This window comes from Paenibacillus sp. GbtcB18, from assembly GCF_019091125.1.
In the GTDB taxonomy this organism is placed as follows: domain Bacteria; phylum Bacillota; class Bacilli; order Paenibacillales; family NBRC-103111; genus Paenibacillus_F; species Paenibacillus_F chitinolyticus.
The window spans coordinates 115,343-173,013 of the sequence record NZ_JAGXJX010000007.1 but is presented as its reverse complement, the minus strand read 5'-3'; the positions used below and the strand labels follow the sequence as shown (position 1 = coordinate 173,013).

At 52.2% G+C, this 57,671-nt stretch carries 53 protein-coding genes and 1 pseudogene (2 of these 54 running past the window's edge); 14 read left to right on the top strand and 40 right to left on the bottom strand.

Annotation, left to right across the window (positions count from 1 at the left end; translation table 11 throughout):
* The 9 genes from KVT34_RS20480 to KVT34_RS20440 form a co-directional block, all read right to left on the bottom strand.
* Nucleotides 1–1,075: the 5' portion of a hypothetical protein gene (locus KVT34_RS20480; RefSeq protein WP_217560691.1), read on the bottom strand. Its footprint begins 476 nt before the window's first position; only the first 1,075 of its 1,551 coding nucleotides appear in the window; its start codon is at nt 1,073–1,075; its stop codon lies off the left edge, out of view.
* Complete coding sequence (gene wsfD, locus KVT34_RS20475; RefSeq protein ID WP_217560690.1) at nt 1,053–2,615, bottom strand: glycan biosynthesis hexose transferase WsfD; 1,563 nt, start codon at nt 2,613–2,615, stop codon at nt 1,053–1,055. The genes KVT34_RS20480 and wsfD overlap by 23 nt, the downstream gene beginning before the upstream one ends.
* Nucleotides 2,616–2,639: 24 nt before the next feature.
* Complete coding sequence (locus KVT34_RS20470; RefSeq protein WP_217560689.1) at nt 2,640–3,770, bottom strand: hypothetical protein; 1,131 nt, start codon at nt 3,768–3,770, stop codon at nt 2,640–2,642.
* A gap of 313 nt (nt 3,771–4,083) precedes the next feature.
* On the bottom strand, nt 4,084–5,994 hold the full coding sequence (locus KVT34_RS20465; RefSeq protein WP_217560688.1) for a family 20 glycosylhydrolase: 1,911 nt from the start codon (nt 5,992–5,994) through the stop codon (nt 4,084–4,086).
* A gap of 390 nt (nt 5,995–6,384) precedes the next feature.
* Nucleotides 6,385–7,449 (bottom strand): anti sigma factor C-terminal domain-containing protein, encoded by a 1,065-nt coding sequence (locus KVT34_RS20460; protein ID WP_217560687.1) that lies wholly within the window; start codon nt 7,447–7,449, stop codon nt 6,385–6,387.
* Nucleotides 7,427–7,939, bottom strand: a complete 513-nt coding sequence (locus tag KVT34_RS20455) for an RNA polymerase sigma factor (protein WP_217560686.1) — start codon at nt 7,937–7,939, stop codon at nt 7,427–7,429. Before KVT34_RS20455 ends, KVT34_RS20460 begins: the two co-directional genes overlap by 23 nt.
* Nucleotides 7,940–9,700: 1,761 nt before the next feature.
* Nucleotides 9,701–10,003, bottom strand: a complete 303-nt coding sequence (locus tag KVT34_RS20450) for a putative phage abortive infection protein (protein ID WP_217560685.1) — start codon at nt 10,001–10,003, stop codon at nt 9,701–9,703.
* A 95-nt stretch (nt 10,004–10,098) separates the two neighbouring features.
* Complete coding sequence (locus tag KVT34_RS20445; RefSeq protein ID WP_217560683.1) at nt 10,099–10,533, bottom strand: GNAT family N-acetyltransferase; 435 nt, start codon at nt 10,531–10,533, stop codon at nt 10,099–10,101.
* Nucleotides 10,534–10,677: 144 nt separating this feature from the next.
* Entirely contained in the window at nt 10,678–11,583 is a 906-nt protein-coding gene (locus tag KVT34_RS20440) for a hypothetical protein (RefSeq protein WP_254635031.1), read from the bottom strand.
* A gap of 312 nt (nt 11,584–11,895) precedes the next feature.
* Between KVT34_RS20440 and KVT34_RS20435 the strand changes: the two genes are divergently transcribed.
* The 3 genes from KVT34_RS20435 to KVT34_RS20425 all read left to right on the top strand — a co-directional run bounded on the left by KVT34_RS20435 (nt 11,896) and on the right by KVT34_RS20425 (nt 15,070).
* Nucleotides 11,896–13,383: a peptide MFS transporter gene (locus tag KVT34_RS20435; RefSeq protein WP_103995489.1), complete on the top strand. Its 1,488-nt coding sequence runs from the start codon at nt 11,896–11,898 to the stop codon at nt 13,381–13,383.
* 234 nt (nt 13,384–13,617) lie between these two features.
* Nucleotides 13,618–13,887 (top strand): ArsR/SmtB family transcription factor, encoded by a 270-nt coding sequence (locus KVT34_RS20430; RefSeq protein ID WP_217560682.1) that lies wholly within the window; start codon nt 13,618–13,620, stop codon nt 13,885–13,887.
* Between the two features lie 67 nt (nt 13,888–13,954).
* Nucleotides 13,955–15,070, top strand: a complete 1,116-nt coding sequence (locus KVT34_RS20425) for an alkene reductase (protein ID WP_217560681.1) — start codon at nt 13,955–13,957, stop codon at nt 15,068–15,070.
* Between the two features lie 152 nt (nt 15,071–15,222).
* Here the strand turns inward: KVT34_RS20425 and KVT34_RS20420 are convergent, their stop codons facing one another.
* The 6 genes from KVT34_RS20420 to KVT34_RS20400 all read right to left on the bottom strand — a co-directional run bounded on the left by KVT34_RS20420 (nt 15,223) and on the right by KVT34_RS20400 (nt 19,698).
* Nucleotides 15,223–16,041 (bottom strand): SDR family NAD(P)-dependent oxidoreductase, encoded by an 819-nt coding sequence (locus KVT34_RS20420; protein WP_217560680.1) that lies wholly within the window; start codon nt 16,039–16,041, stop codon nt 15,223–15,225.
* 23 nt (nt 16,042–16,064) lie between these two features.
* Entirely contained in the window at nt 16,065–16,496 is a 432-nt protein-coding gene (locus tag KVT34_RS20415) for a MarR family winged helix-turn-helix transcriptional regulator (protein ID WP_217560679.1), read from the bottom strand.
* Between the two features lie 74 nt (nt 16,497–16,570).
* Entirely contained in the window at nt 16,571–16,864 is a 294-nt protein-coding gene (locus KVT34_RS32995) for a hypothetical protein (RefSeq protein WP_483311446.1), read from the bottom strand.
* Between the two features lie 106 nt (nt 16,865–16,970).
* Nucleotides 16,971–18,401 (bottom strand): alanine/glycine:cation symporter family protein, encoded by a 1,431-nt coding sequence (locus KVT34_RS20405; protein ID WP_217560678.1) that lies wholly within the window; start codon nt 18,399–18,401, stop codon nt 16,971–16,973.
* Between the two features lie 147 nt (nt 18,402–18,548).
* Entirely contained in the window at nt 18,549–18,683 is a 135-nt protein-coding gene (locus tag KVT34_RS32445) for a hypothetical protein (RefSeq protein ID WP_302695491.1), read from the bottom strand.
* 121 nt (nt 18,684–18,804) lie between these two features.
* Nucleotides 18,805–19,698: a putative RNA methyltransferase gene (locus tag KVT34_RS20400; protein WP_254635030.1), complete on the bottom strand. Its 894-nt coding sequence runs from the start codon at nt 19,696–19,698 to the stop codon at nt 18,805–18,807.
* Between the two features lie 248 nt (nt 19,699–19,946).
* Between KVT34_RS20400 and KVT34_RS20395 the strand changes: the two genes are divergently transcribed.
* Entirely contained in the window at nt 19,947–20,411 is a 465-nt protein-coding gene (locus KVT34_RS20395) for a MarR family winged helix-turn-helix transcriptional regulator (protein WP_217560676.1), read from the top strand.
* A 127-nt stretch (nt 20,412–20,538) separates the two neighbouring features.
* Entirely contained in the window at nt 20,539–21,948 is a 1,410-nt protein-coding gene (locus tag KVT34_RS20390; RefSeq protein ID WP_254635048.1) for an MFS transporter, read from the top strand.
* A gap of 10 nt (nt 21,949–21,958) precedes the next feature.
* Here the strand turns inward: KVT34_RS20390 and KVT34_RS20385 are convergent, their stop codons facing one another.
* Complete coding sequence (locus KVT34_RS20385) at nt 21,959–23,491, bottom strand: alpha/beta fold hydrolase (RefSeq protein WP_217560674.1); 1,533 nt, start codon at nt 23,489–23,491, stop codon at nt 21,959–21,961.
* A gap of 256 nt (nt 23,492–23,747) precedes the next feature.
* Between KVT34_RS20385 and KVT34_RS20380 the strand changes: the two genes are divergently transcribed.
* The gene (locus KVT34_RS20380) at nt 23,748–25,202 is read left to right on the top strand and encodes a C39 family peptidase (protein WP_217560673.1); all 1,455 of its coding nucleotides are present in this window, start codon (nt 23,748–23,750) and stop codon (nt 25,200–25,202) included.
* Between the two features lie 47 nt (nt 25,203–25,249).
* On the top strand, nt 25,250–26,650 hold the full coding sequence (locus KVT34_RS20375) for a M14 family metallopeptidase (RefSeq protein ID WP_217560672.1): 1,401 nt from the start codon (nt 25,250–25,252) through the stop codon (nt 26,648–26,650).
* Nucleotides 26,651–26,897: 247 nt separating this feature from the next.
* Here KVT34_RS20375 and KVT34_RS20370 read toward each other — a convergent pair whose 3' ends face one another.
* The 4 genes from KVT34_RS20370 to KVT34_RS20355 form a co-directional block, all read right to left on the bottom strand.
* Nucleotides 26,898–27,947: an LLM class flavin-dependent oxidoreductase gene (locus KVT34_RS20370; protein ID WP_217560671.1), complete on the bottom strand. Its 1,050-nt coding sequence runs from the start codon at nt 27,945–27,947 to the stop codon at nt 26,898–26,900.
* A 75-nt stretch (nt 27,948–28,022) separates the two neighbouring features.
* Nucleotides 28,023–28,556: a GNAT family N-acetyltransferase gene (locus KVT34_RS20365; protein WP_217560670.1), complete on the bottom strand. Its 534-nt coding sequence runs from the start codon at nt 28,554–28,556 to the stop codon at nt 28,023–28,025.
* Nucleotides 28,557–28,723: 167 nt separating this feature from the next.
* Nucleotides 28,724–29,065, bottom strand: a complete 342-nt coding sequence (locus KVT34_RS20360; protein ID WP_217560668.1) for a zinc ribbon domain-containing protein YjdM — start codon at nt 29,063–29,065, stop codon at nt 28,724–28,726.
* Nucleotides 29,066–29,211: 146 nt separating this feature from the next.
* Entirely contained in the window at nt 29,212–30,585 is a 1,374-nt protein-coding gene (locus KVT34_RS20355; RefSeq protein WP_217560667.1) for a metallophosphoesterase, read from the bottom strand.
* 199 nt (nt 30,586–30,784) lie between these two features.
* On the opposite strand from KVT34_RS20355, the gene KVT34_RS20350 reads away from it, so the two are divergent.
* Complete coding sequence (locus tag KVT34_RS20350; RefSeq protein ID WP_217560666.1) at nt 30,785–31,939, top strand: GIY-YIG nuclease family protein; 1,155 nt, start codon at nt 30,785–30,787, stop codon at nt 31,937–31,939.
* Nucleotides 31,940–31,964: 25 nt separating this feature from the next.
* Here KVT34_RS20350 and KVT34_RS20345 read toward each other — a convergent pair whose 3' ends face one another.
* From KVT34_RS20345 to KVT34_RS20335, 3 genes are all read right to left on the bottom strand, one after another.
* Nucleotides 31,965–33,029, bottom strand: a complete 1,065-nt coding sequence (locus tag KVT34_RS20345; RefSeq protein ID WP_217560665.1) for a hypothetical protein — start codon at nt 33,027–33,029, stop codon at nt 31,965–31,967.
* Complete coding sequence (locus tag KVT34_RS20340; RefSeq protein WP_217560664.1) at nt 33,026–34,801, bottom strand: HSP90 family protein; 1,776 nt, start codon at nt 34,799–34,801, stop codon at nt 33,026–33,028. Before KVT34_RS20340 ends, KVT34_RS20345 begins: the two co-directional genes overlap by 4 nt.
* A gap of 366 nt (nt 34,802–35,167) precedes the next feature.
* Nucleotides 35,168–35,380 carry an ATP-binding protein gene (locus tag KVT34_RS20335; protein WP_254635029.1) on the bottom strand — a complete coding sequence of 71 codons (213 nt, stop codon included), beginning with the start codon at nt 35,378–35,380 and terminating at the stop codon, nt 35,168–35,170.
* Nucleotides 35,381–35,391: 11 nt separating this feature from the next.
* On the opposite strand from KVT34_RS20335, the gene KVT34_RS20330 reads away from it, so the two are divergent.
* On the top strand, nt 35,392–35,574 hold the full coding sequence (locus KVT34_RS20330; RefSeq protein WP_302695525.1) for an ATP-binding protein: 183 nt from the start codon (nt 35,392–35,394) through the stop codon (nt 35,572–35,574).
* 118 nt (nt 35,575–35,692) lie between these two features.
* Here the strand turns inward: KVT34_RS20330 and KVT34_RS20325 are convergent, their stop codons facing one another.
* Both KVT34_RS20325 and KVT34_RS20320 read right to left on the bottom strand, forming a co-directional pair.
* Nucleotides 35,693–36,283, bottom strand: coding sequence for a S26 family signal peptidase (locus tag KVT34_RS20325; protein WP_217560662.1), 591 nt, complete (start codon nt 36,281–36,283; stop codon nt 35,693–35,695).
* Nucleotides 36,284–36,331: 48 nt separating this feature from the next.
* A pseudogene (locus KVT34_RS20320) lies at nt 36,332–36,469 on the bottom strand (winged helix-turn-helix domain-containing protein); the annotation flags it as partial.
* A 268-nt stretch (nt 36,470–36,737) separates the two neighbouring features.
* Here KVT34_RS20320 and KVT34_RS20315 point away from each other — a divergent pair.
* The 4 genes from KVT34_RS20315 (at nt 36,738) to KVT34_RS20300 (ending at nt 39,789) form a co-directional block, all read left to right on the top strand.
* On the top strand, nt 36,738–37,325 hold the full coding sequence (locus KVT34_RS20315) for a sigma-70 family RNA polymerase sigma factor (protein WP_217560661.1): 588 nt from the start codon (nt 36,738–36,740) through the stop codon (nt 37,323–37,325).
* Nucleotides 37,303–38,085 carry a DUF4179 domain-containing protein gene (locus KVT34_RS20310; RefSeq protein ID WP_217560660.1) on the top strand — a complete coding sequence of 261 codons (783 nt, stop codon included), beginning with the start codon at nt 37,303–37,305 and terminating at the stop codon, nt 38,083–38,085. Before KVT34_RS20315 ends, KVT34_RS20310 begins: the two co-directional genes overlap by 23 nt.
* Nucleotides 38,086–38,317: 232 nt before the next feature.
* Complete coding sequence (locus tag KVT34_RS20305; protein ID WP_217560658.1) at nt 38,318–39,058, top strand: glycosyltransferase family 2 protein; 741 nt, start codon at nt 38,318–38,320, stop codon at nt 39,056–39,058.
* A complete protein-coding gene (locus KVT34_RS20300; protein ID WP_217560657.1) occupies nt 39,058–39,789 on the top strand; it encodes a glycosyltransferase in 732 nt (243 codons plus the stop codon). Before KVT34_RS20305 ends, KVT34_RS20300 begins: the two co-directional genes overlap by 1 nt.
* 163 nt (nt 39,790–39,952) lie before the next feature.
* On the opposite strand, the gene KVT34_RS20295 is transcribed toward KVT34_RS20300, so the two are convergent.
* From KVT34_RS20295 to KVT34_RS20275, 5 genes are all read right to left on the bottom strand, one after another.
* Nucleotides 39,953–41,434: a protein adenylyltransferase SelO gene (locus KVT34_RS20295; RefSeq protein WP_217560656.1), complete on the bottom strand. Its 1,482-nt coding sequence runs from the start codon at nt 41,432–41,434 to the stop codon at nt 39,953–39,955.
* 334 nt (nt 41,435–41,768) lie between these two features.
* The gene (locus KVT34_RS20290) at nt 41,769–43,688 is read right to left on the bottom strand and encodes an FtsX-like permease family protein (RefSeq protein ID WP_217560655.1); all 1,920 of its coding nucleotides are present in this window, start codon (nt 43,686–43,688) and stop codon (nt 41,769–41,771) included.
* On the bottom strand, nt 43,663–44,433 hold the full coding sequence (locus KVT34_RS20285; protein WP_217560654.1) for an ABC transporter ATP-binding protein: 771 nt from the start codon (nt 44,431–44,433) through the stop codon (nt 43,663–43,665). The genes KVT34_RS20290 and KVT34_RS20285 overlap by 26 nt, the downstream gene beginning before the upstream one ends.
* 152 nt (nt 44,434–44,585) lie before the next feature.
* Nucleotides 44,586–45,569, bottom strand: a complete 984-nt coding sequence (locus tag KVT34_RS20280; protein ID WP_217560875.1) for a sensor histidine kinase — start codon at nt 45,567–45,569, stop codon at nt 44,586–44,588.
* Nucleotides 45,566–46,267, bottom strand: coding sequence for a response regulator transcription factor (locus KVT34_RS20275; RefSeq protein ID WP_217560653.1), 702 nt, complete (start codon nt 46,265–46,267; stop codon nt 45,566–45,568). Before KVT34_RS20275 ends, KVT34_RS20280 begins: the two co-directional genes overlap by 4 nt.
* Before the next feature lie 287 nt (nt 46,268–46,554).
* Between KVT34_RS20275 and KVT34_RS20270 the strand changes: the two genes are divergently transcribed.
* Nucleotides 46,555–47,505 (top strand): MerR family transcriptional regulator, encoded by a 951-nt coding sequence (locus KVT34_RS20270; protein ID WP_254635047.1) that lies wholly within the window; start codon nt 46,555–46,557, stop codon nt 47,503–47,505.
* 65 nt (nt 47,506–47,570) lie between these two features.
* Here the strand turns inward: KVT34_RS20270 and KVT34_RS20265 are convergent, their stop codons facing one another.
* The 10 genes from KVT34_RS20265 to KVT34_RS20220 all read right to left on the bottom strand — a co-directional run.
* Entirely contained in the window at nt 47,571–49,025 is a 1,455-nt protein-coding gene (locus tag KVT34_RS20265; RefSeq protein WP_217560650.1) for an alpha/beta hydrolase, read from the bottom strand.
* A 283-nt stretch (nt 49,026–49,308) separates the two neighbouring features.
* Nucleotides 49,309–49,749, bottom strand: coding sequence for an SRPBCC family protein (locus tag KVT34_RS20260; protein WP_217560649.1), 441 nt, complete (start codon nt 49,747–49,749; stop codon nt 49,309–49,311).
* Between the two features lie 2 nt (nt 49,750–49,751).
* The gene (locus KVT34_RS20255) at nt 49,752–50,195 is read right to left on the bottom strand and encodes an SRPBCC family protein (protein WP_217560648.1); all 444 of its coding nucleotides are present in this window, start codon (nt 50,193–50,195) and stop codon (nt 49,752–49,754) included.
* On the bottom strand, nt 50,192–50,698 hold the full coding sequence (locus KVT34_RS20250; protein ID WP_217560647.1) for a MerR family transcriptional regulator: 507 nt from the start codon (nt 50,696–50,698) through the stop codon (nt 50,192–50,194). Before KVT34_RS20250 ends, KVT34_RS20255 begins: the two co-directional genes overlap by 4 nt.
* Nucleotides 50,699–51,223: 525 nt before the next feature.
* Nucleotides 51,224–51,637 carry a MarR family winged helix-turn-helix transcriptional regulator gene (locus tag KVT34_RS20245; RefSeq protein WP_042231574.1) on the bottom strand — a complete coding sequence of 138 codons (414 nt, stop codon included), beginning with the start codon at nt 51,635–51,637 and terminating at the stop codon, nt 51,224–51,226.
* 68 nt (nt 51,638–51,705) lie between these two features.
* A complete protein-coding gene (locus KVT34_RS20240; RefSeq protein WP_217560646.1) occupies nt 51,706–52,440 on the bottom strand; it encodes an SDR family NAD(P)-dependent oxidoreductase in 735 nt (244 codons plus the stop codon).
* A gap of 13 nt (nt 52,441–52,453) precedes the next feature.
* Nucleotides 52,454–53,203, bottom strand: coding sequence for an SDR family NAD(P)-dependent oxidoreductase (locus KVT34_RS20235; protein WP_217560645.1), 750 nt, complete (start codon nt 53,201–53,203; stop codon nt 52,454–52,456).
* A 43-nt stretch (nt 53,204–53,246) separates the two neighbouring features.
* Nucleotides 53,247–54,515, bottom strand: a complete 1,269-nt coding sequence (locus KVT34_RS20230) for an MFS transporter (RefSeq protein ID WP_217560644.1) — start codon at nt 54,513–54,515, stop codon at nt 53,247–53,249.
* A gap of 330 nt (nt 54,516–54,845) precedes the next feature.
* Complete coding sequence (locus KVT34_RS20225) at nt 54,846–56,948, bottom strand: TerD family protein (RefSeq protein WP_217560642.1); 2,103 nt, start codon at nt 56,946–56,948, stop codon at nt 54,846–54,848.
* 356 nt (nt 56,949–57,304) lie between these two features.
* Nucleotides 57,305–57,671, bottom strand: partial view of an ankyrin repeat domain-containing protein gene (locus KVT34_RS20220; RefSeq protein ID WP_217560641.1) — the end only. It continues 719 nt past the right edge of the window; the window shows 367 of its 1,086 coding nt (coding positions 720–1,086); its start codon lies beyond the right edge, outside the window — the gene reads right to left on this strand; the stop codon is at nt 57,305–57,307.

Genomic DNA, 57,671 nt, shown 5'->3' with positions numbered 1-57,671 from the left:
CGAGGTACAGCGTCTTTACGTCCGGGAAAAGAACCGCGGAATCGAAGAAGCCGAGACCCGACTTCGCGTACTCCTTGTCGTACGCCCAGTACATCTCCGTGCCGACGCCGAGCGGAGCCACCCCGTTCTTCGCCAGAACGGCGATAAACCAGTTCATCTTCTCCCGCAGGGTCCCGCCTTCCCGGCTCACTCCGTCCAGGACGACCGGAGCGTTGACCAGAATGCTTCCGTTGCGGGTCTGCACGTATTTCAGCGCTTCTTCATACCGCTTCATAGCCGGGAAGTCGGTATTGCCGAATACGGGCCGGATACTGATCACAAAAGGAATACCCGCCCCGTACAGCCTATCCGCCGTCTCCTCCAGCAGATTCAGATCGGAGAAGGGGTAGATTTCTTTGAGGACCACATAGGCTTGGCCATTCTCCTCTATACCTAGCCACTTCTTCAACACGGAAGCCATGGCAAGCTCGCTCAAATTCCCTTTCTGAAAATAAGGGACATACGCCGTTCCGCCCGCCTCCGCGCTAAAGGGCGCCTTGCGCCCGCTTCCGCCGAGCGTAATCGTGCCGTACGTGCTTCCGCCCGTCTGCGTCAGCACTTCGATATCCCGGACGGGGATATCCGCCTGCGTCCGCTTGTCCGCGACAATCTGGGCGGTATCGTGGCTGACGGTCTCCGTTGCGGCGGAAAGCTTGTCGCGCGTTTGGGCCGGCAGTTGATACCCCACATGAAGGTAGGCTCCCGGATAAGCGGACAAATCGTCCAGATACGCCCGGTTGCTTATCCGGATATCTCCGTCGTTGACGACGGTAACGACGTTGGTGTAAGCCTGCATCGTTCCCTGCTTGTACCGGTCGATACTCGATACGGTCACCTGAGTGCGATAAGAAGCCAGGAGCTGCTGGAGCACGGTCACATTGCCTTCGCGCGGCGTCCCTTTGGCCAGGCTGTCGTAAAGCAGCAGCACCTTGACGGGCTGAGCCCCGGCTGCGGACGCGCGAGGCAAAGGAATCAGCAGCAGAACGAGCAGGAACAGAAGCGGCAGGCTGATTTTATAGGCTTGGATGCTGCGCATGCGCGTTCCCACCTTTCCCGGTTCCGGTGCGGATCTTATCCGCTTCATCTGGCGCGTACTCGTGATTGCGCATCAGGCGGCGGCTTAATCCGTCCGCAATCGCCATGAACGTGACGAGATCGAACGCGACCGTGAACAGAAATTCATGCTTCGCGAGGTCCGCGTCCCCCGCCCCGATGATCGAGACCAGAATGCCCGCCAAACCGATAAAAATCATCGTGACGATCAGAAGGAGACGCTGGGCAAGCCGAGGGTCGCGGGCCCGGAAAGCGGCGACAAACGAAGGCATGTACAGACCCACGATGACTACGATCCAGATCACGATGAACCCGTACGTTTTGGGCGACAAGCCTTTCTTCATCACACTGTAGCCGGAGAAGAAACCCGCATGCGTCCCGAACGGTTTCCCGGCGGAGGCTTCATAGTTCCCCATCGCCGTAGGCCGGATCGTAAAAGCGTCCTTGGCCGCCACATTCAGGATGGAATGCAGCTTATCCGGATGAGTGACATAGTAGGCCAGAATGGAAACGAACCCGTAGCGGCTGTAGAAATCTTTTTCCAGCATAGGTGAATTCACGTCCACGGTAGCGTAAGGCTCGTAAAAGATACTGCCTTTCAGGATCGCGTACTGCTTATCGATCTCGAACGATTTCAGCGTATCCTCGGGATTAGCGGTCTGCATCAGAACTCCCCGCGTCATGGCGTGATACTGGTTGATGTTCACGAATTCCTTGGAAATCATGGCGTAAGTCGCCACCCCCGATACGAACAGCAGCACCAGCGATCCCGCCGTAAGCAGCCGGAAGAGTTTCTCTTTGCGGACCCACAGGAGAACCACGGCCATGAAGGCGACGATTATACCGACCGGGGCGTTCTGCTGCTTGGACGTCGTCAGGATAAGCGTGCTTATTACGAACAGTGTCAGCAGCGCGTAATCGTTGTATCTTTTGCGGTACATAAGCAGCCAGGACGCGAAGACAAGCAGCATCATGACGTACACGATGCTTTCCCCGAAGAAGGAGCTGAAGTAGGCGGTGTACCCCGTGTCACCGAACATAAAAATAGCCAGGAGCGCAATAAGATAGCCGCGTTTCCTCGCTATTTTCCAAGTCAAAGCTTCCACCAGCAAATACACGGCAGCCGTCAGCAGCAGCGTAAAAAGCAGCGCTTGAAAGCGGATATCGAATACGACCGAGCTGAACAGAAGCTGGTTGAGCAGGAGCGCCGCTTTAATGAAGAGCGACTGGGATGACACTATGGTCGTGCCGTTTTCGTTAAAGTACTGGTAAATGCCGTACTGCTTGACGAAATAGCCGAAGCGCTGACTGTCGTAATCCGGCAGATTGAAATAAAGGCCTTCACTGTAGATGCTGCGGAAAAAGTCCCCGTTGTCGGCGACCCCGATATAAGGAGGAACAAACAAGGCGAAGCCGGTGATCAGCAGAACACCCAAAGCGGCCAGCAGAGCCGGAGAAACATAACGTCCCGCCAGCATAAAACCTAAACGGAGCCGCTCTTTGATAGATTTTTCCGTCGTCATCCGGATCACCTTCCTTAGTGTAAGTTAGTAAGTATAAGCCAGCAGGGCCATGAGATTATCGAAAGAATACGCCTGGCCGGATGCGACATCGCCGAAGCCTCCGTTAAGCGGGCTGCCTTCGTCTTTCACCTGATAGGCGTTCATTCTCTGAATGCTGTCCTGATAGAGCGACGCATCGCCGATCTCCGAGCCGATCATCGCCGTAATCGCGTAGATCGCCGTAGACTGCACCTGAGTGGCGGGCGTGCCATCTTTCGTATAGCGGCCGTACAGGGTCCCCGCTTTTACATGGTCCTTGATGTAACGGATGCTGGCCGGAGCCGGTTCGCCCGCTTCCGCCAAATGCAGCACCGTGAGCAGGGATTCCACCATATTGATCCCCTCTGAGGTGTAGGCGTTCTTCTCGTAATCGAACCGTGTCTCGTAAAAAGGGAACGCGTCCGACAAATATCCTTTTGCGATAAGACTTTTCATATTATCCAGCAGCGCTTGCCTGGAAGCATCCGGCACAGGCAGCATGCCGAGCGTCCGCAGGTCGATATAGCAGAGTGTCACGAACTTGTTCGTAATCCCGTACGTTTCATCGTAAAAGTCGTAAAGCCTGCCGTCCTTCACGTTCGTTTCGTAGAACCGCTTGCCGTATTTCTCCGCTTCCTTGGCGTAAGCCGGTTCGTCGAAAGCCTTGGCCGCCTCGGCCAGAGCCCTGATCACCCGCAGATCGTCCACAGCCGCGTTGAGCGGGTATTTCTTCTGCTGCTTGGGACTGTACCGGTAGCTGAAGCCCCGCTTCAGGTCAAATGTCTGTCGGGCAAGCGCCCAATGCCGCGCGAATTCCTCTTTGCGCTTGGATCGTGCGTCTTCCCTCATTTGAAGCGAAGCGGATTCGCTGAGCACTTCATGGCCGGTGGCCGCTTCCCCGGTTTCGTCCGTTTCCTTAAAATTCGTAAACACGCCGAATGGACCCGTCATGCGGGTCTTTACAAAAGCATACAACGCCTGCCGTTCGTTCTGCACGTTGATGATTTTTCCATTCTGCCCGGCCGGTTCCCCGGAAGGGGCCGGCATCGGAGAAGCGTCTTCCGTTTTCCGGTTGAACGTCAGGAATACAATCAGACACAGAACGACACCGAGCATGATCATGGTTCCTTTCTTCAAGCCGACACTTCCTTTATTCCGAATCTCATTAAATAACCGTCATCTATGATTAAGCTTAAAATCCGCTGTACCTGCCAAAATATTCTACCCCCTTAATACTGCCACAAAGTCGCAAATCAAAGCAATGCCCGTTCCATTAAATTTGACATAAGGCGACATTAAGAAAAGCCGCAAACGCGATCTCCCGGCTCCAGCGGCTCTTACGAGATAAGAAATTCCTCTGCGGGTTTCCCGCAAAAAAAAAGAAGACCCCTCTCCTGACGAGGAGGGTCTTCCGTTACTTCTTTGCATATTGGCAATTCCGGATTCCGGCTTAGAACGGATTATTGACGTGGAAAAAGACGTTTGGCGACGCCATCCGGTAGTAGAAGCTGCACCAGCCGACGCCTTTGTTCGTGAACCGGTTCGACGTGCTGTACAGCAGGCGCTCCTGCTCCAGTTCCTCAATCCGGCCGATCCGGCCTTCCGCGTAGTCCAGCAACCGCACGGACGCGGTATCCAGACGGCTCAGAACACCGCCGTACCGGATGTCGATGACTTCCCATCCGAACGGTTTGAACATGCTCAGCCACTGGGTTCTGTGCGCCGCCCGCAGGGCACGCACCGCTTCCGCAATTTCCGGAAGCACGTCTTCCGCGACACGCTTCAGCGTATCCTTATCGCCCGCATCATAAGCGCGCTTAAGCTCGATGCCGATCTCGCTCTTGCGCTTCAGCACGCCGGCCAGCTTTTCCGGCACGTCGAAGATGTAATCGAGCGCCGCGCCCGGGTCGCGTCTGCTGCGGATGTCCTGCTCCACTTTCGCGTAGTGAGCGGACATCTCCAGCCCCTCGATCTGCTTGTCGAACAAGCCGAGCAGCACATCCTGGTACAGCAGGAACTTCGACGGGTTGCTCTGTTTGCGGTTGTCCGGCTCCGAACCCGGCGTTTCGTCCAGGTACTTCATCTGAAGATAGGCGTCCGCCTCGAGGCCGGTGCAGAACTTCACACGCTCGGCGAGCACGTTCCAGTCCGGGGAGCCCTCCGTATACGCGTGCTCCGCGTAAAACTGCAGGCCGAGCAGCGCGATGTACGGGTTACTCTCCATCCCGTCGTCGCCCCACATGGTCGCGTAGGCTTCGCGGATGCCGTATTTCTTGTTCACGCGAAGAGCGGCGTCGGTCGCTTTCAGCGACAGGCCGTAGTTCACGCCGAACGTATTGAACACCCAGACGCCGCCGGCGTATACGAGATTACAGCCGAGCGGAGCGTGCTGGGCAATCTGGCTTTCGTAGTCCGCTTCTTCGGTATGCACGTAATCCCAATACACCAAATCGACGTCTTTGGGAATACGGGCGGCCATCTCAGCCGGAATTTGCGTGTCTTTGTTGTAATGCTCGCTGCCCGTGCCGGAAGCCAGCTTAAGGAACATATCGCTCCACATCATCGCTTTCAGCCCGCGGCGGCGCGTCATGTCCAGCACCTTATCCAGGTGCGTGATCATAATATCAAAACGGCTAGTAAACCCGTTCTTGTCCAAATATTTGCCACGGCCCAGCTCTTCCGCCTCGTCCATGCCGATGTGGATTTTGCGGCTGCGGAACGGTGCGCTGGCCGCATCGATCATCTTCTCGACTAGCTCGTCCGTTTTGTCGTACCCGACCAGAAGGGCGCCCTTCGTGTCTTTGTATTCCTTGACGGGCTCCCACTTCAGGAACTCTTCCAGGTGGGCAAGCGTCTGGATGCTCGGAAACGCTTCGATTCCGAACTGATCCGCATAATCGTCGATCTCTTTCAGTTCCGCTTGTGTGTAGCGCCCGCGCATATACCCGAAATACGGCTCCCCTTCGATCTCGTAAGTGTCCTCGAGATACAGCATGACCGTATTCATGCCCATCAGCGCCATTTTGCGGAGCATAAATTTAAAGCTTTCGAGCGTCAGTACTCCGTTGCGGGACAAGTCGAACATAGGCCCGACGACGTCCAGATGCTGTTTCTCCCGGATGCTGAACGACTCTCCGCCGCTTCCGTGCTGAACAAGAAGGCCGAGCGCGCGGTAAAACTGATGCTTCTGCCCGTAGCGGATATAAGCCGCTCCCTGCTCCAGACCCACTTCCAGATCGCCGGATGACGGTCCGACGGCAACTTTCAGCCCGTCTTCCGCTTCCGTGACGGAAAGCTCCTGCAGCAATACCTGCAGACCCGGCTGCAGCCCTGTCAAATCTCCTTCGAAACGCAATTTCATTAGCGGTTTCCTCCCCAATTGTTTTCCTGTTCCCGGCTTGGCCGGTCTCTCTTTTTGTATGGGCATAAAGACCGAATCTTACGATGACTGAAAGCTCTTTACACCGTTTCATCGAGTCAGCAGCTTCATGAACTCCGGATAAAACGTGGTTCCAGACTACGGCTAACTTCCCTCAGCGGAAACCGTACCCCGGACGTCACCTCCACAGAGCGGTTGCGTGTAACCGTTTTTTTACCCAGATACTACGTTCTACAAGCCGCCGGATTGTCCTTCTCCGTCCGTATTCAAATAATTGATTAGGTTAAAAGAAAATGTTTTCAAGACTGCACAAAAACATCCCGGTTTGGGAATGCCGGAATGCTTCGGCCTGCAGCTTGCTAGTATCGGCATCTAGTATTTATCGGTTACCACACCAAGAGAAGCCGCTTTAATAAAGGGGCGGTTTCGAAGAACCTTTAAGGTTTCCGGGTCTCCCGTCACCACAACTCCTAAAATACGGATGTCCTCCTTATTCAACAGGTTGTCCGAACCGGCCATTATATCGTAAGTGGACTGCATCCTGGCTTTCTTTAAGGCCGGAATAAAAAATTGTTCGGGATCGGGAAGCTGCTCTCCATAATGATTAACTGCATGGAAGCCGATCGCGTTATCCTCATAAATAGGAGATGGGAAGTTCTCAGTAACAACATCCTCTCCATTTTTCCCCTTCTCAGTGTACCGCTGATAACTATTCGCTTTTCTGTCCTCTTCCTTCTGGGAATTTACCCAATACCAGACAGGACTAGGCCCCGCAGACATCATCGTTTGAACTTCGTCCAAAGAATAAGATTTATCAAACGACAGCGCCATCTCCACATATTTGTCCTTCCCTATCTGATCCAGAAGTTTGAGGTCATCCTTATAATGATCGTTGTAATCCACGGCAGGATCATAAAATTCCATTTGTTTTAATCCCGCATGGTTATAACGGGGCCGGTAATTTTCTTGCTCTTGAGTCATTGCAGTGTACTCTAACGAGTTGCCTCCTCCCGAAGAGAATTTTTCTCCTGCTATATCTCCCGATGTATCGCTGGGCGTCTGCATGCCGTACATATATCGCCAAGTGCCGGTATGCACCCTTTTGCCGTTCACGTATTTGAAGGTGTAAAATTCCATTTCCCCGTTAAATACTCCATTCTGCCATCTGAATGAATCCATAAACTGATTTGCCCCTTTGACCAGATAGCGCGCCTGTAATTGACCAAGCAGCTTTCGGCCATTCCTGTCGACCTGCTCTTTAGCATACGGGACGACAAAAAATACCGTAGAAACCAACAGAACAAGAGCTGTACAAAAACTGATAAAAACGGTTCTCAGCAAGGTCCGTTTTTTTGCTTTCCTTAAAGTCTGTTTAAACCCTTCATTCAATCGCTTTTCAACCGAAGTCTCGTTTTCATCCTTCTCCGTCGTATTCATGGTTCAGCTCCCATCTTTCTTTAAATTGATTTCTGGCTCTATACATGTAAGTTCTTACCTGGTGCTCGGATAAAAACAAAAGCTCGGAAATCTCCCGATACGTCAGATCCATTCCATATTTCATAACGAGGAGAGTTCGGTGCGTCTCTTTTAAGGAATCTAAAATGCTCATAATTTCCTGCCGGTGTTCATTCCGCAGAATACGCTGTTCCACCTTCTCCTCCCCTGCCAAACACTCGGTAAACTTTTGTGCAGCAAAGGTCATATGTCGTTTATTTTTGGTATGCAAAGTATAGTAGCTGTTAACGGCTACGCGGTATAACCAAGCCGTCATCTGCTCTTCCGGAATGGAATCGATATAGGTGAAAGCTTTGAGCACCGTATCTTGCAAAATGTCTTCTGCATCCTCCTTTCCTGCGCCCATTTTCATTAAAATCTTCAAAATCACTCTTCCCTTGGCGTAAAACAACCGTGCCAATTCATCTTCCATGTCCCACCTGCCTTACCGGGAAAACCGATTAAATTTCAATCATTAAACTATTGAACCGAAGAAAAGTATACAAATTTGGGGATATTTAGTTCAAATTCAGTTATTATCTATTCTGATTATCCAAAGTGCAGCTCCATTTGCCCATCATTGTGCCTGGGTTATTCGTTCACACTAGGAACATTAATATGTCATCGAGACGTAAGACGATATATGACAAGCCCAACATAAAGAAAGCTGCCCCGGCAGGTCCGAAGACCGCGGAGCAGCTCTTTTTATGCAAACGAGAAAACGGGATGGGGCGTACAGCCCTACATTATACAATTTCTTGGCAGCCTAGGTAATTTCCTTTTCAGTGCTCCTCTGTTCTTCCACTTGTATCACGCTCCTTGTTCAAATAAAAAAGGCCACCCGTTAGAGCGCCCTGTGTTCTTCTTCGGTTGGCTTCCTTATCGCGATCATGCCCGGCATTCCCGCTTCCGGATCTGTCTTTAAAGACGGATGGATAAATAAAAAAGCCGCCCAGATTGGATGACTTTGGTTTAATATATTCGGTTGGCCGTGCTTTGAGCTGCGTTCAAACAATGGCGGCCGTAGCCGTCCGCTGCAAAAACGCTTCGCTCTTTGCTTTAAGAGCATACGCACTTTGTTACAAGAGAGGAAGAACAAGGCCATTATAACGAGCTGCCGAAAAACGTGTCAAAGTGACCGGATGACAAATTCCCTATCTTTAATCCGTCATCCTCCATTAACCTTTAAATTGCTTACTCTTTTTATTTTTCGAAATATATGTGCTTATCTTTTCAACGATCCAGCCCACAACGTAAATGATAACCATAATAATCACGAAAAAATAAAAGCTAACAGGTCTTTCGACGAAAGAGGCGGCTATTGTTATGAAGATGGCGATTAGCATACTAGATATTATGTCTTTCATACAAGAACACCTCCCTAGTGATCATCGAATTAATTAGCCCATCCCATGAACTCGGTCTTAACTCTATATGGGGTCGAAAAGCTGGAGTCCCTGTAATAAACCATAGTCATATAATATGCATATCTATTATCGGGACTAGTGTATACTTTTCTAGTAAGAACTGTCGCGTATTCATATTGTTTGTCTTTTAAGCTACTAGTTATGTCACCTAAAAAAGCCTGCGTCACTCCAGTCAACCAATTATTTCCGATTTTACTAGTTACATATAGAGAAACCCCTCTGAGGGCACCTTCTATGATGTATCTGTCCACTCTCCTATCAAATACATGCTTTGTCGGCCCTTCAATTTTTTCATAAAGCCTCCCTTTCGAATGTCCTTCATATAAATTTTACCATATATGTTAACAAGGAACAATTTTTCGAATGGAGAGGTATACAACAGAAAGTCGAGAAGAGATTCGTACGTGTTTTTTCGCAGTTTAATGCTGGGGTCTTCCTCACTATTTCTACAATTTCAACATTTGTGTCATTTTTTCACTCAATTTCCAAACATATCCTTTATTATGTCATCAGACGAACATAATGCCGTCCATTTGACGCTTTCTATCTCTAAATGATCATTTACATGTCCAGTACATAAAACGCCTTAAAATCAATTTTAAAGGCATGGCAAAAAGTCATGATCCGAGTGGTCATGACTATGTATGTTTTATTTAATTTAATTTCTTTTCTTTTGTGTAGTTAATGTATACATTAATGCCAGTTGAAACGTTAATACATTGAAGCGGACCACATAAATCAATATTTGTTGAGTGTAAGGAATGTATTTAAGAATTCCAATTTGTGAGTGTCATTTTTATAGATACCGTCAAGACTAAATTGCACGGTTGCACGGTATAAAAAAGATAATCTGTATCTAAACTTCTACCCTCCCAAAGCATGTAATACACTATAACCGTTTGCTCAAAATAAGATATTTGCGACTGTAAAGTTTTGAAATATTCTTTTTTCTCATCATCAGACAGTTCTTTTTCCATTTCAATGATTTGGACTATTCTATTAAGATTTCTCAAATAAGGCTGAATCGGCAAAAAATTATCTTTAAATGATTTATCAAGATTTTCAGACAAAGTGTAGGCATCGTCATAGTAATCATGGATTTGACTACCCCATAAGAAAACCGCCCTTGAAAGGCGGCTAATCTAACTATCGTATAATGAAGCGGCTATGGAAAATAATTTTCAAATACCCTAAACATCCCTGTCATATGTGGCGAGTGGTTCTTAAAACTATACTTCTCATAAAAAGTGTCGTTACCTTCCGATGCAAACAATCCGACAAAGGCAATCCCGCTATCAAGACGACGCTTTTTGATATATGCAAGTAAATATTCTAGAATTTTTTTCCCTATTCCTAAACCTTGAAAAGAAGGTAGAATAGCTACGTCTTGGATGTAAAAATACATAAAATCGTCCCCGACTATACGCCCCATTCCCACAGGCTCATCATTGACTGTTACGACAACACCATAAAGGGAATTTTTTAATGAGCCCTTGGACATTTCCGTATTAATACTACCCCAACCAACTGACTCCCATATAAACTTGTGTTCCGAGACAGAGGGGATACGTTCATGGATGCTATAATTCAAGGTTGCCATGTTAACCACCGTGTTTTCTTATAGTATTGGCGGCTAACCTTTAGGTTACCGCCTGTTTAACTGTTTTTGGTGTACTCCATGGCACTCACAACCTTTCTAAACTGAATCCTTTCCTCGATCATCTCGGGCCGCTCTCTTTATTTCCTATGCTATAAATATAACACGTTCAAAGGTAAGTAACACAACGTTCACCCTTGATTTTGGCCATTCTTTTTCGTTTGATTTCCTAAAATTTAAGGAGACACGTCGAGAATATGCTTCATACGCAAAGACGCTGCCGAGCGCGTCCCTCGCGTTCGTTATTTTCGCGGCATCCTTCACCAGAATACCCCGGTAAGCGACCGAAATGGCCTGGTCGAGCAGATTGGCTCCGGTCATAACCGGACTTCCGCTCACCGTTCTTGCCGCCGAGTCAGGAATAAATCGGTTCACCGCACTCATATAATTCGTTAGCTGGGCAGCGGTTAAATCGTCCCGCATCAGGATGCCGATCTTGGTCAGCGCCTGGGGCACGCCGATCTGCCAGTGGTACCAGTTGCCGTATGGAGCCACGGTCGTGTTGTACTTCTGCGTATAAAGCCAGTCAAGAGCGTTCAGCACGTCATTTTTCAGAGCCGTATTTCCGTAAAAGGACGAACCCGGCGTGTAGTAAACCGTAATCATGGAAAGCAGGCGGTTATACGAATTGGTGATATCGCCCGATTTTGTATAACTGTCCGTGCTGGTAAAAGGGAGGTCGACCCACAAATAAGTCCGGTCCGCACCGCGGTTCAGGATATCCCAAACTCCTTTGCCGCTGGAACAAGGGGCCGAAGCCGCCGCACACGAAGAAACGGCACTGTCCATTTTGGCGAGTTTGCTGCGGAGCACGGGGTCCGAAACGGGTAGGGAATATTGATCGTCCCCCAGAATCAAATGCAGCAGCTTCAAACGCATGCCGTCATAAGGGTCCTCCGCCCGTACAGGGCAAGTGCCTGCGCCTATCAGCGTGAATACAAGGGAAAAACAGAGGATCACGGCAAGATAAGATGTTTGGGTCAGACGGTACATGGTCATACCTCCTCCATTTTATCAAAACTTAATGAAAGCGTTATCTTTTCCATCATACGGAATTATAAGGACCTGAACGTGAAAGATTTTTACTTTTATCGCTCTGATTTCGACTTCCATATTTTACATTTTTGACTTTAATAGCATTTTTCTAGTAATCTGGTAGAGTACCCTCTTGCACCCATCACGTCATTATAAGCCTTCTTTACCCTCCGAGATTGTAACTTATGACACCTGGGTATTATATCTTGTGGGAAAAACTTACTTGGCTCCGCCCAAAAAGAGAATTGTTTAAACAGGGGAGAATGGTATATGCCGGCTATCGACAAGCAGAAAATCGTGGAAAGTGTACCCCAAAAGGGGTTTTTCGGACATCCCAAGGGACTGTTCACCTTATTTTTTACCGAGTTTTGGGAGCGGTTTTCCTATTACGGAATGAAAGCCATCCTAGTTTTCTACATGTATTACGAAGTGACCCGCGGCGGTCTCGGCTTCCCGGAAGGAACCGCACTGGCCATTGTGTCCATTTACGGTTCCCTCGTGTATATGTCGGGGATCATCGGAGGTTGGCTCGCCGACCGGCTGCTCGGTACTTCACGGGCCGTGTTCTACGGCGGGATTCTGATCATGTTCGGGCATCTCGTGCTCGCCGTGCCGGGAAATGTCGCCCTCTTCTTCGTCTCGATGGTGCTGATCGTGCTCGGCACCGGGCTGCTTAAGCCCAACGTATCCAGTATCGTAGGTGAAATTTACAGCGAACAGGATACCCGCCGCGATTCCGGCTTCAGTATTTTCTATATGGGAATTAACCTGGGCGGTTTCCTCTCTCCGCTTATCGTGGGAACGGTGGGGATGAAGAACTTTCACCTCGGCTTCGGCCTTGCGGCTATCGGGATGTTCCTCGGACTGGTCCTGTTCGTTCTGACCAAGAAAAAGAACCTCGGGCTTGCCGGAACTATCGTGGCTAACCCCATGTCCCCGGCCGAGAAGAAGAAAGTTTTCACGATTATGGGAATAGGGATCGTCGTAGTGGCCGTCCTGGTTGCCATCGCCATCCCGGCGGGCCTGCTGACCTTCTCCACGTTTATCAAGCTCATCGGGGTGCTCGGTCTTCTGATTCCTACGATTTACTTCATCGTCATGTACAGAAGCCCCAAAACCACGGCCGTAGAACGCTCGCGCCTCGTGGCTTATATCCCGCTGTTTATCGCGTCGATCATGTTCTGGGCCATTCAGGAGCAGGGCTCCACGATTCTGGCCAACTACGCGGATAAACGGACCCAACTGGACTTCATGGGCCTGAACATTTCGCCCGCCTGGTTCCAGTCGCTCAATCCGCTGTTCATTATCGTTTTCGCGCCCGTCTTCGCGTGGCTGTGGATGCGGCTCGGCGACCGCCAGCCGACGATTCCGAAGAAATTCTCGCTCGGCCTGCTGTTCGCCGGCTTGTCCTTCCTCGTCATCCTGCTGCCGGCCTATTTCGGCGGAGACGCCCTGGTGAATCCGCTGTGGCTGGTGCTCAGCTACTTTATTGTCGTAGTCGGCGAATTGTGCTTGTCGCCCGTCGGCTTGTCCGCTACGACGAAGCTTGCGCCCGCGGCCTTTACGGCCCAGACGATGAGCCTGTGGTTCTTGTCCAACGCGGCGGCGCAGGCGATCAACGCGCAGATCGTCAAGTTCTATACGCCCGAGACGGAGATGCTTTATTTCGGCGTCATCGGCGGAGCCGCGATTGTGCTCAGCCTGCTGCTCTACGTGCTGTCTCCGAAAATTCAGGGTTACATGAAGGGTGTAAAATAAGATTTTACAGGGAACCTCCGGTCCTAACCGGGGGTTTTTTATGTTTCCGGAGTTTATAGGCAGCGGGATTTAAGATGTCACGGTACCTCCTCATGATGCATTCATCCCCTCTTTTCAAGGCTCATCCCCACCATTCACCCTAACTTTAGAACTATTGACAATAAATCCCTAGTGAATTACGCTACTTCTAGAAACACTAAAATACGACGACTTCTTGAAAGCGGGTTTTACGCAGTGACCGATGATTATGCGGTTAAAGTTTACAAAGCTCTCGGCGAAAGCACGCGTTTGCAGATCGTCCGAATGCTGGTCAAACGGCGGGAACTGGCCTGCCTGGAAATGGCGGAATTGTTGAATAACACGGCCGCTTCCACTTTGACGCATCACTTGAAGCCGCTTCTCGAATGCGGAGTGATTGCCGTCCGTAAGGAGGGAACGTTCCGTTACTACCGCATACAACGGCATGTTCTGGAACAATACGCGTCTTATCTGCTTGGAGAGTAAACCGGCACATTTTTTATTTCGGTATTTGCAAAAATATAAAATCATCGAAAAACGGAGGAGAGTTACGATGGCTGAGGACAAAGGAGTCTTTGAAGCAACCGGCATAAGCACTTGGGGGAAATTGCAGGACGGACCGGAAAGCAAGCTGTTCGAACCGGTGAAAATCGGAGCCTGGAGCCTTCAAACCCGTACGGCCATGGCCCCGATGACCCGCTGTTTCGCGGATGACAAGACAGGCGTCGTCGATGATGACGTAGGCGAATACTACCGGAAGCGGGCCGCGGACGGAATCGGCCTGATCATTTCCGAAGGCATTGTGGTCAGTCCCCGCGGCAAAGGGAATCCAGGGGTTCCCGGCCTCTACACCCGGGAGCAGATCGAAGGGTGGAAAAAAGTAACCGAAGGCGTACATGCGGAGGGCGGCACGATTATCGCGCAGATCTGGCACGTGGGCCGCTTGTCTCACCATGAGATTGCCGGCGGTTTGCCACCGCAAGCCCCGTCGGCCATCCGGGCGGAAGGGAATGTGGCCCGGCTGCGCAAGCCTTATGACACTCCCGAAGAGATGACCCTCACGGACATTCAGGAGCTGGTCGGCCAATTCGCGCAGGCGGCCCGCAACGCGATTGAAGCCGGCTTCGACGGCGTCGAAATCCACGGGGCGCACGGCTATCTCATCGACCAGTTCAATTCGGAGGCAAGCAACCGCCGGACAGACCGGTACGGCGGCGGCCTTGCCCAGCGGTTAACGCTAACGAAAGAAGTGCTGAAGGCGGTTATCGATGCGATCGGGCCGGAGAGAACGCTGATCCGTTTCTCCGCCCACAAAGTCGATGACCCGACTTATATGTGGCCGGATCCGGACAGTGCCATCCGTACCTTCACGGATGCGTTCCGGGAAGCGGGCGCGACCATGATCCATCCTTCCACCATGCAGTTCACCCGGGTGCTTGCCGACGGGAAAACGATGCATGAGCTCGTACGCAAATACTGGGACGGCGTTATCGTCGGCGTCGGAACGCTCGACCCCCGGACCGCGGAGCAGGCTTTAGCCGAGGGAACGATTGATCTGGCCGCTTTCGGCCGTCCGCTTATTCCAAATCCGGACTTTATTCACCGCGTGAAGAACGGCGAACCGTTGGAGGAATACGACGCGAAACAGCACCTTGGCGTTCTGGTTTAACCTATATCTAATAAGAGTTGTTTAGTATAGTCCAACAAAACAAGCCGGCACCTATTAATGGTGTCGGCTTGCTTTGTAGATTCTCAGCCCGCTTTCGCCGCTTCTAGGCAGCACCGGCCGCATGGCCCCGGCACGCTGCCGCCCGAGGCCGCTTAGGCCTGTGCCGCTCCCGCGGCCTGGGCCATAAACGCTTTGAAATCCGGAACGGTCGGATTCGCCAAATAATGCCCGCCCTCTACCTGGATCGTCTGGCCGGTGATAAACTTCGACTCGTCCGAGGCCAGGAACAGCACGGTGTAGCCGATATCGTCCGCTTCACCGTGGTACGGCAGGGCATTGTACTTGGCGAAAATGTCCAGCACCGGCTCCGGCATGTTGTTCTTCGCGGCAGGCGTCAAAATCAGACCCGGCGCGACTCCGTTGCAGCGGATGTTGTCCTTGCCGTACTGAGTCGCGATATACCGGGTCAAGTTCACGACGGCCGCCTTGGAGGCACCGTACGCGGAGCGTGTGGCGTCCGAGGCGAAAGCGGCCATCGAGGCCGTATTGATGATCGAGCCGCCTCCGGCTTTGATCATATGCGGAATCGCGAACCGGCTGCCGAGCAGGACGCTTTTCGTATTCACGTTCATAAGCCGGTCCCACTCTTCGAGATCCATGTTTACGACGTCGACGTCTTTTTTTAGATTGGTCAGGCCCACGTTGTTAAAAAGAACGTTCAGAGTCCCGTACTTCTCGACGGTAAAATCAACGGCATCACGGATCGACTGTTCGCCGGAAGCATCCAGGAAGACACCTGCCGCTTCCCCGCCCTCGTTCTTGATCGTCTCGGCCGCTGCTCGCGCGCCTTCAACGTTAAAATCCCCGATGACGACTTTGGCTCCTTCTCTCGCAAGCAGGGCTGCCGCGGATAGACCAATGCCGGATGCCCCGCCAGTCACTAAAGCCACTTTACCTTGTACTCTTCCCATCTTGTCGACCCCCTGCAGGTTAGTTATTCTTGCTCCTTGATGTTCTTAAGCAGCTTCTCGTAAATGGATAGGAACTGTTGAATCTCTTCCTCGTTCAGCACTTGGAACAACTCGATTCGGAGTTCCTTGCCTTTCTGCTGAGCTTCCCTGAGGACGGTAATTCCCTCGTCCGTAATCGCCAGGAACACGTTGCGGCGGTCGTTCTCGTTGTAGCGCCGTTCCGCGAGTCCCAGCTTTGTGAGCCTGCCCGCAATGTTGGTCATGGCTCCCGGCGTGTATCCCAGCTTGCTTGCCAGCACGCTCTGCTTCTGAGGACCGTTCTGCTTGAGTTCGGACAGAGTGATAATGGGAGAAATCCCTATGTTCGGCTCAAAAGATTTGGTCCAGCGGATGATCGCTTCGTTCGTGAACAGCTCGACGGTATGAATCAGCTTGAAAATATCGTTTTTATCCAAAATAGCCTCCTTGATAGAGGGTAGTCATACAAGCAGGGCTGCTTAAACGGGTCAGGTTAGGATGGCTTCGCCGATTATCTCAGCTTCGTCGCCCCACCGTCAACCATGATGGCTTGTCCCGTCCTATAAGCCGAATCTTCGCTGGCCAGGAATATGACCGCCATACGGCCAATGTCGTTTTCAATCCCGCTGAGTCTCCTCATCGGGAATTTTGGACAGCTTCCGGAAGCTTCGCCTGTTATTATGGCGATTCTGCCTTGTAATTTTTCAGACAGGATATTATTCATCTCCCATGCATATATTTTAACATCTAATAATTTAATAGTAAACATCACCTCAATAAAATACCCCGTTGATTGAAAAGTCAAAGGGCGGCGAACCTTTTTAACGTAAAAAAGACGCCGGGCATAAATGCCTGACGCCTCACTAAAATGCTTGGATTTAACAGGACCGGAGCCTGTCGGACGGACGCTTTTACGAACGCTCTTGATCCGAACCCGACGCGGCCGGGGCCGATTCCCAGCATTCGATCTCTTCCAGACCGGGGACACGGTCTTTCGTGAAGACCGGATCTTTGCCCGCTTTTTTCTGTTTCATGTAGTCGTTTAATACCGCAAAAGCGATTTTGGACAGCCAGGTAATCGCAATCAGATTGACCACGACCATCAGGCCCATAAATAAGTCGGCCAAATCCCAGACGACCTGGACCTTGGCGACGGAGCCGAAAATAACCATGGCCAACACCGCGATCCGGTAAAGCCGTACCCAAGCTTTATTGGAATGGAGGAATTCGATGTTCGTTTCCCCGTAGTAATAGTTGCCCAGCAGCGTACTAAACGCGAAAAGAAACACCATGACCGCAAGGAACCCGGACGCCCACGACCCGATATGGACGCTCAAGGCGGCCTGCGTAAGCTCGATGCCGTTGAGGCTCGGATCGGTATACGCTCCGGAGAGCAGCACGATAAAAGCCGTGCTCGTACAGATGATCAGCGTATCGGTCAACACGCCGAAAGACTGGATCAGCCCCTGCTTCGCCGGATGGGATGTGGTTGCCGTCGCCGCGGCGTTCGGCGCGCTTCCCATTCCCGCTTCGTTGGAGAACAAGCCGCGCTTCACTCCCTGGAGCAGCGCCGCTCCGAGCGAGCCGCCCGCTATTTGCTCGATGCCAAAGGCGTTTTTCACGATCAACGCGAGGACTTCGGGCATTTTCGTTATATTCATCAGCACCACGAACACAGCGATTCCGATATACAGGACCGCCAGCACAATAACGATGTACTCGGACATTTTCGCAATCCGTTTGACGCCGCCGAAAATAATCGCTCCGAGAATCACGGTCATAATGATGCCCACCGTCAGGCGGTCCGTGCCGAAGGAATTTTCGAACGCGATCGTAATCGTATTCGACTGGACCGCATTAAACACCAGACCGAAAGAAATCGTAATCAGGACGGCGAACAACGCTCCCATCCAGCGCTTCTTCAAACCCGTCTGCATGTAATATGCCGGTCCTCCGCGGAAGCCGTTCTTATCCTTGATTTTGTAAACCTGCGCCAGCGTGCTTTCGACGAAGCTGGAAGCCGAACCGATAAGCGCGATGACCCACATCCAGAATACGGCGCCGGGTCCCCCCAAAGCGACCGCGATGGCCACCCCGGTAATGTTCCCGGTTCCTACGCGGGCCGCCATACTGATGCAGAACGCTTGGAAAGGCGAAATATTGTCGCCGGAGACGCTTTTGGACTCGAACAGCACCCGCAGCATTTCCCGGATCATACGGAACTGCATAAATTTCGATCTATACGTAAAATACAGACCGATCCCGATCAACAGGACAATCAGCAGTTTAGACCACAGAAGATCGTTCAACAGATTAATCATACCTTGTAAAAAATCAATCATGGAGTACCTCGCTTGTCGGTTATTTTTTGCACAGATATGATAAAAAACTTTTTAAGTATATCAAGTTTTCGCCCGTTGAGGTAGGCTCTAAGGGCCCGTTTCAGATTTTGGAAATTACGGTTACGTGGGGGCCCTGGCACTACGGCGTTACTTGCTTGAACAAGGGGTATCCGACTGATCCGGCAGCTGCGGCGGCGAATGCACGTTCATCTTCGCTTCGGCCGATTCGGCGGCCAGAAAAAGCGTGAACAGCAGCCAGGTCAACACCATTTTTCTCATCATAACCTCCGGCATCCGAATGTGATTGGGGTGTCCGTATTATTCCCTTTTCTGCAAAAAAAAGCAGCCTGCGCGAGTGCAGAGCCGCTTGATTTTACCGGATTCCGGCGGAATTGCATTCCGGTTATAAAGGTTTGCCCCAGAGGACGGTTACGTCCACCGTGACTTCATCCATTGCCATGGCCGAAGCTTCCCGCAGCCGTTCATCCCGGGCTCCCCAGGCTAAAGGGGTCATGGTCAGCAGAGGCTCCAGCAGTTCGGGGCCGAACCGCCAGGAATACCGGAGACGCCGGCTGTCCAGCAGCCTGAAGCGCTCGCGGAACCGTTCAACGGCGAGACTGCTCGTGAAAAACTCCCGTTCCGTGCCGGCGTATAACAGTTGACGGAGTTCACGCAGATAGTTTTCTTCCGGGATGACTTTGATCAACAGCCCGTCTTCGTCCAGCAGTCTGCGGAACTCCGCATAATTGGAAGGCGACAGGATGTTCAGGATCACGTCGAATCCGGCCGTCTTAAACGGCGCGTTCGCAAGGTCTGCGGCGCACCACAGCGCACCCGAGTCTCCTTTGGACGCCTGCCGGACCCCTTCCTTCGCCAGATCCATGCCGACCGCGAGTAAATCGGCGTCTCCCCGGCCGCTCAGCCGCCTCCTTATGCCGGATAAAAGCGAGCCCTCCCCGCAGCCGGCATCCAGTATGCGGAGTTTAGGATGGCGTTTATCCGGTAACACGGCCTCCGTTATCCGTTCGCCGATATAATCGCATACCGGATCGAAAAGCCCGTTTTCATTAACGGTTTTTCGGGCCGCGAAAAGATTTTTGCCATATTTGGTCTTAACGGCTTGCGGCAGCAGATTCAGGTATCCTTCTCTCGCAAGATCGAAGTTGTGCCCCACGCCGCAGCGCAGGCTTTTACCCTCTATTATCGTCATCTGCCCGCCGCAGACCGGACAACTGAATATCGTTTCATGGGCTGCCAAGAGCTGGGCAGCCTCGTTTCTGTTTCGTTGAGTGGACATGCCAAAAACACCCCGTTCATTCGAATAGTTGAATGAAAAAGGCACAGATAAACAAACCCTCGTACCGTTCGCAAAAAAACGGGAGAGTTTGGCTTAGCTGTACCTTTCATTAACGATAGCGAATGAATTGGATGATCATGGTAGGCAGTTCCCCTTGCGTATTTTTGGGAAGAAGCGTTAGGCCCCTTCTCTTTTGATTATAACAGATTTTCTTTGACGGCAGATAGTTTAGGAACTATACTAATTTTATGGAAAAGAATAGAACTTCTCAGACTAACAACAGAACGAGCGCCAACAGCGGCGGCCGCAGCCTCGGCCGTCTGATCCTGCAGCTCCGCCGGCTTGAACGGCGGCCGCAAACTTTCGGAAGCGCGGGGCCGCTCACTCCCAGCGAAATCCACACGATCGAGGCGATCGGAACCGAGGGCAGCATTCTTATGAGCGAACTGGCCGGGAGGCTGGAAATCACTAAGGGAGCGGTGACTCAGCTTATTGTGCGCCTGGAGACCAAGGACTTGGTGGCGCGTTCACCCCATCCGGAGGATTCCCGGGGCACGCTGATTTCGCTTACCCCCAAAGGAAAGGAAGCTTATGCGGCGCATGAAGAGGTGCATCGCGCTTTCTACGAACAGCTTCAGGAGCAGCTCACCGAGCAGGAAATCGAAGTATTCGATACCTGTATCGACAAATTGGTCACTTTTTTAAAAAAATAAATTTAAAGAATCTTCAGGACAGAGCATTATTTTTTTGTCCAATTAGTTTAGTAACTATACCAATTATCGGAGGTGACTGATTGTGCCAGCAGCAAGAACACGGACAAAGGAACTGCGTCCTTCGCTCATGGTAACGGCTATTTGCCTGGGCGCTTTTATTTCGCATTTTACGGCCGGGATCGTGAATGTCTCTCTGCCCCAATTCGCCGCTATCTTCGGCACTACGCTCGGCACGGCCCAGTGGATCACAACCGGCTATCTGCTCGTTATCGCCTCTTTGCTGCCCGTCATGGGCAAGCTGGGAGACCGCTGGGGCTTTCGTCTCATCCATAACCTCGGGTATATCCTGTTCGGCATTAGCTCGGTACTGGTGGCTTTCTCCCCCAACATCGGGGCACTGCTCGGTTTCAGGATCGTGCAGGCTGTCGGCGCGGCCATGTTTCAGGCGACCAATATGGCCCTGATCACCCTTCACCTGCCAAAGCAAAACAGGGGGCGCGCACTGGGCACGGTCAATACCGCCGTCGCTCTCGGCGCCATGAGCGGACCTATCGCCGGCGGAGTGGTTGCGGAGTGGCTCAATTGGCACTGGCTGTTCCTGATCCACGTGCCTGTGGCGGCCCTCGCTACCCTGTTGGCCTTCCGCTTCATTCCGCCCGCTCCCGTTATGGACAAGCAGCGATCCGCTCCTTTCGATACCATGGGAGGCTTGATGTTCATGGCGATCATCAGCTCTGTCATATGGACGATATCCGGCGGCTCTTCACGGGGATGGCTGTCTCCGGTAACGACGGCCGTGCTGGCTTCGGCGGCGCTCCTGCTGGCCGTCTTCCTGATATGGGAGCGGAGGCAGGCGAATCCTTTTATCCCCGTACGGGCTTTCCGGATTCCCGCGTTGTCCGCCGGCCTCATCATCAGCTGCGTGGCATTCGTGCTCGCCAACAGCTTCTTGGTGACTCTCCCGTTCTACTTGTCCGGCGTATCCGGGATGTCCCCGTCCGCCGCCGGAGCAGTCATGACGGCCTATCCGATTCTGCTCGCCGTTACGGGTCCGTTCGCGGGTCATTTATCGGACCGCTTCGGTTCCGGTTTGCTCGTCCTTCTCGGACTGCTTGCCATGGGCGGCGGTGCGGCTGTTTTCTCCCTCGGCCTCGGTGTGCTGCCTATGGCGGGACTGGTCGCTCTTCTGGCGCTGGTCGGCCTGGGCATGGGCCTGATTACTTCGCCGAACAACAGCACCATTCTCCACCATGCTCCGAAAGAACACGTAGGCTCTATAGGAGGAATGATCGCGTTAACCCGCAACTTGGGTATGGTCGTCGGAGCGGCTCTGGGGCTCGGGGTCGTCCAAGGTGCGGCTCCGTCCGCTTCTTCGGAACCGGACCGGCTTCTCGGTGCATTGAGTTCGGTTTTTGCAATCAACGTCTGGCTGTGCGCGGGCGCCATAACCCTGCTGGGCCTCAGCTTTTATCTGGAAAAGCGCCGCCGTGTCCGGCTTGATCCGGTGCGGAGCGCTCAACCGGAAACGCACCCTTAGAACCGGCTTTCTACCCGTTCTTCCGTCTGCGCTCCACTGCCGTTTTGCCCCGCCTCCCGTTCACCGCCGCGCCCTCCCTATATTCAGGCTCCCGGTCAAAGAGGAACCTTGCCGCCATTTGCCGGTATGCCGCCGCACGCTGGCGGCTGCCCCGCTGCTCCTCCTTCTCCGCCATCCAGGAGGCCAGGTCGGAAACTTCCATCTCCAGCCAATTCTTCTTCTCGACAAACCACTCATCGTACAGACCCGGCAGCAAAGGGTCCGGCAGCCTGGCGAGCAGGCGGCCGGCCGGTTCATACCGGCGATTTTCGTCGATGGTACGGATTTCTTCAAGCTCCTTTAAAAAGTCCAGCAAATCGCAGCGCAGGAGACAAAGCAGTCTGACATATTCCCGATCGACGGAAACGATGGAAGACCCTCCTTCGAAACTTTGCAGCATATTTTTGAAATGATTCAGATAGACCTTGAGATTCCGCAGAGCCGCTTTGCCGGAAATTTGCGGGAACAGGGCATCGCACAGCTCCTCTCGCGTCGCAGTCGGATGGAAGATCATATACACCAGCAGACTCTTCGCATAGCGCCGGTTCCACCCGTCCACCATTTCCCTTCCATTTAGAAAGACCCGGAAAGACCCGAGCAGATCAATCTTAAGCACCTGGGCAAGCGCCGCCTGCTTCTCTCCTTCTTCCAGGAAAAGCTGAAGCGTATCCCGCAGTTCCCTGACCAGCGGCTCATCAGCTAAAGGCCGGCTGTCTTTTCGATGCAAAAACTGCTCGATCCACAGCGCCGTCGTACCCGGCTGTTCCACAAAGGGCATATTCGCGGCACCGGGCACGATCAGAAAGGACGCGCTGGGCAGAACCCCGACCGCCAACGAAGCCGCCGTTACATAGATAGGATCACACTCCCCCGCCAGAACGAGCGTACGGTGGGCGATGAACTTTAATTCCTTCCAGCCGTCTCCCTCCATAAAAAGCTGCATAAAGCCGACATACACATCCGGATTCATGCGCCTGTAAGTCTCCCTGACTATCTGAAATGCGGATGTATGAACAGGGAGCGAAGTTTTAAAGGCAGCCAGTTCAGCCGCTAAAGCATCCGCCCCCTCTTTTAATAGCCGCCGTTTACGCTCCGTTATCTTTCTGCGGATAAGATCCGCCGGTATTTTAACAGGAAGTGAAATCAGCACAAGACGATCCACGCATTCAGGATAGGAACGGCAGAACTGGACCGCTGCGCTCGCCCCTATTCCGTGGCCTATGAGATGAGCCGACGTAATTTCAAGCGCTTTCAAAACTCTTCGCAAATCGGCGGTTATAAAATCCCAGTCTAGGCTGTTTTCCTTTAAATCCGCGTTGAGCCCGTGTCCCGGAAGGTCATAAAGCACAATGCGGCAATGTCCGGCGAAATAAGGAATCAGCTCGTTCCATATCGTCCGGTCCAGGCCAAGCCCATGCAGGAAAACGAGGGTCTGGCCGTTTCCTTCTTCCGGCGGATATTCGTGGCAATGAACGGTTACCCCGTCTTCAAAATGCATCTGCATCTTACCCCCAAACACGCGCAGCAGGTCTTTTTTCCTATTTTAAAGGCTTCGCATCCTTCAAGGCAACAGAATTTTCCGGTTTTTGTCGAATATTTCCGGCTTTTTGTAACCTTGCTGTAACCCTCACTTTGTTACCATAAAGGAAGTTTTTGTGCCTTTATCCATCCTGTTTACGGGCCGAATCGTGTATTTCACGAGAATTATCAGGCGCTAAGTGCTGTAAATGCGAGCATTTCAACGAAAAAGGAAAACTGCGATGAAAAAACATACCCGCCCCCAAAAAGGCAGCAAGCGCATTGGCTGGGTCCTACTTTTGTCGGTTTCCGTTCAGGTCTTATTGCCTATACAACCGCTTTTTGCCGCCAAAAGTGAAAAAGAAATCGTGCTGAGAATAGACAGCAGTCTGGCCTCCATAGACCGGAAGCTTGTTCCCATCAGTCCGGAGGACGCCACAGCCGTGCCGTTTCTGGAACAGGACACGACTTTCGTGCCTCTCCGCTTCGTATCGGAAGCGCTGGGCGCCAAAGTGGAGTGGGAACAGGCGACACAGACGGTGACGATGGCCACCTACGACCGCCAGATCCTGTTCGCCGTAGGCAGCAGGCAAATAACCGTCAACGGGCAGGATCACGTGCTCTCCGTTCATTCCATTCTGCGGAACAACGTGACGTTCGTGCCGCTGCGCGGCATCGCCGAATCTCTCGGGAGCCGTGTCGACTACGAAGACGGATTCATCCGCATTTCCGGCCGACAGACGCCTTCGTCAAGCTCCGGTACGGCCCCGGAAGCTCCCATCGAGAAGAATACCGCGTTGAAGGAGGGCATGTCTTACCGGGTTTATCAGCATGCCAACTTCCTGGACGGATTCGCTACCCGGCAGGAAGCCGTATCCTTTGCGAAGCAGTACGCGAACGCAACCGTCAAGAACCGCAAGGATGATGTCGTATGGGACAGTTTCCCTCCTTACCGGGTCTACCAGAGCGAGAAGTTTCTGGCCTACTATGACAGTTATGCCGATGCGGTCAGCCACGCCAAGAAATATGCAAACAGCTACGTTGCCTACAAAACGGCCGCAAAGCCCGTCTGGACATTCGGCGGTCCTTCCAAGCAGCCCGTTTATATCAACGTCCCGCTTATCCGTCAACTTCCGGAGCTGCCCCGCGGTTGCGAAGTGACGGCGCTCACTTCGCTGCTCCAGTTCGCCGGGGTGCCGGTTGACAAAATGACGCTGGCGGCTGAAATTCGCAAGGACCCGACTCCCTACAGCGATAAAAACGGCGTCATTTCCTTCGGAAGCCCGCATCGTGGATTCGTCGGTGATATGTACTCGTTTAACAATCCCGGCTTCGGGGTTTACCACGGTCCGGTGTTCGAGCTCGCGGAACGCTACTTGCCCGAGCGGGTTGTCGACCTTACCGGTACGGAGTTCGAAGATGTTTTGCATTTCGTGGGAACGGGCACGCCGGTATGGATCATTTCCAACGTAACGTTCCGTAAGCTGGAACCTTATCACTTCCAGACGTGGATGACTCCGGACGGGCCAATCTGGCTGACGAAGAAGGAACATTCCGTTGTTATAGTCGGATACGATGAAGATTACATCTACATCCGCGACCCGCATAACAAAACAGGCCGCGTGGCCAAGCAGCCTTTTAAAGAGGCTTGGGAACAAATGGGCCGGCAGGCCATCAGCCTGCTCCCCGAAGTCTGATCTTTGCTTTTTACCACCACAATCTATCCAAAGGGAAGTGCCATGCCATGCCTAACAAAATACGGGGAATGCTGCTTGTTGTCTTCGCCCTTGTTCCGTTCTTATTCGCAGCAGCCGCCCATGCGGCGGAAACGACGGATATCGTGAACCCCAATCAGACGTATACCTATGAACAAATGACGGAAGATATCCGGCAGCTTGCCAAGTCTTATCCCGAACTTATCGAATATAAATCCATCGGCAAAACGCGCTACGGTCGCGAAATCTGGGCCGTCCGGCTTGGAACGGGCGACGCGAAGGTGCTGGTCAACGCTTCGCATCATGCCAGGGAATGGATGACTACCAACCTAGTCATGAATATGATCGACCAGTATGCCCAGCTTTACGTCCGCAACGGGGCTATGAACGGCCGGGCTCTTCAATCCGTTCTGAACAACACGTCCATCTGGTTCGTGCCCATGGTCAATCCCGACGGCGTCACGCTCCAACAGAAGGGCGTATCCGCTTTTCCGAGCGAAGCCCGGGCAGGCCTTCTCGCCATGAACGAGAAAAGCTCCGACTTCTCACGGTGGAAAGCAAATGCCGAGGGCATTGACCTGAACCGCCAATATCCGGCGGAATGGAAATCCATCCGCAACGATTCCGGCCGGCCGTACTATAAGAATTTCAAAGGGGACGAGCCGCTCCAGACCGCGGAAACGAAGGCTATGGTCGCTTTCACCAAGGAAGTCGATCCGGATATGGAGCTGTCTTACCACTCCTCCGGAAGCATCTTGTACTGGAATTTCCATACCCTGGACAAAAATCTGGAAAGAGACCGTAAAATCATGGCCCAGGTTGCCGCCATGACCGGGTATACACCCGTAAAACCGGAGTCCAACCCGTCAGGCGGAGGCTTTACCGACTGGTTCATCCAATCCCTCGGCCGCCCTGGATTGACGCCTGAAATCGGCAGATATGCCGGGGAAGGAAGCCTGCCCTTGTCGGAATTCCCGCGCATTTGGACCGAAAACAGGGAATTGGGCTTGTTTGCCGCCCAACAAGGATTCGAGCTTTGGAAGGAGCGGATTCCCGTCGAGTACAAAAGCTTCGATCTCATTCTGACGGAGCCCCTTCCCCTGTATTCGGAGGCGGACAGCCGGAACAAAACCGGCGCTTCCCTGACGGCGCAGCCGTTAAAAGCGGACGCGCGTCTCGGCAACTGGTTCCGCGTCGATACCTGGCTCGGCAAATCGTGGATCCATGTGAACAAGCCCCTGCTGGGCAAAATCGAAGTCAAAGAATCGAAGATCGAATTGACCGGCAACACCCGCATGTACCGTGAGCCCCGTCTGTCTTCCGGCATTCTGTCGGAGCTTTCCCCACAGACGGTAACCGCTTTTGAGCAGATGGAGGACTGGTACCACATCCGTACCTGGTTAGGGGATGCCTGGGTTCAGGTCAAATAGAGGCCGGAGAGAGTGATTGGGAAAACGCAGCAAAGGAGCCGCTGACAGCGGCTCCTTTGCTGCGGTTATTTTATGCTGCCGTGATCCGGCAAGATTACGGATTAGCACTCTCTTTTCTCCGTCAAGCCTTGCAACCACGTTAGGGGGAACGAGATGGAAATTTGTGCAGTCGGCCGCCAAAGGCGAATGCAGTCCAAGCATTCTTCCTGCACTAACCTACAGCGGTGCTGCCGGCTAAGCTCTATCTTCAGCCTTCCGCTTCCCATGCGGCAACTTCCTCGCGTACCCGCGGCGCCACTTCGGTCCCCAGCAGCTCGATGGCTCGCATAACTTCGTCATGAGGCATCGAGCCGACCGGCACATGCAGCAGAAACCGGGTAATGCCGACGTTCTTGCGGAGATGAACGATCTTGCGCGCGACCGTTTCCGGGTCGCCAACGTACAAGGCTCCGTCAAAGCTCCGCGCGGAATCGAAGCTGGAGCGGTCGTAACGCCCCCAGCCCCGCTCCCGCCCCAGCACGTTCATGACGGCCTGGGTGGAAGGGAAAAACTTGTCGGCCGCAAGCTCCGTAGTCTCGGCGATGAAGCCGTGCGAATGCGAGGCGACGGGCAGCTTCGAGGCGTCATGCCCCGCGTGGGCGGCCGCTTTCTTGTAAAGCTGCACAAGCGGCGCGAACTGCACCGGGCTGCCCCCGATAATGGCCAGCACAAGAGGCAGACCGAGCAAGCCCGCGCGGACTACGGACTCTTGGTTGCCACCGCTGCCTATCCAGACCGGCAGCGGATTCTGAACCGGACGCGGATACACGCCCAGATTGTCGATAGCGGGCCGGTGGCCGCCCTGCCAGGTCACTTGCTCCGACGCCCGGATCTTCAGAAGCAGTTCCAGCTTCTCGTCGAACAGCTCGTCGTAATGGGCTAAATCGTAGCCGAACAGCGGGAACGATTCGATAAAAGAACCCCGGCCCGCCATGATTTCCGCACGGCCGCCTGAAATGCCGTCCAGCGTGGCGAAATCCTGAAACACGCGCACGGGGTCCGCCGAAGAGAGCACCGTGACCGCGCTGGTCAGCCGGATACGGCTCGTCTGCGAAGCGGCCGCGGCGAGTACGATTGCGGGAGAAGACGCCGCATAATCCTTGCGGTGATGCTCCCCTACCCCGTACACGTCCAGGCCCACCCGATCGGCGAGTACGATCTCTTCCACAACCTCACGCAGCCTTTGCGCGTGGCTGATCACCTCGCCGGTATGAACGTCCGGCGTCGTTTCCACAAATGTGCTTATCCCTATCTCCATTTTGCAGCCCTCCTGATTCAAATTGTTTTCTCGCGGCTTTCAAAGCGTACAGGTTCAAATCGACCGTTGCATCGTTTATGAGATTGGCTTTGGCGGCTGGAGTTCAGCCTGTTTATAAACCTCGGCCATGAGCACTTTTTTGTACGGCTGGAATTCTTCCTCGCTCATCGGCTCCGGATAACTCATGATTTGCAGAGCAAGCTCCGGCTGCCCTTCCCTGAGAGGCGGCTGGAAATAGTCGAAAGCGTTCAAATGAAAGCCGAGGCGTTCGTAAAATTCGATTCTCCGTTTGGAATCGGTGTCGTTCGCGGGCTCTACTTCCAGGATGACGGGAGTTGAAGAACCGCTCGTATAAGCCGTCATCAGTTTTTTGCCTATTCCTCCGCCCCGCTGTTTCGGGTTGACCGCGATATGTTCCACGAAACGAAACGCATCAAATTCCCAGACGCCCATAAAAGCCAGAATTTCCCCGCTTTCGTTCCGACTCACGTTAAGCCGGTAAGCGGAATGAGCGAGCAGCGCCCGCTGCCCTTCACAAGTCCTTATTTCCGTATCGGGAAAAGAGGCCTCCATTAATTCAAATACTTCATCAAACTGCTCCTTGTTCATAAGTATCCTTCCTTTCGATATGTCCTTTATATCTTAAAATTAAGATTTTTTCTATCGTTACCGAGCCTTGCTTGTCCCAACGAGACCTGCCCGTACGGCGATGCAGAAATAAAGCCCTCCAAGTCAGAGGGCTTCCTGATACAGGCTCGTTTTTATTCTATCCCGCATTAAATTTTCTTAACGAACTCCGATTTTAATTTCATGGCTCCAAAGCCGTCGATTTTACAATCGATATCATGGTCTCCGTCAACGAGACGGATGTTTTTTACCTTGGTGCCTATTTTCAGAACAGAAGAGCTTCCTTTCACTTTCAAATCTTTGATGACGGATACGGAATCGCCATCCTTCAGGATGTTGCCGTTGGCGTCTTTGACAACCTTTTCTTCTTCCCCGTTCCCGGGTTCGGCGTCTACATTCCATTCATGGGCACATTCCGGGCAAACCAGAAGATTCCCATCCTCATAGGTATATTCGGAATTGCATGCAGGGCAGTTTGGCAGATTCGGCATAAGTTCGTGTTCTCCATTCGCTGGTCGGTACCTTCTTTCCCTATATTCTGCCACACTCTCATCGTCCTGACAAACATTCCGCGGTTCGCCCGCCTAAAAGTGATTCAACATGGAGCCGGGAGCTGCTAATTTTCGGTTTCCCCGTCCTATTTGACGATGCCGAACTGGTCGTACAGAGCGGTCGCGCCCGTTTCTGTGGTCGTATAAACCTGGAACGTGATTTTATCGTTTGCCACGGTAACGCCCGTAAACATTTCCTTGCCCGGCTGGCCGTATTTATACGCATAAGGGAACGGCCCGGATTTCGGCGTGTACCTTTTGCTTCCGGCGGCGTTGCTGACCAGATAAAGGGTCCCCTTCGGATTAATCAGGTTCCCGTCTTTGTCCACCGCCGTGTCCTTCTGCGGCACGTTATTGTACATCGGATAGGTGCGCGTATACGTATGATCGTGGCCGCTCAGCACGACGTCGACGCCGATTTCATCGAACAGAGCCGCAAGCTTCTTGCGGAAGAAGAGAACATCTCTGTCGGAGGAATGATTCGCTACGGAATAAGGCGACTTGTGGAACAAGACGATTTTCCACTTCTTGTCCGTCTTGGCCGCTTCCGCTCTCAGCCACTCTTCCTGCTTCCGGTACACGGCGTCGGTTCCTTTCGCCTCGTTGTACTCGGTATTGATGACCAGAAAACGGGCGGGGCCGTAATCGAAGGCATAGACCGACCCGTCCGGCTTCGCTCCCGTATTGGAGGTGTTCGGCAGGTTGAAGTGATACCAGAAGTTATTGTTGGACTTGCTCTCATGGTTGCCGAGGGCAGGCACGAGAGGCGTCTTCTTCAGAATGGCCTGCGGCTTGCCCAGCAGCCAAAACCATTGATTCTCGATATCCCCGTTGTCTACCAGATCCCCGGTGACGGTAATAAAACGGGCCGCGGGAAACTTCTTGACCGCTTCCTCCAGCGTGTGGTTCCAGGTCGCGTATTCCCGCTCGGTCGTACCCTGCGGGTCCGTCGTGTAGAGGAACGTGAACGCACCGCCGCTCTGTTCCTCGGTTTTGAACGTGCCGGTCTCGCTCCAGTTCCCCTCCCGGCCGTCTCCGGCGCGGTACGTGTACTCGGTGCCCGGCTTTAAGCCCGTTGCCGTAACCTTATGATCGGCGTATGCGGTCTTCTTGCCCGCACTCTTGTCCGAGCTCGACTGATAAACCTGGATCGGCGCCGTGCTCCCTTCGAAGGAGATGACCCCGCTGCCCGGCCATACGCCGCCTGTGACGAGAGACGATTCCACCACCTGCAGCTTCGTGCCGGTAACGGCGGGATCGGTATACCAGGCGAAGCCCTGCGAGGTTTTGGCATCCCCGTTGAACGTCAGCGCCAAAGCCGTTGGAGCCTTGGAGCCTGCCGCGGCCGCTGTGGAGTTTCCCGGAACTCCGGCGCCCACTCCCGGTAAAACGACGGACACCGCCATGAAAACAGCCATAGGAGCGACGAGCCATTTGGACCTGCTGAATTTGTACATCATACACACCCCTTCAAACAAGAATGAAATCACTTCATCCTAGCAAAGAAATGTTTGGTAAATATTAACAGTTTATTTGGGGCACATTAATTTCCTTCCCCCTGGCAGCTTGAAGTTCGCCCTCCTGTGTCCGCCTCGCTTTCTGTCCGTACAGCCATTTGATATAATGACAGGGCCGAGCAAGAGCAATGGAGGAATCTCTATGAATCTCGCGGAAAAAGTAAAAGCCCTTCCCTTAACTCCCGGCGTCTACCTGATGAAGGACCGTCTGGGCCATATTATCTATGTGGGCAAAGCCAAATCTCTCAAAAAAAGAGTCCAAACCTATTTTCAGCATTCCAAAGCCCATTCCCCCAAAGTCAAACGGCTCATAAGCAACATCCGCGATTTCGAGATCCGTCTGACCGACACGGAATTCGAGGCCTTCATGCTGGAGTGCCGGTTAATTAAGCAGTTGAAGCCCCTGTATAATAAAAAAATGAAAAATCCGCTCGCCTATACGTACCTGGTCATCCGCAACAGCCGCGAGGGCTTCCGTCGGCTTGACATCACGAATGACCCCGCCGGACAGGAGGGAGACCTTTTTTTCGGGCCCTATACGAGCAGAAGCACAGTGGAAAAAGCCGCCCAAGGGCTGCAGGAAAGCTACCGGGTTCTTTGCAGCAATCCTTACGCCGGGCGTTCACCTTGCCTCAATCATTCTCTCGGTTTGTGTCTGGGAATGTGTACCGGCAGCGAGGACGCCCTAAGAACTTATAATTCCGTGCTCGATAAAATAATAACTTCCCTAACCGGTGGGAGCCCTCCGGTTGTTCTGCAAGATCTTGAGCAGCGGATGATGGAAGCGGCAGAAATGCATAACTTCGAAGCCGCCGCCAAATACCGGGACCTGATGAAAACCGTCGGTTCCCTGATCCGCGGTGAGAAAGTGATCGGATTCGCCGAAGAAGACCGGAACATCGTCATCCTGGAACCCGTTAACGAACGGGAGGCTAAGCTCATCCTCGTTAAAGGGAACCGGATTGTACGGGATACCAAAGTGGCGGCTCCGGACGGGGACCGGAACGGGCCGGAAGCGCCGGATAAGCTCCACACCCTGGTGCGTTCGGCCATCCTGGATACCTTCCGTCCGGCAGATCCGGCGGCTCACCGCCCCAAAATCAGCCGGCACGATATTGACGAAGCGCAGATTCTGTACAGCTTTCTGCAAGGAAGCGCCCGCAGCTACCTGATTGTTCCCGAGCATTGGCTGATACCCGGGCATGAAGGCAAGCTTGGAGAAGCGGTTGAAGAGTTGATTGCAGGGTATGTGCGCGCACATAATAGCGCCGGGGACCACGACGGCCCCGACGCTTGAACCTTTTATGCGAATCACGGATTTCTTACTGGCTGGTACTGTTCCGGTAGGCAGCAACGAGTCTCTCGGTATGCTTTTGCTTTTCCGTAAGAAATTCGTTCACGTAGAGACTTCCGTTTCTGCGGTTGAACGCTTCGGTCAGCTTGGCGATTTCATGATCGATCCAGGGTAAAGTAACGCGATCCGACTCGGCCAGCCTTTTCCTCCGCTTCGTCTTTCCCCACTCTTTCAGAAACAAACGAACCGCGTAAAAATATTGCAGACGGGACCAGCCGATTTTGCTCTCCAGGCCGTATCTTATCGTCTGCTCATAAAGTTTCGTCGCCCTAGTCATATCTGTTATGGTGAAGAATTCGAGAAAAACCCCGTATTCCTCCAAATATTGCGGACCTTCGATCTCACGGACAGCTTTTTTCGCAATTGCGACGGCTCTGTCATACTCTTTTAATTTCATCAATGGGATGATAATCAGGCTGTAGGTATTTTGCGGAACCGATCCGCATACCATCCTGCCTTCCAGAATGGGCTTCACGGCCTGCATGCCTCTTTTTAAATGATTCATCTTAAATGAAAATTCCCCGAATAAGTTCTGTTCGCAGGCCTGGCAGTCCGCCAGTGAATCTCTCGGCGTCGACCTCCACAGCTTATAGGACTCGGCTGCCTCCTGAAACATTCCAAGCGAGATATACAAGTTTACCCGCTTCTGGTGGTAGGCTCGCAAATTATGCCCATGCCGGATACATCTTTCTTTAAAATCCTCAAACATCCGCTCAATCTGTTCGAACGTCATTTCGGGCATTTTCCATATGCCGTCCAGAATCCATTTATAATGCCACAATAAATTAAAATGCGGATATCTCCCCGGGTTTTTATCGAATTTGGCCACACACCAGGCGAACGAGATTAACATTTTTTCTGAGAAGCCCGCATCCATGGCCGCTGACGTGTAATCCATCCGAACGTGGTAAGAGTCTTCTTCCGTCATGTATAGATCCGCTATTCGAATCATTTCCTCCAGAACCGCCAGCTTTTGTTTCCCGTCCGGCATACTCCAGCTTACGCGCCTCAATTCATCGAAACGGTTCTTCATTGTTCTACCTCAGGCATCCGGTCCAGACCCATATTCATGAAATGAAACAACGATGCATTCATCATGGAGAGCTCTGCCGAACTTAAAGGATGGTTCCCCAGCAGCAGGGCTTGCGTATAAAACAACTCGATGCAAGCTTTCTGGGCTTCCAAGTCGCGAGATTCCATGGCCTTCCGGACAATGGGATTATTGTAGTTATAACAAAGCCGCGCATAGGGCTGATCATACAACTCATTCTTGATGACTCGCACGGCTTCCGCGAATAAAGGATTCGCTTCCTCCTCACTCTCTTCCGCCAGCTTAAAGAAATTAACTTCCTGATTCGTATTGTATAGAACCGGAATGTCGGCAGGCTCAAACCATCTGACTACGGAGCGGCACTGGAATCCCTGGAGTATTTCATTGGAATAATCAAGGAATGGCCGGGTTTCTTGTTTCTCCATGACATTCAGCTCTTTAAACCGGTTTGCAAATTCTAAAATATTCAGCACATCAACAGAAATATCGTCCACAACGTTACGCAAATTCAGTACGAGATCCAAGTCATGAACATACCCGCCGTTGATCACCATCAAGTCCTGCGCCTTAGCCACCCGCGCTACCTGCCGGAATTCATCCAGAGTAGGCGCCACTAACAGATGGGTGTGATTTTCAAGGATTTCCGCCATTTTAAGATCACCGTAAGAAGTTTCAAAACTCAAGTGCCGAATAAAAAGCTCGTAAAGCTCTTCATCTTCAACAGCCATTGTTTTGATAGAAGCATAGTGCACCAGTACGATGCGTTTAAACAGCTCCTGATTCTCCTGGGATAATTCGATTAGATAGTTCTTGATGCACTCGCCAAGTTCATCTCTTACGCTAAAGAACAGATCATTTTCCTGGAAAGCCTCCCGCGAAGCCGTCGGCCGTAAATTCTCCGTATTAATAATCCCGTTCACGAAAAAAGCCCAAGGCGGCAAAACATTGCTCATCTTATCGGATAAAAGCATGCCTTTCAAATAAACACGATGCTTTTTCTCATCCTGCAGACTGACGGCATACGGCAGAATAGAAGCGATGCCCTTCACGCCTCCTATAACTGAGGTAAGTGAAATTATATCCATGGGCTTGGAGTAAGCCGTTTCCTCTACAAAATCCATTGCTTCCTGCTTGTCCATATTCCATGGCGGGATAGAAGTATTCACGTTCAGTTCATAGCTGTCCTCAGTCAATATAATCGGTGTCGGCAGAAACTCCCCGTATTTCTCCAATAACTCTCTCAACCGGTAAAACTCGAAATACTCCTCGTAATCCGTTTTTGCTTTCAAATAGACCGTAGTTCCTACAGGGACTTGGCGCTCTAACTTTTTGATCGAGTAGGTGCCGTCCGGCTTGCCCCGCCATTCCAAAGAGTCGCCTTCCCCGTTTGACGAACGGGTAATCAGTACGATCTCTTCACTGACGACAAAGCAAGACAGAAGACCGACGCCGAATTGTCCGATATAATCGTCTGCAAGATCCTGATCCTCTCTTTTGGTGGAACTGCCGATCTTAGCGAGAAATTGCTCAATTTCCTCTTCCGTTAAACCACAGCCATTGTCGGAGAAAGAAATTGTATTAGAAGAGAACACCTCTACTCTTACTTCTCCTTCAAACTCCTGTCCGAGTCGTTTTCTTGCCGTAACGGCGTCTATGCCGTTCTGAAGTAATTCCCGGATAAAAACCCCGGGATCGGAGTAAAGGTGATTCGACAGCAAATCAATGACCCCTTGTAAATTAACCTGAAAATTCATCGTTATCATCGTCCTTTTAAATTTGTAATCACGGATTGGTTAAAAATAGTATATCAAATAGTAAAATTAGGAGTGTAGATAAAAATTAGTTGTATTTAGAGTTTATTTTAAGGTTAATTGTCCTTATTTGTTTGAATAGCAATGAAATAACCATTTACTACTGCGTACAGGATATCGGCAAAGGAATGCGGGTTATCGCATGATGATAGGGCTGGCATCCCTGTACTTCCAGGCGCATTCCGGCAGGAGTAATTCCGTCCGGAACTGACTTGCCCGGATTGCTACCCGAAAAAGACGGCACCCCTTACCCGATCACGCATCGTTCCCTTTGCGGGAAAAACCGTGAACTTGTAAGGGGTGCTTTTTCTAACGGGGTGCGTTGTTTAACGTGTCCGCAGGAATGCCGGTCTGGATGGTGAACACGAAGACCGCTCCTTTTTCGACGTTCGACCGGACGTAGATGGTTCCGCCCATCAAATTGACGAGTGTTTTGCAGATCGACAAACCAAGGCCCGTGCCGCCGAATTTCCGGCTGATGGTGGCGTCAATTTGTGTAAAGGGCTGGAACAAGTGATGCATTTTATCGGCGACTGATCGGAGACTCCAACCGGCTGAGACAGGTGTTGAACAATCTGATCGGCAACGCGGTAAAATTTACGGAAACCGGCAGCGTTAAGGTAACGGTGAGTCAAAAAAGGGTGGATGATAAGCTGATCACCCTAGAATTTATCGTGGAAGATACCGGAATCGGCATTCCAGGGCATCATGGATAGTGCGGGATGGGTCCGGGCAGGAAGCAGTATTCTCAAAACAAAAAAGACTGCTCACTTGAGCAGTCTAAAAAGGAAACTCATTACTTTCATAATAGAGGCGTTAGAGTCGGAATAATCACTAAGGGGTACTGCATGTTGTGCAAACTCCAACAACCTTGCCCTTTAATTCGTTCAGGGAAAGGCTGCGAAAAGTGGAGGTATTGCTCCTGGACCAATCATCACCGATCACGAAGACCTCATCCCCGTTCAAAGTGATTTCTTTTAGCTGTTTCTTGTAGATTTCTTCGATCAGATTTTGTTTAGCCGGCTCCTCCATGTCACTGATCCGGAACGTTTGGTAATCATATCCCCGAATATGGGCAGCCCCGTAGAACGCGGTAAGTTTGGCCCCGTTAATATAAATTTGCCCGTTCGTTATGCTTATTTTCTCATTAGGAAGCGCGACGACCCTGGATACGTCATGATCCCCATAGTACACGATGTCCCCTCTTGCCACGTCCCGGGATTTGTAATAGGAGGTATCTACAGCCACGTTCTTCTCTAGTTCATGCCGGCCGCGATCCATTGCGTCACTTAGCGGATTAACGGCGGTATGATTTACGGCGGACACTTCTGCAATGGACTCCTTCGTAACTTTGTCATCTATCGTCTTCTCGGAACATGCGGCAAGTGATCCTAGCAGAAGGGCCCCTAAAAGCCATTGTTTCATCGTTCATCCTCCTAGAGTCGTTAACTCAATCGCCCAAGGTTCGGCGGAATGCTTCATAACACCGAATCTCGACATTTCGAGCGGGGCGCAAAGCTCATTCAGTGTCCTCCCGTCCGATTCGTGAAACAGGTCGAGCAGAGTGCGGCGGCTGGGATCCGCTAACGCTTTAAATATTTCATTCTCCAACCGGAGTACCTCCTTTTACGAGCACGTTTTAAAAAAAGTTGCTCGGTACTTTATTATCCGGCATACGCCCATCCGGCACTTCTTTCCTTTCCTTTCTTTCTCCTAACCTTTTCCGCCCCCATTCGTCCTTCTAACCATAGAAGCAAATCCGCGGCAGGGCACATCCGGCTAACCTTTTTACCCTTTCGCAAATTTTTTTTGAAAACCAGTGAACCTTTTCGGTCCGGAGAGCCAATCTCTCATGTATACAAGTTCAGGGGGCCCTCGAATGAATGATGAACAGCTCGAACATTGGCTCGACCGGCTGGCGGCCGGGGATCAGGAAGCGATGGAAGAGATCTACCGCATGACCCGGCGCAAAGTTTACGGAACTGTCGCCGTGCTCGTCTCCAATAAAGAAGACGTTAACGATATCGTCAGTGAAATTTACTGCCAGTTATGGCGCGCATTGCCCGGCTATGACCGCAGCCGTCCTTTTCATTTCTGGCTGAACGGGATTGTCATCCGGCAGGTAAGCAGCTGGCGCCGTCAGCTCTGGAGACGATTCCGTCTGACCGACAAAACTTCCCGTCTGAGCGAAGAGCCGCATGTGGAAACGCCGGATGAAGCTCTGGCCGGCAACGAACTCCGGCAGGATGTGCGGGATGCCATTAACAAGCTGCCTTATAAACTCAGGGTGGCCGTGATATACCGCTATTTCTACGAGTACACGTACGATGAAATTGCCGAACTGCTGGCGATTCCGCCCGGTACGGTAAAATCCAGAGTTCATCTGGCCTTGAAGCGACTGCGCGCCAAATTCGACACTCAATTGGACGGGGAGGCTTATCCGAATGTCTATTCCAGAAAACATTAAAGAAGCGCTGAAAGATCAGATCGAAAACGCCGAAGTTCCGCAAGAAGTGGATCGGCGCGTCCGCCAGTCTTTCCTCGAATTTCATAAGAAAAAGGAGTCCAAACCCATGAAAAAAAGACTTGTCGCTTTCAGTATCGCCGCCGCTATTCTTATTCCTACGAGCGTATTCGCTTCCTTGGGCGGAACATCTTACTTCTTCAAAGAATCCGCCAACATCAACGGGCTGGTCAACGAAGGCACCAAACGCGCCCTTTCCGATGGCTTGTCGGTTCCGATGAACGAGAAAATTACCGATCACGGCCTTACCGTCCAGTTCTCCGAAGTATACGTAGAGGACAGCAAAGTGCTCGTGCACTACAAGATCACCGGAGAAGACGGGAAGCTCGTTCCTTACGAATTCGATACCCGCGGCCTGAATGTCATTAATGACGGCAAGAAGAACGGCAAACAGGTCGAGAATCCGACCTACCAGGAGAAAGGATTGGAAGGTTTCTCCGTCCTCAGCTTTATCGGCACAAGTAAAAAGGAACGGCTCCCGTTCACCTTGACGGACGCGGCCGGAAACGAAATCGACACGGGCATCGCCGAGAAAGACCAGCCGGAGGGCGTGCTTGCTTTCGTCACGAACGGAGCCAAGCTGCCCGAGTCTATCCGCCTGAACGTGAATATCGACCGTATCGGCGCCACGAAAGGAAGCTGGAAAGCACAGTTCACGATCGACCAGAGCAAGGCCAAGCAGGCTTCCGAGAAAGCGCATTGAGTCCGGCTAAAGAAAATTTGAAGAATATGAATCAGGAAGAAGACGCCGGCGGCCCGGCGTCTTTTTGACTTGCGCCCCATTTACCGTTTTTCGCCGCTCGTTGATTCTCTTAACAGATGCCGGCGAGGTTTGTGCTTATGCTCTATTTTCCTGCCGTGCCGTTCCTATCACTAGCATTTTACATATCGTAAATTGAGATCGTTTGGGAGTCTACGGATAGGAGGAACAAAAAATGAAAGACGGCTCAATAAAATCTGTTAAAAATCTGGGAGTTTCCGTTATCACATGCACCAATCGCCGCAATTATTTGAAAAATCTGCTGGATAATTACAAGAGACAGGACCACCCGACTAAAGAACTCATTATCATTGTGAACAACGATAAGATACCGCTCGCCCCCTACCGGGAATTAGCCAAGAAGCTTCGGAATATCCGCATTTTCCGCGTTTCGGAACGAACTTCCCTCGGCGCTTGCTTGAATTACGCAGTCAAGAAAGCCAAGTACGGCTACGTAGCCAAGTTCGATGACGACGACTATTATGCCCCCTACTATCTCACCGAAAGCTTGCTGACCTTCCGGCAGACAAAAGCGGATGTCATAGGCAAGCGGGCTCATTATATGTACCTCCGCGGGTCGAAGACGCTTATTCTTCGTTTTTCGCAGGATGAAAACCGTCCCGTCACCCGATTGCCGGGAGCTACTCTCGTCATTAGACGCGACGTTTTGAAGAAGGTGCCGTTTCCTGACCGGAACGTGGGGGAGGACGACCTTTTTTGCCTGAGAAGCAAGAAAAAGGGCTTCAAAGTCTACTCCGCGGGAAAGGACAACTTCGTCGCCATACGCCGAAAAAATTCCAGCAACCATACCTGGATTATCAGCGACCGGGAACTGATCGCTCATCATAAGAAAGTCTCCAACGTCAACGATTACAAAAAGTTTGTACAAAAAAAGCCTAAGAGCGGTGTTCTCTAATGGCGAAGCCGGATGCCGTTCGGCCGGAACATGCCGTTTCCATTATCACTTGCACCAAGCGGCGGAACTGCATGGAGAATCTTTTCCAAAACTACAGCAGACAGAACTTCAGCCACAAAGAACTAATCGTGATCCTGAATCATGACAACCTGAACGTGAGCGAGTATATTAAAGCGGCAAAAGCCTATAAACAGGTACGGATATACAGCCTGCCGGGGCTTATATCGCTCGGTACCTGCCTGAATTTCGGCGTCCGAGTATCGAAATATAAGCGGATCGCTAAATTTGACGACGACGATTACTATGCTCCCGACTATTTGACGGACAGTATGCGGACCATGGTGAAAACCGGCGCCGACATCGTTGGGAAGAGGGCCCATTATATGTATCTGAACGGGGAAAATAAACTCCTTCTTCGTTATCCCGCCCGGGAAAATCAAGATGTCTCCCTGGTGCAAGGGGCGACCCTTCTCGTGAAGCGGCACGTGTTCGATAAAGTCGGCTTCCCGGACCGCAACCGGGGAGAATGCGTGAAGTTCTGTTCCGACAGCGCGGCAAAAGGGTTGAAAATTTATTCAGGCAGCCGATATAACTTTCTGGCGATTCGCAGGAAAGATTCCAAAGATCACACGTGGACCGTAAGCGACCGGCAGCTTTTGGCAGGAAACGCCAAACTGGTGAAAGCGGACAACCCGCAAAAATTCGTGAGCCGCCGAAGTTTAGATGCTTGAGCTTATGGTGAGATGAGGACGCCAGCCGAGAGTTTCCCGGTGGTGCCTCCATCCGTAAGGCGACCTACAAAAAAGCACCGTTCGAATGAACGGTGCTTTTTGCCGACCTCTTAGGGCTAGACGGTTTAAACAACGGGCAGCACAAACCTTGCCTCGTCTGCTGTCACGTGCCGCAGAACGTCCGGTACGGACTGTCGCAGGCCTCCCGCAGCGTGGAGTAAACGGCCTGTTCGGGAGAGTGCGCGAAGGGGCTCGCCAGAGCAGCGAGCAGCCGCTCCATCACACTGTAATCTCCCTGTTCCACCGCGGCTTCCAGCGCCTCTTCCACCCGGTGGTTGCGGGGGATTACGGCAGGGTTGCTGCTGCGCATCAGCTCATGCGAGGCGGCTGCCGATTCCGGCTGCCTGCCCCGTCTCGCCTGCCACAGCTCATGCCAGTGGGTAAATTCTTCGGCCCCGGACAAGGCCGTGTCTTCCAGCTTATCGAACGTTAAAGCGAGGAACGTGTTGGTGTAGTCGGCCCTGTGTTTTTGCATCAAACCGAGGAGGTCCTCTATAAGGGACTCGTCCCCCTCCTCCTCGTTAAAGAGGCCAAGCTTCGCCCGCATGCCGGCAAGGTAGCTCCGGTTATGCAGCACGCCAAACTGCGCGATTGCCTCCTCGGCCAGCTTGATGGCCTGCTCCTGATCGGCATGAATCAGCGGCAGGAGAGTTTCAGCGAACCTGGCAAGGTTCCAGGCCCCTATGTGCGGCTGATTGCCGTAGGCGTAGCGCCCGTATGTGTCGATGGAGCTGAACACCGTCTCGGGGTCGTAGGCGTCCATGAAGGCGCACGGCCCGTAGTCGATGGTCTCCCCGCTGAGGGCCATGTTGTCGGTGTTCATCACGCCGTGGATAAAGCCGACAAGCTGCCACTTGGCAATAAGCGCGGCCTGGCGCTTGATGACTGCCTGAAGCAGCGAGAGATAGCGGTTCCCGCTGCCTGCGGCGGCTGCTTCCGGGTAGTGTCTCTGCAGGGTGTAATCGGCCAGCGCCTGCAGATCCTCGGCGGAGCCCCACTTGGCGGCGAACTGGAAAGTCCCGACGCGCAGATGACTCGCCGCCACGCGGGTCAGAACGGCGCCGGGCAGCTCCGTTTCGCGGTAGACCGGCTCGCCGGTGGTCGCCACAGCCAGGCTGCGCGTAGTGGGAATGCCGAGCCCGTGCATGGCCTCGCTGATGATGTACTCGCGCAGCATCGGCCCGAGAGCCGCCCGGCCGTCGCCCCGGCGGGAATACGGGGTGCGGCCCGGCCCTTTGAGCTGGATGTCCACCCGCTCGCCGCCGGGAGTGATCTGCTCTCCGAGCAGAACGGCGCGTCCGTCTCCCAGCATCGTAAAGTGCCCGAATTGATGCCCTGCGTAAGCTTGGGCCAGCGGCTCGGCGCCTTCGGGAATCCGGTTGCCGGCAAACACTTCGGTCCCTTCGTTACTTTTAAGCGCTTGACTGTTCAGCCCCAGAGAAGCCGCCAGCGCATCGTTAAAAATGACAAGATCCGGCGAAGCTGCGGGTGTCGGATTCGTCTTGGAAAAAAATATTTCCGGCAGACGGGCATAACTATTGTCAAAATTCCAACCGGTTTCCGGTGCTGTTTTTTTATCCGTCATCTTATCTCCTTCTGTTCCCGATCTTTATCGGGATCGTTTAACGGGTTTGCAAGGCCGTGTCTCCTCGCAGAGTCCTGCCCTTTTATAAACGTATATTACCCTTTCTATACCCGAATCACTCCCTGCTGCTTGTTTGCTGAAGTGAGCCGTCTCTATGTAACCTTGCCCCTGTGTACCTTGCGGGCGTGAACGTTGGGCTTGTCTGTGCAGCCGTCTCAAGCCGGAGAGTCTTACTTCATTATTCGCTCATCCGGGATCAAATTTCAAATCTTTTTTAAGCCGCCGGTTTAAACGGCAAAAAAACAGCCCCGCATAACGCGGAGCTGTCTGATCCTCATCCGTTTTTCGGATACATATGCTGCAAATAACGCCAGCGGATAAGAAAGAAATAAACAACCTGAATCCCGATGAAGGACAAGAAAATGAACACGGAATTCGTCAAGACGGAGAAATCCACGAGCTGCTGCAGAGCGATAAACGCTACCCCGCTGTGTACAAGCGCCAGGACGATCGGCAGGAAGAACATGAGCAGCAGCTGCCTCGTCACAATCCGCCGCAGCTCCTTGTTCAGCAGGCCCATTTTCGCGATCATCCCGTACTGTTCCCGGTCCCGCTCCATGTCGGCGTAGAGCCGGAAGTACAGGAGGCTGGCGGCGAAGGTGAAAAATACGACGCCTACCATCGCGCTAATAATGAACAGCAGTCCGTTGGTCTGTTTATCGGCCAGCCAGTCCAGCACCAGCGCATCGAATTCGAAGCGGTCGAGTTCATCCTTGCCGATCTCTTCTGCCAACACGCTCGCGACATCCCGGGTATTCTCCCAATCGGCCACGTAGAAAAAATTAAAATGCAGCTGCGTGTCTTCAACCTCCGGCACGGTTTCAAACATCCGATCGGAAACGACAACGGTATAGTGGCCGTCCGGCAGGATGACCGTCGGCACGTACTGCTTGACCGTTACGTTCTTTTGCCAGGTTTCACTGATTCCGAGGTCGACGGAGTCCGGCACGATTTCGTTCTTCTCTTTAATTTGAGTAGCCAGAAAGAGGCTGCCCGGCAGCAGCAGGCTCTCCCCTTCCGCCAGTTCCTCCGTATCGCGCAGTCCCAAGGTTTTGGCCAAAGCGTTGAATTCGCTCTGCTTAACGAGGACAAGGCGCCCCCACAGCCGCTTTGCATGGACAACGTTTAAGTCGTAAGCGAAGCCGTGGTCAGCCAGTTGCGTTGTGATCCGTGAAACAACTTCTTTTTCATTTTGAACGCTTAGGTCCGTTTTGTACGTGAAGGCGTAGGGATTCTCCATCTCTTTCAGTCCGGGATGATTCGTAGCCAGTACGGTGCCGATCCCGGTAAAGGCAATCGCCGAAACGATCGTGATCATGAAAAACATCGTCGCGTTGTCCTTCATGCGATACGCCAATTGCGATAAAACCAGCAGGTTCGTCCTTTTGAAGAACACGCGGTCCTTCCGCTTCAAACTCCGGAGCACATACACGCTGAACTGCGTAAACAGGAAGTACGTGCCTGCGACCACCAAGCCGACACCGGCAAAGAGCAGCCAGAACGAGTGAAAGTACCTGTAGACGTAAACCATCACAACGCCGTACCCGGCCAGGATCAGGACAATCGCCAAAACCGAGAGCAGCCGTGAGGGCTTCGGCTCGGGCTTCGGTTTTTCATCCGACCGGAACAAATCCGCAAGCCGGCCGGCTTTCACTATCCGGGAGGTGACCAGCGCGACAACGCCAAACAGCAAAGCGAATGCGGCAGCGGTCGTAATAATGGCCAGCACCGGTATGTAGAAGGTCAAGCCGACCTTGATAAAGAGCAGCTTGGCAATGCCGAGCAGGATCATCTTGGTGAAAATAAGCCCCACGGCAATACCCGCTGCAATCGAGGCTCCGCCGATAAATAAGTTCTCGATGAAAACGAGCCGGCGCAGCTGCCTCGGGGACATGCCGTGCATCATCAGAATGCCGAATTCCCGCTTGCGGGTTTGCAGAAAGGTGCCGGCCGAATACAGGCAGAAGAAAAACGAAAAAATGAAGAGGATCACTTGCGAGAGACGCATGCCGTCGGTTGCCAATGCACTGATCGTTCTGCTCGTCGATCTCAGCTCTCCCTGCAGATCGGGATGAAACAGCAGCAGGGCATAGACGAAAAAAACAAAGACGGAAAACGAGCTGCTTAAGAAGTGCGCCAGATAGACCCGTTTGTTGCGGATGACGTTGTTAAACGCGAACTGTCGGAAAGTCATGTCTGTAGCCTCCTAACAGCGAAAGGGCGTTGATGATCTTCTGGTAAAAGACTTCGCGGTTTCCTCCCTGCGTGATCTCGTTATGAAACCTGCCGTCCTTGATGAATACCACGCGGTCGCAGTAGCTTGCCGCCATCGCATCGTGCGTGACCAGCATCATCGTCGCTTCCTGCCGCTTGTTCATTGCCGTCAGCAGCTCCATGACATCGCGGGCCGATTTGGAGTCCAGATTGCCTGTCGGTTCGTCGGCAAGCACCAGCTTCGGCGAATGAATCAGTGCGCGTGCGATAGCCGTCCGCTGAGCCTGCCCGCCGGAAATCTCATAGGTCCGCTTGTCCAGGATCGGCGTAATGCCAAGCTGCTCCGCGATCGGCTCAAGCAAGGTTTTCATCCGATCCAGCGCGACCCCTTCGAGCGTAAGCGGCAGTAAAATATTTTCCTTCACGGTCAGCGTAGGCAGCAAATTGAACGATTGAAAAATAAAGCCCAGCTTGCGTCTGCGGAACAGCGCCAGCTCGTCCGCGTTCATCCGGTGCGGATGGTGGCCGTCCACGCAAACCTCGCCCGATGTCGGTTCGTCGATGGTCGACACCAGATTGAGCAGCGTCGTTTTGCCGCTTCCGGAAGGTCCCATGATGCCGATGAATTCCCCCTTCTCAATCGTCAGGTTAATATCGGACAGCGCCTCAAACGGCATCTTTTCGTTGTAAATTTTACACAAGTTCGTCACCTTCAAAATATCCAAGCCAAACACGTCCCTTCTTGCTTCTAGCATACCCCAGGCGATCCGCCGCTCCTATATCGCTATCTTGCGCCAATCTTACAGGGATGAAAGATTCCGTGCACACACAACGGTCTATGCACAAAAAGGCGAAGAGTGATCGCTCACTGTTCGCCCTACTCGGTCGCGTACGGAAAAATGATGCGGACGGTCGTCCCTTTGCCGGTGTCGGATTCGATCTCCACCCGGTGATGCAGACGGTCCGCAACTTCCTTCACCAAATACAGGCCCATGCCTGTCGATTCTTTGAACTTCCGCCCGTTTTCGCCTGTAAAAAACGGATCGAACACCCGCTTCAAATCGGATGGGGGTATGCCGACGCCGCGGTCCGTGACGCTTAGAATAACGGCTTTATCCTGGGCGTGGGCTTTAAAGACGACCTTCGTCCTGCTGCCGGCCGAATAAGTAATGGCGTTCGAGATCAGCTGCTGGACAATGAACCGGAGCCATTTGGCGTCGCTCTCGACCGTGATGCTCTCGTCAATCAGAAGCTCCGGATGCACATAATGCCGAATGAACGACCGCCGGTTATCTTGAATGACCTCGTTCACAAGCTCTCTCAGCCCCACCCGGTAAATATGGAAGTCCTGCGCGAACGTCTCCCGACGCGCCATATAAAGCACCATTTCGAGCCCGTGGCGCAGCCGGTCGGACTCCTCCGCGATACTGGCAAACCGCTCGTCTTCGCCGTTCTGCGTGATGAGCTGGATGACCGACAGCGGGGTCTTCATTTGGTGCACCCATTGATTCATGAACGTCAGGTGCTGCCGCTGTCTTTCTTCCCGCATGTGCTCCAGCTGTTTACTCTCGCGGTACCGGGCATCCAGAATCTTCGTTAAAGACGCTGCCAGCGGCGCGCGGCTCACCTTAAGCTCACGCGGCAGGACGTCGCTCGGTTCGGAGATGTACCGGTAAAACGCCCGAAGCCGGACATAGCGGTACATCAGATACACAAGCAGCACGCATAGGCCCAGAAACAGCGCGTACAATGCGGTTCCCAGATGGTTGTATCCGTCCAGCCAGCAAATAAGCAGAATGACCAGCATCTGCACCAGGCTGAACCCGATAAGCGGCACATGGTCCCGCACAAACAACCTCATGGCTTCGTTTCGCCCTTCCATGTGAGGTGCAGCCGGTACCCGACGCCGCGCAGCGTTTCGATGGCGTCGTCGATGCCGAGTTCCGCCAGCTTTTTGCGCAGCCGCGTGATGTTGACACTGAGCGCGTTATCGTCGACATAGCTGTAATCGTCCCACAGCTTGTCGAGAATCGTCTCCCGGCCGGCAATCCGGGGACAATGATGCATCAGCGTCTCCATCAGCAGCGATTCCTTGCGCGTCAAAAGCGTGGACTGCTCCTTCAGCCGCAGCTCCATCCGCTCGGGATACAACACCAGCCCGTCCCGTTCCACAATGCGTTCCTTCGTCGCATAATCGCCGTAGACGCGCCTGATCTGGCTGCGGATCTTGGCCATCACGATTTCGTAATGGAACGGCTTCGTGATATAATCGTCCGCCCCGCTCTCCAGCGCCATCACCTGATCCATTTCTCCGCTGCGGGCGGAGATGAAAATAATCGGACACGTGGACACCGTCCGGATTTGGCGGCACCAGTAGTAACCGTCGTAGCTCGGCAGGTTGACGTCCAGCAGCACGACCTGCGGAAGCTGCTCTTGAAACAATTCCATCACGCGCTGGAGATCATCGGCGACGATCGCCTCGTCCCCGTATTTTTGAATGTGCGACTTCAGCAATTCCGCTATTTTGGGATCGTCCTCGACGATCATGATTTTGTTCATCCCGGGAAAACCCTCCCTTTTGTGCAAATGCCTTGGCGTCACCTCCATTAAACCACAAAAAAGCGCGTGACCCAATAAGGACCTAATTGTTGAGAAGCTATATCTCCCTCAGCAGAGCAATGACCTTCCGTTCGGTTATAATCTTAAGTAGCCCTTTATTTTAACAAGAACCGTAATACTCCCATTGAATCTCCAGCTACAGGAGATAGTAAACTAACTTTTCGGAGGTGAGTGGTTTGCATTCAAAAAGCGGCACGGATTCGCAGAAGCAGCAAGCTTCTGATTCTATGGACCAAGAGCGGACTTATTCGATCGGAGACGTGGCCAAAATAATCGGATCTACAATCAAAACCGTGCGATACTACGATGAGGTCGGATTAGTAAAGCCCACTACCTACACAGAGGGAGGGCACCGGTTGTACACGACGCAAGATATATGGCGTTTAGAGCTGACGATAACTCTGCGTTACTTGGATTTTGGAATTGATGAAATAAGCCGGATCATCTCCCGGGAAACACCCGTTGATAAAGCACTTGACTGGCAGATCGAGTCCTTAGAGCTGCAAGTAAGCACGCTGTCGAATATGATTTCGATTTTGCGTACGGCGAAGGAGAATGAAGGGGATTCCCTGCAGTATGTCTATGATCTGGTCCATGAACGGGCCATCAATAACGAGAAGCGAAGCCGTTTCATCGCGAAAAGAGTGGAAGAATCCAAATTTTTAGAGGGCGTTCCTGCGGAATGGAGAAGCTCACTTCTTTATAACTTTAACAAGCACATTGTAAATCAGACGAAAACATCCGCCAAACAAACCGTTGCTTGGAACGAGTTACAGGAACTTATTAACGATCCCGAGTTTATTTCGGACCTTAGAAAAGATGAGTTTCTGTTTTTTAATATGGTCCATCAACCACGATTGGGTGCGGACGCATGGGTCAAGAACCTTGAGGGAATACACACCCGGTTAAATACGGCTTTGAAGCGCAAATTAAGTGCCGAAAGTCCTTTTGTACAGGCCATTGTAGAGGATACAGCCATGCTGTATGCGAACTCGGAGCAATCGGTTGATCAAGAAGAGTTTTTTCGCTACTTTGCCGAATATTCACAGAGAACCCGATCGGAACGAATCGAACGCTTCAACACGCTATGCTCCCTCTTGAGTCCTAAATTCCGCTTGTTTTCTCAAGGAAACCTCTTACTGCTTCAAGGTATAAAGTGGAGGCTTGAACAGATGTAGCCCGTTAACGAGAAGACGAGGGCTATTCGCCCTCATCCGTTCGCTGAAGCGGCGGAAATTCAGGCTCAGCCTTTCTCCAGCGTGAATCCCTGATGTTCGCCGATCGTCTGTTCCAATAGATTAAACGGCTTTTGCTTTAAATAATGGTTAAAGAAATCAAGCGAGTATTCGTTGATCAGCCGGTGCGCCTTTCGCACCTCCACCCCTTCCATTTTTTCAAAGACGGGTGAAATCAGATACATATCGGAGAAGCCCATATGTTTCATGGCATTCATTTTGATCCAGTAATTTCCGCCTACGGTTATATCTTTATACCGCGCTAATGTTTCGTCAAAAAACTTAGTCAGATCCTCTCTTGTCGTACCCTGTGAAGCGATATTCTCATCGCTCATATTCTTCGTGCCGGAAAGCGTGTCGTCTGCGCTAAACATCAGAAACGGCTTCCCCAGTCCTTCCGCCGGAATCCGCAGCTCGCCGTATAATCCGCCGTCCATATTGATTGCCGCTTTAATCCGGGAATCCGCCATCAGCATTTGGACGGCTGTCGCTCCGCCGAAGGAATGGCCGAACATCCCCATGTTCTCCAGATCCATTCGGCTTGTAAAACGAGCGTCCGGATCGTTCTTGGCAAGCCGTTCGATTTGATCGACCACAAACTTTGCGTCTTCCACCCATTCCCCGTTTATTTTATCTAAATAGTCGACCGTATTCCCTTCTTGAGGAACAAAGTTTACAACGCGGCCATCGGGGAAAACCGATGTTGTACTACGGTAAGTATGATCTATGCCTACTACGATATAACCCTGACTGGCCATTTGTTCGACCTCGAACGTGTTTTGATTCTTGGTTCCGTTTAAGGAGTGCGAAAAAACGAGCACAGGATAGGCCGGTTCCTTATCGGATAGTTCCGCTTTTTCAATCGCATGAGTTTTAACTATTCCGACGCTCGTAAAAAACAGTTTAGGCAGATGAAGCGCTTTACCGTATCCTTCTGCAAAAATATCCCCAGGAGACACATAAGAAGCCGTCTTTCCCTTTGCGTTCATGTTCGCCGGATACCAAATCTGTACCATCAATTCTCTCTTATCACCGGCATCGGGAGTATGGGTCTCCTCTCGCCGTGCGTCTTTCCAATGATAGGATACGGTTCCGATTTTGTAAGGGCCGGCCGGTTTCTCGAACGTGAATACCGGAAGCAGGACAGGCAGAGCCACGGCTGCGGAAGAATAAAGTGCGGCAAGCGCCGTAATCAGGATGATCCGGGTTCGGGCCGCCTTCTTTTCCTCTTCCTTCGGTTTAATCCGGTACCTTACAGCAAAAATCGCGATTGGGATTAAAGTCATCGCATAGACCGGGATCATTTGCCAACGCATGCCCTCGGTTAGCCCGTGCGTCAGCACCAATAGGCCCGAAACTCCGAAACCGATAAGCAGCCCGCGCCGCGACTTGTTCTTGGCCGTTATTGACCAACCGAGCAATAAGATATTAAAGATGGTCACTAGCATTTCAAAAGACCTCATAAGAGAAAACCCTCCATTTACAGTTTTGGCTGCTTGCAGCTCAAAGTATAAATCCTCCTGTAACTGGAGATTCAACCGTTGTTTATGTAATAGGTCCGCTTAATTTTCCCATACGGAGCTTATTCCTTTACGGATTGAGCGCTCTTGTAATCCCAAAAAACTCCCTATGATAGGCTGCCGGATTTCCAAGACTCCTCGCAGTTACTGAAATAAAAATCGCCGCCACGGCCCAAGAGGGGGCGTGAACGGCGACAAATTTAAAGTCCTCACATATTTACAAAAACTAACCGGCCAATTCCGCCAGCACCTCACCCAGCCTGTCGAGGTTCTGTTCATTGGCTTCCGCACAGTAGGGCTTGGCCGCTTCGAAGTCTTCTTTTACCTTGAAACGCTGGCGGAACGTAACTTTGGTGCGTCCATCCAGATCCTCGAAGGTTCCCGTTAACCGGAATTCGTGGCCGGATAAATGATCCAGCGCGACCCGCTCCGGCGCCACGACCTCAACAAAGACGCTCCGGTTGGGGTAATCCGTGCCGTCCGGTCCGTGCATGGTGAGGGTCCATGTGCCACCCGGTCTGATGTCGCACTCGTGAAACGTATTGGTGAAGCCCTTCGGTCCCCACCACCGGGCTAACAGCTCGGGGGTTGTCCACGCCCGGAAAACAAGCTCCCGCGGAACATCATACTCACGCGTGGTTACGAGTTCATTCTCTCCGATGGTCATGCTCATCCCTCCCCTTCCAGTGCCTTGCCCAGCGCGTCCAGCATCGCATTGGTACCGTGTTCCCGAACCTCCGGAGTATCGTGTCCGTCAAAGAACGCGCCCTGCTCCGTGAAAATAAGCTTCGTGCCGCCCTCCACCGCGATCAGCTCGACCGTCGTGTTCGAGACGGAGATGCGCGTGCCGTCCGAATCCAGGGTGTACGTATACACAATGCGCTGGTCCGGAACAAGTTCCTGGTAGCTCGCATCGAAGGTAAAGACGGGGCCTTCCGGCGGTCCCCCGCTGCTGTATTCGCGCCCGCCGACCCGAAACTCGAAGATGTCCGGCTTCGAAAACCACTTGGCTTTGGCATCCGGGTCGGCCCAGGCGTGGTAAACCCGCTCCGGCGATGCGGCATAAACTCTTTCGACGACGAAGGTCGCATGTTTGACGAATCGTTCACTCATTGTTTGTCCTCCTCAGGTTTCGGTATTCCGCTCCCACCGGCAAGGAAGTCTCCCAACCGGTCCAAATGTTGTTCCCAGCTCGCTTGCCGTTCAATGACAGGCTTTTCAAATCCCATTTGCATCGCCTGCAGAAGGTCTGTGAAATCCTCTACCGTTACTTGCGTCTTACCCTGCATAAGCTTGGATACATGCCCGAGCTGCTCCAGCAGCTTCTGCTGCCGCCTGATCTGTTCTTTGATTCGGTCTATCTGCAGATGGACAATCTCAAGCGGGCTGATTTGCCCGCCGGTCAGGACCGAGCCGATCTCTTCGAGAGATAGCCCCAGCTCCTTGAGCGATAATATCTGGTGCAGGCGCGACAAGTCCGGCTCACTGTATAGCCTATGGCCGGAATCCGTCTGGGCGGATGGAGAAAATAAACCGATTTGATCGTAATAACGCAGCGTACGTACGGTAAGACCCGTCAACTTGGCGAGGTCTCCTACTTTCCAATGCCTCTTCATGCATCATCTCCGCTTCTTTAGTGCTAGCTATATCCCGGTAGCTGTATTATAAAAGCTTACGTTACGTAAGCTGCAAGCGAAAAAACGTTCAGACGCAAAAATTTTTTGGTCGAAAAAGAAGCGCTCTTGATTGAAGTTAATGAACCTTCCTATCCGGCCTATTACAATGAAATCCATACAGCAAACTAAGAGGGATTATGGAATGGTTCCTCAAGCATAGAGCTAAAGGAACAGCGAACCGCCGCTCTGACTGCCGGCATTAGGGGAACTGGGCTTTGGAATGGTTTCTGGCACGAGGGGGGAAAAGCTCCGTGTGAGGCGCGGATTTATCTCAAATCTCATCCCGCTTCATCTATCGAGAACTGCCCGATACAACCCTTCAGCACGAAAAAAACAGGCCGCGGGAACGTCCGCTTGTTCAAGAAGCACGGTACTTTTTTTGTACTCTTTAATAAGAATTTCATCAAGGACAGCCTGTTTTTCTGCTTCGTTAAGCGACGCATATCGGGTCATCATGATGTAGTCTCAACTGTTCAGCTTTTTGAATAGATTCGCTAATTCCGCCCTCTCCTCGTCGGTTAACTTTTCGAATAAGTTTCTGCGCAGTCTTTCTCCTTCCAAAGTGGCCCGCTTAAGGACTTCGGCACCTTTGTCGGTAATGCCCAAATAAATAATGCGGCGATCGGACTCATCCACCATTCGGACGGCTAATTTCTTCGCGACGAGCTTTTCCGATAAATAGCTGAGCGTGGGCGGAGTAAGGCCCAATATTTTCGCAAGGTCCGAAGGCCGGCTTTTGCCGTTCTGCTTGAGATGACCGAGCACGAGAACATGAGAAACCCCAAGATCCTCATTGAATGTTTTGTTCCACTGGATAATCAGACCGTTGGTGAATTTATCCATGTTATGTATAAGTTCGAAAACCGTTTGCTCTTCCATAAGATCCTCCTTGATAAAAAGAAACGACAGCCCCTAATAAAAATTAAGGACTGTCATAATCTTACACGCTATTGAGCGGAGTATCCACCATCAATCACTAACTCGGAACCCGTAATATAGGAAGAAGCATCGGAAGCCAGGAATAGGGCCGCTTTGGCGATATCGTCCGGTTGTCCCAGGCGCTGCAGAGGCGTCATTTGAATCAAACGATCCAGCAAATCCTTGGACGTGCTCAAGGCCTGAGTCATCGGCGTTTCAATGATCCCCGGGAACAAAGCGTTCACGCGGATGCCTTGCCGGCCGAACGCCGTGGCAGCCGCTTTGGACAGGGCGCGTACCGCCCCTTTGGATGCGGAGTAGTGGTTGAAACCTTGTCCGATCAGAGCCGTGTACGAAGAAATGTTTACGATGGAGCCCTGCTTCTGTTCAGCCATGTACGGAGTAACGTGCTTCATACCGGCAAACGGACCGAAGCCGTTAATGGAGAGCATTTTCTGCCAATCCTGCGCGTCGATTTCTTGAAAAGGCTTTTCCGAAGAGATGCCCGCGTTGTTAACGAGGATGTCGATTTTACCGAAACGGTCGTTTACTTCCTTCGCAAGCGCCGCCCAATCTTCATCGGAAGCCACGTTCAATTTCATCCCGTGTACATTGTGCTTCTTACTGGCTCTCGCAAGCGCCTCCTCATTGATATCCGCGGCAATAACGATAGCGCCTTCCTGTGCGAAAAGGTCCACCATACGTTCGCCGATACCGGAAGCTCCGCCGGTAATGATCGCTACTTTGTTGTCCAGTTGTCCCATTTTACATACTCTCCTAACGTAGTTTGATTGAACCGCCGTCCACCATAATGGTTTGGCCGGTTATATAATTCGAGTCGTCACTTGCCAGGAATAGGGCGACACGGCCGATGTCCTGTTCCGGGTCACCGAGACGGCGAAGCGGAATACGCTCGATCATCGCGTCATACAGGTGCGGGGCGCTCTCACGCCATTGCTCCACGCCCGGCGTCAGTGCGATCGGCGAGATCAGGTTGACGTTGATGCCGTCCGGCCCCCACTCATTGGCGGCAACGCGGGAAATGGCGCGAATCGCTTCCTTGGCCGCCGCGTAGGACGTTTGCGTCACTTGTCCGTCAAGACCCGCGCCCGAAGCGAAGTTGATCACCTTGCCCTTCGTCTTTTTCAACTCGGGGTAGGCGGCCTGCATGAAATGAAAAGTCGGATAGAAGCCGGTTCCGAAAGACAGATCCAGCAGCTCCTGCGTGGTCTCCACGAAAGAAGCTTGTCTGGAAGCATGCGCATTATTAACGAGAATGTCCAGCTTGCCGAATTTCTTGACCACTTCTCCCACAATTTCATTGGCGTTTTCTTTAACGGAAATATCCCGGATAAACAGGCATCCTTCCGTGTATCGATTGACTTCCGCAAGGGTTTCCTGCCCCTTCTGCTCGTTCACGTCGACAATCGCGATATGTGCGCCTTCTTTGGCCATGGCAAGCGCAATGCCGCGGCCGATTCCCGAAGCGCTGCCCGTGATGATGGCGACTTTGCCTTGTAATTTCATGTGTAGCTCCCTCATTCCCTTGATTGATGAATTCACCGGCTGATTAATCCCACAATCCGGCTTGCTCCAGCTTCTTCTTCCCGCCAAAGGCAATGCTGATGCAGACGATGTTAATGATCAGCATGATGCCGATCGCATACAAAACAGGGGTGTAGCTTCCCGTAAAGTCGAACACAAACCCGTAAGCAGGCAAAGCGATGATCGAAGAGATCGCGAGACCCATGGAAGCATTGGAATAAATCTGGCTGTATTCCTTGTTGCCGAACAAGCTTGATGTAAGCGCCGGTCCCAATGTTCCGATAGAGGCGGAGACAAGACCGAAGAGTCCCACAGCCAGCGAGATGACAAGCGTGCTGGTCGCCGCGAATAACAACAGCCCGATGGCCAGCACGCCCAGAATCATGGCGATAAACGTGGTGTTTCTGGTGCCGATTTTATCGCTCGCATAGCCGATAACCAAGGAGCCGATCAGCACGCCGATCATATTGGTTGCCATAACATTGCCCGCGAAGGCGACATCAAATCCCTTGTTCATCAGATACGTCGGAATATGCACCGAAAAGCTTGCCGCGGATGTGATCAGGAAGAAAAACGCGATGAGCGCGTAGAAGGCGGAGGACTTCTTGGCGGCAGCCAAGGACACGCCTTTGTTTTCCGCTCCTGCAGCCGTTGCGCTCGCTGCTGTGCCGCCTGCGGCCTCCGCCCCATAGGGAAGCGTTTTCTTTTCGAGAGGTGATTTCCTTAGCAACAGAAGCACGATGGGAACAACGATCACAATGACCGCAATACCAACGATTACATAGGATGATCTCCAGCCTTGATTGGCAATCAGATTGCCGACAACCGGCTGGGAAATGGCGCCGATCGCTCCGCCTGCGGCTCCCATAATTCCAAGGGCAAGACCCTTGCTCTTTTTAAACCATTGGTTAATTAATACCGGTCCTGCGATAACGGTAATGAATACGCCGCCCACAGCGAGAGGAACTGCAAGGATGTACCAACCCCACACCGAATTCATCAGACCGAACAAGGCAAACGCTCCGGCCTGCAAAATGATCGCGCCGCTTAAAAGCAGCCGGGTATCATACTTCGCCAACAATTTGCCGCCAATCGGCAAAAAGACCATGGTAACGATAGCCGAGACACTGAAATAGAGAGTCAAGCTGCCCATCCCGACTCCAAGATCCTTGGAAACTTGCCGCAAAAAAAGACCGGCTGAGTTATTCAGGGTACCTTTCCCCAAGCCGACCATCATGCAAAGCCCTAGCAAAATCCACCAAGCGTAGTGAATTTTCCCTTTGTTTTGGCTCATAAAATTTCTTCGCTCCCCGCTTCTAATATCCGTTCCAACCTAAGATGATGGTGCATTATGCCATTCTCACAAATGGCGAAGCCTATCAATGCCGTTCATTCTCCCCGATGCTCGCCAGGCTCCTTTCTTGGAGGAACAATCATGATATACGCGATATAATATTTAGATATCGAAATATTATATGTCTAAATAGTAGCAAAATATTTTCCCGCCTGCAACGGAGAACAATGGAAAAGTTCATTGAAAATTCAAGTTTTGGGTCCCAAGTATCGTAAATCCGCTTGAAAAACGCAAAAAGAGGAGCGTCTGCTCCCCTTTTACCATCCCGACTTAAACCACATATTCCGCCATAATCTGCTCGATATCGTAAGGAGTAACCCCGCTATCCACCGAGAATATCGTATCTGCCTCATCCGCCGTATCAACTGCTGCCCCTCTAGCTTTCGCATGGAGAAGGAATAGGTCGTACAAATCCGGCTTCCGCAAAGTAGTCATCGCTTTTCCTATCAAAACGATTCCCTTCTGATTCCCCTCCACATTGTTACAGTAGTGAGGTTGTTTCGTTAGGGACAAGTCCGTCCAGATGACCGTACGTTCCACCAAATCCAGGATGACGGGAATGGCAATCCGCGTGTCGGCGGTGACGTCGATTTTGTTGGCCACCGTCGAAGGCTCGAAAATTTCCCCGGAACCGGGTTTCTTACGCATCATCCAGCCTGCGAAGCACTCCGGCAAATCGCAATACGGCTGTTCCGTAAAGGAATGCAGGGAAGCCACAATATAACGCCCGCCGTAATCGACGATGGAAGGAATGTGCAGATCAATGAACTCGCAGGCTCCTTGAGGAGCCGACACGATGTCTCCGCTGTGGACGGCCTGGTACTTGGAGGAGCGCAGATTCGTATACGAAATGTGCTCCACATACTCCCAGTTGCGGTCATACATGACTGCGGACAAGTCGATATCCACCCGGCCCGTAGGCTTACCGTCAACAATCCCTTCTTTCCACCAGTTGAAGAAACGGATCGTGTCCCCCTCCGCCATCGGCACACGGCTTCCCCTTACGAGCGTATGCAGCGCTTTGCTCGCGGATCGTTGAGAGAACGGCACATGATAGTCCTTCAAACGTTTATCGACATGCGTCTTCCCCAAGGGAGGCAGTTCGGAGAATCGCTGAATAAGCGTTTTTTCGCACAATTCAACGATGTCTTGGCAGACCGTTTCGCCGATTTCCGGGAGCGTATGGGGAATCGCAAACGCTTTGGCCGCATTGCCTTTCGGGAAGAAGACGCGCAGCTCGGGACGCTCATGGCGGCGGGCAAAATGATTCTTCACCTGCAGCAGCACGGGCGTCGATACCTGACCGGCCACTTCGCCGAATGCCAGCACGACATACTCCGTCTGTTCGGTGGACCGCAGCAGTTGATCGAGCCTTCTTGCGAATTCACCCGGGCGCTGCATAAGCAGATCGATCAACGTCCACACCTGCCCATACCGGAAGGCAAGTTCCACGCTCCCGCCGAACGTCGTAAAGGGCTTCTTGTCGCGTAAAATTCCGAAAGCCTCCTGACAACGAGGAAAACGGTTCTTATACTCGGAAGGATGCAAAATCTCTCCCAGCCGTACCCAGCGCTCCTTATATCTCAGCATATCTTCCGTAATGGGATGACACCGTTCCAGCAATCCTAGCAGCAGCCGTCTCTCGCTGCGCTTAAATTTGCGGTAACGCGCGGCTTCGGCGAGACTGACATCGCCATCCGACCAGGCCGCGGCCAGACGAAGGACATCCGTTGCGGTTTTAAAGTATCGCCCGATCCACTCCAAACCGGCCTTGTCATGCTTCATCAAGGAAGCCGCCACGAAGGCCGCGTTCTCTTTGAACGGGATCTCGGACGGAAGAATCGCGTCCAATTCATCCGGGTCCGCGCACTCTATAGCCGCGTCAATATCTTCCTTGTCCGTCTCGGAGATCGACGTTTTGGCTTGAATCAGCCGGCTTATCAGGACATGAAACTCCGCTTTGCTTCCAAGATCAATGACTTTCAAGTCTGCCTCGTCCCGCAGCGGAAGTCTTTGCGCAGTCTCATACTCAGGCAATTCGTGCGTTAGATAATGATAAAAGGCGTTCAAATAAAGCTCCGCATCCTGTTCCTGCATCACCTGCGCCGGAAAGTCCGGATACATCGGCTTATACGCCACATGGGCGCCGACCATCCGTTTCAGATCCCTGATCAGCTCGCGATAGAACGCTTCGAACCGCTCTTCGGATAAGGTACACACGGCGCGCATCAAGCGATGGGAGAACATAAATCCAAGGGATTCGATATTTTTCATAGCCGCAGCCAAGTAAGCCTTAGAAAGACGATTCGCGCCTTTTCCTTGCTCCACAATCACTTTGCCCGCTCTGCGTAAATAGATCGTATTTATGTTCATAAAAAGAGTCCAGGAAAGCCATATCCCTACTGCCTTTGGTGAAATACCATAGAAGGAAGGAATATGATAGCCTGGACGCCTCCTCTCGCGGATAGAAATCCTTCAGGAAAGCTGCGACCCTAATTCGCCCAATGAAGTAGAAGGAAGGATCGCAATAGCCTGAAGTTCAAGGCTCACAGTCCGTGACTCCGAACCTTTGATGGATTCATCATCCCATATTCTCCGGCATGCCAACAGGGCGAAAGTATTACGACTTTGGAAAAGATAAACAACGCGGGCCTTGTTCGAATATAAAAAAAGCGACGTCCGCAGGGTGCGGCAGTCGCTTGAGCGGCGGATTTTCCGCCGGATAATGTCTATTCTTGCAGCTCTCCCTCAAGGAATTTAATGAGGTAGGTTTCAGGGTTCGCGAGGAATTCCGTAAACCCGCACAAATCCGCATACTCCTGATGCTCCACGTCGTAACAGCCGACGGAGCCTTTTTTCTTCGGATTCCACACAAGCTGCAGATCGGAGTAGTTGTCGATGTCGGCTGACAGACGAAGCAGCTTTTGCCGGCCGACTTTCATTTCAATCGTATCGGTCAAGGTGAAAAAGTCGATATACCCGATGTCATAGTCATTCGGCGCCAGCTCCAGGCGCAGCTCGTCCCCGGTGAGAAAGGCGACCAGTTCATCGGTCAACTTATACTTTTTCAGCTCAAATTTCTTGTTCTCTCTATCA

Coding starts and splice junctions, on each gene's coding strand:
- KVT34_RS20355 (WP_217560667.1), bottom strand. CDS start 30,585: ATGATGTACAAATTCAGCAGGTCCAAATGGCTCGTCGCTCCTATGGCT.
- KVT34_RS20250 (WP_217560647.1), bottom strand. CDS start 50,698: ATGAAGAGGCATTGGAAAGTAGGAGACCTCGCCAAGTTGACGGGTCTT.
- KVT34_RS20335 (WP_254635029.1), bottom strand. CDS start 35,380: ATGCATCACTTGTTCCAGCCCTTTACACAAATTGACGCCACCATCAGC.
- KVT34_RS20455 (WP_217560686.1), bottom strand. CDS start 7,939: ATGGAAGATGAATTGGCACGGTTGTTTTACGCCAAGGGAAGAGTGATT.
- KVT34_RS20310 (WP_217560660.1), top strand. CDS start 37,303: ATGTCTATTCCAGAAAACATTAAAGAAGCGCTGAAAGATCAGATCGAA.
- KVT34_RS20445 (WP_217560683.1), bottom strand. CDS start 10,533: ATGGCAACCTTGAATTATAGCATCCATGAACGTATCCCCTCTGTCTCG.
- KVT34_RS20460 (WP_217560687.1), bottom strand. CDS start 7,449: ATGAATACGACGGAGAAGGATGAAAACGAGACTTCGGTTGAAAAGCGA.
- KVT34_RS20390 (WP_254635048.1), top strand. CDS start 20,539: ATGGTAACGGCTATTTGCCTGGGCGCTTTTATTTCGCATTTTACGGCC.
- KVT34_RS20380 (WP_217560673.1), top strand. CDS start 23,748: ATGAAAAAACATACCCGCCCCCAAAAAGGCAGCAAGCGCATTGGCTGG.
- KVT34_RS20295 (WP_217560656.1), bottom strand. CDS start 41,434: ATGACGGATAAAAAAACAGCACCGGAAACCGGTTGGAATTTTGACAAT.
- KVT34_RS20440 (WP_254635031.1), bottom strand. CDS start 11,583: ATGTACCGTCTGACCCAAACATCTTATCTTGCCGTGATCCTCTGTTTT.
- KVT34_RS20420 (WP_217560680.1), bottom strand. CDS start 16,041: ATGGGAAGAGTACAAGGTAAAGTGGCTTTAGTGACTGGCGGGGCATCC.
- KVT34_RS20300 (WP_217560657.1), top strand. CDS start 39,058: ATGGCGAAGCCGGATGCCGTTCGGCCGGAACATGCCGTTTCCATTATC.
- KVT34_RS20465 (WP_217560688.1), bottom strand. CDS start 5,994: ATGAAATTGCGTTTCGAAGGAGATTTGACAGGGCTGCAGCCGGGTCTG.
- KVT34_RS20225 (WP_217560642.1), bottom strand. CDS start 56,948: ATGAACATAAATACGATCTATTTACGCAGAGCGGGCAAAGTGATTGTG.
- KVT34_RS20405 (WP_217560678.1), bottom strand. CDS start 18,401: ATGATTGATTTTTTACAAGGTATGATTAATCTGTTGAACGATCTTCTG.
- KVT34_RS20435 (WP_103995489.1), top strand. CDS start 11,896: ATGCCGGCTATCGACAAGCAGAAAATCGTGGAAAGTGTACCCCAAAAG.
- KVT34_RS20345 (WP_217560665.1), bottom strand. CDS start 33,029: ATGAAGAACCGTTTCGATGAATTGAGGCGCGTAAGCTGGAGTATGCCG.
- KVT34_RS20350 (WP_217560666.1), top strand. CDS start 30,785: ATGAATCTCGCGGAAAAAGTAAAAGCCCTTCCCTTAACTCCCGGCGTC.
- KVT34_RS20260 (WP_217560649.1), bottom strand. CDS start 49,749: ATGACCATCGGAGAGAATGAACTCGTAACCACGCGTGAGTATGATGTT.
- KVT34_RS20375 (WP_217560672.1), top strand. CDS start 25,250: ATGCCTAACAAAATACGGGGAATGCTGCTTGTTGTCTTCGCCCTTGTT.
- KVT34_RS20400 (WP_254635030.1), bottom strand. CDS start 19,698: ATGTCCACTCAACGAAACAGAAACGAGGCTGCCCAGCTCTTGGCAGCC.
- KVT34_RS20275 (WP_217560653.1), bottom strand. CDS start 46,267: ATGAACAAAATCATGATCGTCGAGGACGATCCCAAAATAGCGGAATTG.
- KVT34_RS20255 (WP_217560648.1), bottom strand. CDS start 50,195: ATGAGTGAACGATTCGTCAAACATGCGACCTTCGTCGTCGAAAGAGTT.
- KVT34_RS20325 (WP_217560662.1), bottom strand. CDS start 36,283: ATGAAACAATGGCTTTTAGGGGCCCTTCTGCTAGGATCACTTGCCGCA.
- KVT34_RS20230 (WP_217560644.1), bottom strand. CDS start 54,515: ATGAGCCAAAACAAAGGGAAAATTCACTACGCTTGGTGGATTTTGCTA.
- KVT34_RS20270 (WP_254635047.1), top strand. CDS start 46,555: ATGGACCAAGAGCGGACTTATTCGATCGGAGACGTGGCCAAAATAATC.
- KVT34_RS20395 (WP_217560676.1), top strand. CDS start 19,947: ATGGAAAAGAATAGAACTTCTCAGACTAACAACAGAACGAGCGCCAAC.
- KVT34_RS20370 (WP_217560671.1), bottom strand. CDS start 27,947: ATGGAGATAGGGATAAGCACATTTGTGGAAACGACGCCGGACGTTCAT.
- KVT34_RS32445 (WP_302695491.1), bottom strand. CDS start 18,683: ATGATGAGAAAAATGGTGTTGACCTGGCTGCTGTTCACGCTTTTTCTG.
- KVT34_RS20245 (WP_042231574.1), bottom strand. CDS start 51,637: ATGGAAGAGCAAACGGTTTTCGAACTTATACATAACATGGATAAATTC.
- KVT34_RS20290 (WP_217560655.1), bottom strand. CDS start 43,688: ATGACTTTCCGACAGTTCGCGTTTAACAACGTCATCCGCAACAAACGG.
- KVT34_RS20340 (WP_217560664.1), bottom strand. CDS start 34,801: ATGAATTTTCAGGTTAATTTACAAGGGGTCATTGATTTGCTGTCGAAT.
- KVT34_RS20360 (WP_217560668.1), bottom strand. CDS start 29,065: ATGCCGAATCTGCCAAACTGCCCTGCATGCAATTCCGAATATACCTAT.
- KVT34_RS20265 (WP_217560650.1), bottom strand. CDS start 49,025: ATGAGGTCTTTTGAAATGCTAGTGACCATCTTTAATATCTTATTGCTC.
- KVT34_RS20280 (WP_217560875.1), bottom strand. CDS start 45,569: ATGAGGTTGTTTGTGCGGGACCATGTGCCGCTTATCGGGTTCAGCCTG.
- KVT34_RS20235 (WP_217560645.1), bottom strand. CDS start 53,203: ATGAAATTACAAGGCAAAGTCGCCATCATCACGGGCAGCGCTTCGGGA.
- KVT34_RS20425 (WP_217560681.1), top strand. CDS start 13,955: ATGGCTGAGGACAAAGGAGTCTTTGAAGCAACCGGCATAAGCACTTGG.
- KVT34_RS20305 (WP_217560658.1), top strand. CDS start 38,318: ATGAAAGACGGCTCAATAAAATCTGTTAAAAATCTGGGAGTTTCCGTT.
- KVT34_RS20385 (WP_217560674.1), bottom strand. CDS start 23,491: ATGCAGATGCATTTTGAAGACGGGGTAACCGTTCATTGCCACGAATAT.
- wsfD (WP_217560690.1), bottom strand. CDS start 2,615: ATGACGACGGAAAAATCTATCAAAGAGCGGCTCCGTTTAGGTTTTATG.
- KVT34_RS20365 (WP_217560670.1), bottom strand. CDS start 28,556: ATGAACAAGGAGCAGTTTGATGAAGTATTTGAATTAATGGAGGCCTCT.
- KVT34_RS20240 (WP_217560646.1), bottom strand. CDS start 52,440: ATGGGACAACTGGACAACAAAGTAGCGATCATTACCGGCGGAGCTTCC.
- KVT34_RS20315 (WP_217560661.1), top strand. CDS start 36,738: ATGAATGATGAACAGCTCGAACATTGGCTCGACCGGCTGGCGGCCGGG.